The sequence below is a fragment of the Empedobacter sp. GD03861 genome (assembly GCF_029840885.1).
GTDB lineage: Bacteria > Bacteroidota > Bacteroidia > Flavobacteriales > Weeksellaceae > Empedobacter > Empedobacter falsenii_B.
On record NZ_JAOCDJ010000017.1, the window covers coordinates 1 to 47,888 of the forward strand.

Here is a 47,888-nt window from a genome sequence, read left to right on the forward strand (position 1 = left end):
TATTTTTTCGAAATTGTAGAAAGAAAAGTACGCCCATAGCAAGTTGAAGAATAAATAATAAAATAATCCACGTATTCATTTTTGCTGCAAAATCAGATAATTGATTGTACATTCCATCATATTTATCTACCGAAGTTTCAGCTATATTTTTCACAAACTGTATATCGTTCGATTTTTCAATGAGCATAATTTGTTCACCTTTATAACCTTCATTTTTATTCGGAACAACTTCAATTTGATTAGCGCTTACAAAAAACAGAAAAATACTAATGATTGTAGATAAAAATAATAGAAAATAATTGATGTATTTCATGAGTTAGATTATGTTTTGCAAAGATACACTAACTTTTATTAGCTTGTTGTATATGCGCCAAATGATGATTGCAATTCCAAGCATAAATCGCAAGATTTGTTTACTGATGACGAAATTTTTTGTCCCAATCACTTTCAACAAAAGAATTTAACAAAGTAACCCAACGTTGATGCAGCCTTCAGAACGATATTATTGTTCGAATTTAGGTTCTGAAAGAGAGGTGATTTCATTCTGAATTTTTTGTGGAAACTCACGAATTGTTAAAATTCATCATTCAATAGATTCTTTGTTAAATGATGTTGAAATTTCAAATTTTCTAGTGTTTTCATATTGTTCTTAAGTTTAAGAAATTTTTACAACTTTACTGATAAAAATTATTCTATTTTGTTAAAACAAGTCACTAACTTTGCAACTTCAAAAAATAATTGTGCAAACCAAACGCATCATAAAATTTGTCACGATACTGATTATTTTTATAATTCAGTTTCTGTTTTTATTTTCGATAATGAACGAAAGAATAGAACATTATCTTGTTCCTTACATTATTGCTGCAATTTGTTTACTTTTGATTGTGGTTTACCGCAAGTTTCCACTGCATCATCACGAATATTCTTTTGATCGTAAAACTTTGGTTTTATGGATTCCTATTGCAGCAATAATTACATATTTGATCAATAATAAATTAGGTTTAGGCGGTGTTTTTTCTGCAGGAATTATAGGAACTTTAGGTTCTTTTTTAACGAAGTTTAATTCTCGTTCAGAATATCTAAAACAAATTGCAGGACCAATTTATTGTGGTGCTTTCATTGGGATGACTTCGCTTGATTTTCAGTATGTTTATTGGATGATTATTTCGGCTGGAGTTTTTACTGCCTTGTTATTTTTTGCTACAAAATCTTTATTTGTTGGTGTGGGTGGAAAGCTAGGAACATTAGCATTTATAGGCGTTTTGTTGAGTATGTTGTTGTTTAAATTAATTATTGGCTAATGATTATTGAATTTTTAATATTAATGATGTTTTCAATAATTGCTTCATTAACAACATATGAATTAAACATTCGTTTCAAACAAGGTCCAGTTCGTGCCTCTGCAATGATTGCAATGATTGTCGGTGGATTTTTCTATTTTTTTCCAACAATTTTACCAGAGTTTTATACCAAAAATATTCCGTTGTATGTAATTGGCGGAACTTTCATTGGAATGGTATCATCAACCATAAATATCAGTTATTTTTCGTTAGTTTTTTCTCCAATTTTATTTGCAGTTTTATTGCATTATACGAGCAAAATTTTCAATGGTTATGGAGGTTCATTAGGTACAACGGCTTGCATTTCGTTGATGTGCACAATGGCATTTCCTATTATCACAAAAAATAAAAAGGTAACATATGGTTATCGTCTAATTCGAATTATTTTTAAGAAAAGAAAACGTAAGAAAATTATTAAACGAAAAGTTTAATCAAAACAATTGAAAACAATCTCTCCCAGTGTTTTACTTTTCCAATAATTGATCTGTTTAATTTCTGATTCACCTAATAATTCTAAATCAGAAACGTCTACTTTTTTGTTTAATTCTTTTGGATTTAGAAGGATTAAACTGGAGTTTACCTCTGATTTTAATTGTGAAATTAATTCAATAGGAAAGTCAATAAATTTCAAATCGAAGCATCTATTTTTTTCTACACAAGCAAAGATTAAATAAGTAGAATTTACTATCAAATAAAAATCTTGTTTTGTCTTTTGATAATTAATTTTAATTTGATAAAAGTTAGAAGAATCATTCATTTTCAGAACAACTTCTGTCTTGGTAAATGGATATTTAATTCCTTTCAGAATTTTCTCTAAATCTTCTGTTGTATAATTAGGAGTGGTGTCAAAACCTGTAATTCCTTTTTGTAATTTCATAAATTTTGGTTGTGAATATATTTTTAAAAGTAATATTTATTCCTTCAATTTATATGATTCTCAATTTTAGGAAATTGTTAAATTTTCAAATTATATTTTATGAATATGATATAATTTATTGTGTCATGTTTAACAAATTCATTTTCTTTGTTTCTTTACTTTTGAGAATAACAAAACCATAAATTATTATAACATGAAAAAACTTATATTTTCGGTATGTTTTACAACTATTTCGTGTATTATTTCTTTTGCACAAGCCAAAAAGGAGAACATAAAAGTAATCTACAACACAGATTTTATTTTAGATTTCGATAAGATCAAAAGTAGTATCCCTGCTGCGTATCAAGCGAGTTTCAAAAGTGAAATAGATCGCGGAATTTCGGTGAAATTTGTATTGGAGAGTAATGGTAAAATGTCTTCTTTCAAACCTGAAATTAAAATTGATAATAATCAATCCAATGACAATTCTATTGCGCAGATGATTATTGCTGCAGAAGCAAATCCACAATATAAAGATTATGAAAAAAACGAATTTTATAATGTGAAAGATTTTGGAGTGAAAACCTTTTTGATTAAAGATAAAATCTTTGATTATCAATGGAAAATCACAAAAGAAAAAACAGAAATAGCAGGTTATAACGCGACAAAAGCAGTTGGAATAGATGAGGAAGGAAGAGAGGTGATAGCGTGGTATACAACAAGTTTACCTTATAGAGATGGTCCTTATCGTTATGCAAATTTACCAGGATTGATTGTGAAAGCAGAAATGTCAGAAGATGAGTTCAAGGCTATTTTTACAATGAAAGAAATCGAAATTTTAGATAAAGATATTGTGATTACTTTGCCAACAAAGGGAAAAGTTGTGACAGACAAAGAATTTATGGCGGAAATGAAAGCAATGAATGAACGTCATAAGCAAGTAAATCAAGGAGTTGATAAATAACAAAAGAGAGTTGCAGAAATGTGACTCTTTTTTTGAATAAATATTATTGATTTAATCAATCAATTAAACGAATAATCATTTTAATTTTTGATAATTCTAATCTGTTACTTTTGGAAAAATTAGATATATGACAAAGAAAGGAAATCACTACAAATTAACGTTAGAACAGACCGAATTATTAGACAAAGATGCACCATTACAGGCTCCAATCGTTTTAGATTTTATGAATCATGATGAGATTTTTAAGATTATTGAAATGATAAAATCTAAAAATCCGTTCGAAAATGAAAATCAATCAGTAGAATTTGCAATAGGTTTAAAGTTGTTTTTGGAAGTGGTTATGAAGAATAAAAACAATCCAATTTTTGAGGATTTACTTCCTGCGATAAAAGTTTTTATGCCTAAATTGAAAGAAAATTAAAGTAAAAAAAGATGATTTGGCAAAATGAACTAACAGCATTATTTGGCGTAAAATATCCGATTATTCAAGCGCCAATGTTTGGAGTAACGACATCAGAAATGGTTGCTGCAGCAAGTAATTGTAACTGTTTAGGTTCTTTGCCAATTGCTGATTTGGATGCAGAAAATTCATTGAAGCGAATTTATCAAACCAAAAAATTAACGAATAAACCTTTTGCTATCAATATTTTTGCGAACGATATTCCTGAAATCACACCAGAATTAAAGCAAAAGTATAATGCAACAAAAAATAAGTTAATTGAGCTTGCGCGTCTACAAAACTTTGATATCGTTTTTCCTGAGATTGAAGCTGTAAAACCAAATGGTTATAAGGAACAAATAGAAGTAATTTTACAAGAAAAGTGCAAAATCTTGAGTTTCACTTTTGGCAATTTTGACGATAATTCTATTAATCGTCTTAAAGAACATCATGTGACATTAATAGGGACTTGTACAACGCTGGAAGAAGCGATACAATTGGAAAAATCGAATATTGATGTGATTTGTGTACAAGGAATTGAAGCAGGTGGGCATCGTGGAACATTTAATCCAGATATTTTGCCTCAAATTGGTGGCTTTTCATTGTTTTCGCAAGTAAAGGATGTTGTAAAAAAGCCGTTGATTTTTGCTGGTGGAATTTATGATACGAAAACACTTTTGGCTGCTAAACAATTGGGTGCAGATGCTTTTCAGATTGGTAGTTTGTTTTTGTGTTCCAATGAAAGTGCTTTAAAATCCTTCGAAAAAGAACGATTAAAAAATGTAAGGGAAAGTGAAATTATCTTGACGAAAAGTTTTTCTGGAAGATATGCACGAGGAATTGAGAATGAATTTATTCATTTATTTGAAAACTCTGAGTTTGTTTTACCTTATCCTTATCAAAATAAATTAACAAATCCGTTGAGAAATGCTTCTAAATTGAACGAAAATACAGCGTTTACTAATTTATGGTTAGGACAATCTTTTAAAAATTTTGAAGAAGATTCTACATCTAATCTTCTTCAAAAATTAATTGATTCTGTGGAAAATTATCAATAATTATCGCATCGATTTTTCAATTCTTCTATCTGGAATTAGCCATAGTAAAGCAATTAAAGCATAAATGACAATACCAATTTCTGGTTTTACAAATGAAATTCCGATTCCAGCCAAATAACCAATACTCGAAGAAATTTCTTTAAAACTTCTACTCACAGATTTTCCAATAACAGATTCCTTTCCTTCTTGTTTTATAGCAATTTTTTCAATAATCATAAATGCTACACTGCTCATAAATAGGACAAATCCATAAAAAGCAACAGGAAAAGTTGAGTCGTAATTTTCGCCCATCCAACCAGTCGAAACAGGTAGCAAAGACAACCAAAAAAGTAGATGTAAATTACTCCATAAAATTCCGCCGTTTACTTTTTCAATTGCCTGAAAAAGATGATGATGATTGTTCCAATAAATTCCAACATAAATAAAACTGAACAAATAATTCAGAAATTTTGGGATATAAGGTTTCAAACTCATTATATCATCTCCAAGCGGAACTTTCAGATCCAAAACCATAATGGTAATAATAATTGCAAGAACGCCATCGCTAAAAGCTTCTAATCTGTTTGTAGTCATAGGTTTTATTAGTTTTTTTATTATTCAGAATGATGCTAATTTATCAAAATTATCATAACAAATGAGCGATTTGTTTCAAAATTTCTATTATATTTATTTTCATAATTTTAAACCAAGTTTCTCGTAAATAGAGATAGTTTTATGAATACTTTTATTGCAATCCTGAGAGGTATAAATGTAAGTGGTAAAAAAATCATCAAAATGGATGTTTTGACCAAACTTTTGGAGGAACTTAGACTGGAAAATGTGACGACTTACGTACAAAGTGGAAATGCTGTTTTTTCGACAAATTTGACTGATATTAAAGAAATTGGTGATTTAATTCACGATAAAATTGTAGAAAGTCTATCTTTTGAAGTTCCAGTTTTGATTCTTACCATCGAAAAGTTAAAAAACATTATTGAAAATAATCCTTTCTTAAAAGATTTGAGCATTGATAAAGAGTTTTTGCATTATACGTTTTTGGCAAATAAACCAGAGGAAATAAATACTGAAAAAGTTGAAAGTTCAAAAACTGAAGATGAACAATATTTTGTTGCTGATGATGTTGTTTATTTATATTGTCCTTCTGGTTATGGAAAAACAAAATTGACCAATAATTTTTTCGAAAAATTACTAAATGTAAGTGCTACAACCCGTAATCAAAATACAACAACTGCTTTATTGCAATTAGCGTTGATGAGAGAAAATTAAAAAGAGAGTTAACTTACAGATATAAAAAAAACCGTTATTAATCAATTAATAACGGCTTTTTTATGTTTTTGAATAAAATTATTCAGCGATTAATTTATCTAATAAATCATTAATTTCTTTATCGTTCCAATCTCTCGTTTTTGTTTCTTTCAACACAACTTCACCTTTTTTATTTAAGATATAAGTTGTTGGAAAAACCTTTGGTAACATATTATTCGAAATTGGACTATTTGGCACATAAACTGGCATTGTATAATTATTTTTTTGCAAAAAAGGATTAAAAACTGTCGGTTTATCCTGAATAGCAATCAATACAAATTTTACTTTTTGTCCTTTTGCTTCATACAATTTCTGAATTGTTGGCATTTCTGCAACACAAGGAGGACACCAGCTTCCCCAAAAATTTAGGAAAACAACTTCACCACTTTTCTTGAAATCAATCAAGTTTGTATTCGCAGCGCCGTTATGACCAATTAAATCAATATCATAATCACTTTCTGTTAATTCTATATCAGAACCAGCAACGTGGCTATTATCTTCCATTTTACTTTTAAAAAATGTACCAATTGGCGTAAACATAATAGCGACTAAAGCGACAACTACAACGATGGCAAAAATAATTTGCTTATTTCCTTTCATTTTTCTTTTTCAATAAAATCTTACACAAAGATGCGAACAAATATCAAGTTGAACAAATAGAAAAAAATGATTAATTACCGATGTTTTCGTCAATCAAATCTAAAATTTCATTTACAATATCTTCACCTTTATTATTGTTGTAATATTTTTGTAAATCTTCGTGAAAATCATCTGCTGAATACGTATCAGGATTACTTTTGAAACGCGCCAACATTTCCATTCCAGCTTGTGGACGAGGACCAAAACGGAAAGCTTCTTCATTTTCATCATTCACTCCAATAATAATCGGAATAGAAGCTGCACCATTTGTTTTGTATTTTTCCATCAACTCCATGTTTTCATCACGTAAAACATAATGCGTCGAAACTTGAAGTGCATTTGCCAATTTCTCCACAACAGGTAAAATTTGAGATGCATCTCCACACCAACCTTCTGTAATTACTAATAATTTTAAATTATTTGTAGTTGATTTAACGCGTATTTCTTGAGCAGGATTTAAACTGAATGTTTTAAAAATTCTGTTCATGCGTTGCAATCCCAAAGCATAATATTGTACATATTCTTTCGGATCATCGTTTTCGATTTCGTTTTCCAAATCATCTTCAACGCGTGTGATATAATCTTCGTATGATAAACCTTTGTTGATGTATTCTGTTAAATTCATTTGATTCTAATTTGTTACAAATATAAAGCAATTCTACGAGCTTATTTTGTAACAATGATGACATTGTTTATCGTTAAAATTTGGTAAATTGCGACTTTCGAAAGTAGAAAAATGTATCAAAATCCATTAAAAAAAACAATAGAATATTTAAAAGGTGCTGGACCTGAGCGTGCTAAAACACTGCAAAGTGAATTCAGAATTTTTAGATACGAAGATTTGATACAGCATTTTCCTTTTCGTTATGTTGATAAATCGAAATTCTATAAAATTTCAGAAATTTCATCAACAGCAGCCGAAATACAATTGAAAGGTAAAATTGTTAGTTTAGAAGAAATTAACCAAGGAAAAGTAAAACGTTTAGTTGGGAAATTTCAAGATGGAACTGGAACTTTAGAATTAGTTTGGTTTAAAGTTTCTTCTTGGCAAAAGGAGAAATTAAGAAATGATCTTTTCAAAGAAGTTGTGATTTACGGAAAACCAAATGTGTTCAATAATAATTTTAGTATTACACATCCTGAAATTGAATTAGTTGAAGACGCTAAAAATATTCCGCTTGGATTATTTCCTGTTTATCCGAGTACTGAAAAGTTGACGAAAAAAGGAATTACGAATCGTGTTCTTCAAAAAATGATGATGAATCTTTTTGCCGAAAACATCGATATTCCTGAGAATTTACCTTTAAATGTTCTCGATCATTATAAGTTAGTTGGAAGAAATGATGCGTTAAAAGCAATTCATTTTCCAAAAGATATAACGGAATTAAATGCAGCAATTCGTCGTCTGAAATTTGAAGAATTTTTCTTTCTAAATCTTGCAAATCTCTCTCAAAAAGCAGTCAATAAACAAAAGAATAGAAGTAATCCTTTCCCAGAAATTGGTCATTATTTCAATACATTTTACAATGAATATTTACCTTTTGAATTGACAAATGCACAGAAAAGAGTGATGAAAGAAATTCGCTTTGATCTTCGTCAACCTGCGCAAATGAATCGTTTGTTGCAAGGTGATGTTGGTTCTGGAAAAACGATGGTTGCATTATTAACGATGTTGATTGCTGTCGACAATGGTTTTCAGGCGGCTTTAATTGCGCCAACCGAAATTCTTGCACAACAACATTACGAAAGCATTACAGAATTGCTGAATGGTTTGGATATTTCGGTTGAATTATTAACGGGTTCAGTGACAAAGAAAAAACGTCAACCTATTTTAGAAAACCTTGAAAATGGAAACCTTAAAATCATTATTGGGACGCATGCATTGTTAGAAGATAATGTGATTTTTCAGAATTTGGCATTAGCTATTATTGATGAACAACATCGTTTTGGAGTTGCTCAACGTGCAAAAATTTGGAGAAAAGCTAAACTTCCACCACATATTTTAGTGATGACAGCCACGCCAATTCCACGTACACTTTCGATGACAATGTATGGCGATTTGGATGTTTCGGTGATCGATGAATTACCAAAAGGACGAAAACCTATTAAAACGCTTCATAAAACTGATGCACATCGTTTGAGTGTTTTCAAATTTATGAAAGATGAAATTGCGAAAGGTCGTCAAATTTATGTGGTTTATCCATTAATTGAAGAATCTGCAAAGTTAGAATTGAAAGATTTGATGGATGGCTACGAAAGTATTTCTCGTGCTTTTCCGTTGCCAGAATATGCGATAAGTATTGTGCATGGTCGTCAAAAACCTGCTGATAAAGAATTTGAAATGAATCGTTTCAAAAATAATGAAACTCAAATTTTGGTAGCGACAACTGTGATAGAAGTAGGTGTTAATGTCCCAAATGCGTCGGTGATGATTATTGAAAATTCTGAACGTTTTGGACTTTCTCAATTACATCAACTTCGTGGCCGTGTAGGTCGTGGAGCGGAACAATCGTATTGTATTTTGATGACGGGAGGGAAATTGAATGAAGTATCGAAACGTAGAATTCAGACAATGTGTGAAACCAATGATGGTTTTCAGGTAGCGGAAGTAGACTTGGAATTGCGTGGTCCTGGTGATATGATGGGAACGCAACAAAGTGGAGTTCTCAATCTTAAAATTGCTGATTTAGCGAAAGATAAAGAGGTTTTGTATGCTGCAAGAAAATGTGTAGAAGCTATTCTTTCACAAGATCCAACACTTTCTTCTTCGATTTATGAGCCAACAAAAAAATATTTTATTGAAAATCATAAAGATAAAGTTGGCTGGAGTCAAATTTCTTAAAATTTAACATGAAGGAAACCATTTGTATATTTTTTGGTATAATTTATGTTTATTAAAAAACAAATACAAAATACTGAATTTTATTAGAAACTTTTAATTTTATCAGTTGTGTTAAATGAAATTAACATTAAAAATTGTTTTTAACACAATATTAGCGTCAACCAAAAAATTATAGATTATGATGTACACAAATTTAGAACTTATCAGAACTCCACAAGGAATAGAGGTTGAAGGAAACTCTTTATGGAAATTTAATCAACACTTGAATTTAATGGTATTAATCGCTAATGAATCGATAAAAATTAAACCTTCTATGTCTTTTCAACGATTTAGAAAAAATTAAATAATATCTCTCAAAACCGCTAAATAAGCGGTTTTTTTTTATTTCTAAAATTCTTCATCATTTTTATTTATTCATTTATTGCGAAATAATATATCACCTTTTTCTTCCTTGTAAAGGATTGGGTTATAATTATTATAAAAATTAATTACATCTAATAGATTTTATAGATTTGATTTATAATTATAACAGATTTAGTTTTGCTCTGTCTTAAAATGATAAATAAAGAATAAAACTATAATTATGATCAAAAGAAGTTTAGTATTAAGTTTAGCATTCCTTTCTACGATTGGATTTGCCCAACAATTAACAACAAACACAGGCGCTCCAGTTGGAGATAATCAAAATTCTAAAACAATCGGAAATAACGGACAAGTTTTGTTGGAGGACATTCATTTAATTGAAAAATTAGCAGCATTTGATCGCGAACGTATTCCAGAACGTGTTGTTCATGCGCGTGGAGCTGGAGCTTTCGGAGAATTTGTAGCTGATAAAGATTTTTCTGATGTGACAATGGCTGATTTCTTGTCAACAGCTGGTAAAAAAACACCATTATTTGTACGTTTTTCAACTGTAACGCATCAACAAGGTTCGCCAGAAACTTATCGTGATCCACGTGGATTTGCTGTTAAATTTTACACAGAACAAGGAAATTACGATTTAGTTGGAAACAATTTACCTGTTTTCTTTATTCGAGATGCAATCAAATTCCCAGATATGGTGCATGCTTTCAGGCCATCTCCTGTAACAAATGGCGCATCTGATCCAAATCGTGTATTTGATTTTTTCTCTAATTTACCAGAGTCTACGCATATGTTAACGTGGTTGTTTTCAGATTATGGAATTCCTGCAAATTTTCGTCAAATGGAAGGAAATAGTGTACATGCTTACAAATGGGTAAATGCAAAAGGTGAAGTAACTTATGTGAAATACAAATGGGTTCCTCAACAAGAAACGAAAAATTTAACACAAGAAGAAGCGAATAAAATTCAATCGACTGAAATAGAACATGCAACATTAGATTTACGTAATGAAATCGACAAAGGAAACTTTCCGAAATGGGATTTATATGTTCAATTATTGAAACGAGAAGATTTTGATAAATTAGATTTCAATCCTGTTGATGTAACGAAAATTTGGCCAGAATCTGTTGTAAAGTTAGTTAAAGTTGGAACAATGACATTGAATGAGAATCCAACGAATTATTTTCAACAAGTTGAGCAAGCAGCATTTGCTCCAGCTACGTTGGTTCCAGGAATTGAAGCTTCTGAAGATAAATTGTTACAAGGTCGTTTGTTTTCCTATTCTGATACACAACGTCATCGTTTAACGGGTAATTTCCAACAAATTCCTGTTAATGCACCAAAAAATAGTGTAAAAACATATAATCAAGACGGTTATATGTCGATCCGTGAGCAAAAAGGTGATGTAAATTATCAACCTTCAACTAATCTTCCTGAGGTTGTAGATAATGCAAAATTCAAGTATTCAAAATCTGTTTTTCCTGCAGGAGCTATAACAACTCAGCATGTCATTGATAAAGAAAATAACTTTGTACAAGCTGGAGATTTGTACAAATCATTCTCTAAAAAAGATCAAGATAATTTAATCAAAAATTTATCTGGAGCTTTAAATTCGGTTAAAAATAAAGTAATTGTTCATAAAATGATTGCACATTTTTACCATGCAAATACAGAATATGGAACACGTTTGATGAAGGCTACAAATACTTCTATGAACGATGTAAAGCAATATTTACCAAAATAATATCTATTGGATTGGAGTCGATTGAGTTTGGCTCCATGACTTTCATAAAATCAATATTATCATGAAAAAGCATATATTTTTAGCCTTATTTCTATTCAGTTTTTCTTCAATTTATGCACAAGATTTGTTTAGTGCGGCGAGAGAAAATAATGTGAAGCAAATAGAAGAACTAATTTCGAATGGAAAACATGTAAATGAAGCAAATCAACGTGGATTTACACCTTTAATTTTAGCGATTTATAATAACAGTTCAGACGCTGCGAAAGTATTATTATCAAAAGAAGCAAATCCTAATGCGCAAGATTTATCTGGAAACAATGCGTTGATGGGAGCCGCCTTTAGAGGATTTCCTGAAATGGTAAATTTACTAATTGCGAATAAGGCTGATGTTAATCAAGTGAATTTTAATGGAGCTTCTGTTTTGATTTTTGCTGTAACATTTGGTCAAAACGAAATTGCCAAAAAACTAATCGAAGCTGGTGCAGATTTAAACATTAAAGATAACAATGGTAAAACTGCTTTAGATCATGCTATTTTACAAGAAAATAAAGAAATGATTGAATTATTATCGATCAAATAATTTTTATATTTTAATCTAATCAAAAAGCCATTCAGAAAAATTCTGAATGGCTTTTTATTATTTTGCAATAAAGACCGGAATATTAACGCGATGCCTTAATTTATTAATCGTTTCTCCAAAAATAAAATCCATAAAACCTCGGTGTCCGTGCGAACCAACAATCAACAAATCTGCTTGATTTCGTTTACAAATTTCAGCAATTGAATTGATTCGATTATTGTAACCTAATTCGATTTTAGTTTCATTAAACAAAGGTCGAATGATCTCTGCATATTGTTCTAAACGTTTCAAATCTGACAGAGATTCTTCATCATTCGTACGCTCTCCCGTGTATTTTGCAGAAGCACTTTCGACAATATGAACCAAAATAATGGTAGATTCTGTAGTAGCTAATTGTGTCGCATAATTAATCACTTTTCTATCCGTTTTCGAAAAATCTAACGCAACAACAATCTTTTTGAAATGTTGATTCGAAATTTCTTCTAACGTAAACTTCTCAAATGGTTCATGAATTTCCTTTTGATGTTCTTCATTTTTCTTCAACATAATTGGAATAAAAAATGTCAGCAATAATAAAACTAAAAGTCCTATTTCTAACGCTATAAGAAAAATATTTAAAGTGTAAGATTCACTATTTGCCATCCATTTATTAACTTCTTCATACACCAATTGCGCATTCAGAAATGAAATAATAAAAGCGATTGTCCATGCAAAAAATTTGGTTGTTGTATTGATTGCAAAATTCCCCATTTTCGCTTTATCACTCACAAAATGAATCAACGGAATTACCGCAAAAGCCAATTGCATACTTAGGATAACTTGACTGAAAATTAGTAAAGAACCGACTTCTTTTTCTCCAAAAATAAGAATGACTACAACTGCTGGAACTACGGCTAATAATCGTGTCAAAATTCTTCTCAAAACAGGATTAATACGTAGATGTAAATATCCTTCCATCACAATTTGTCCAGCTAAAGTTCCTGTAACTGTAGAGCTTTGTCCAGCTAAAATTAAAGCAACTGCGAATAATTTTGGAGCCAAATCTGTTCCTAAAGTTGTCCCCAATAATCTATAAGCATCGCTCAGTTCTGCAACATCGTGATAGCCGTTTTTATGGAATACGGATGAAGCTAAAATTAAGATTGCAGCATTGACAAAGAAGGCTAAATTCAGAGCAATTGCGCTATCCCAAAAGTTATATTTGAGGGCTTTTTTGATTGAAAAATCATCGCGTTTTATTTGCCGCGTTTGGACGAGTGCAGAATGTAAATAAAGATTATGCGGCATTACAGTTGCGCCGATAATCCCAATACTGATGTACAATGCAGCGCTATTTGGAATAGATGGAATAAATCCTTTTGCAACTTCTCCAAAATCTGGTTTTGCTAAAAACATTTCCGTCAAAAAACATAAACCAATCATTGTGATTAAACCAACAATGAAAAGTTCCATTTTTCGCATGCCTAATTTCTGAAGATAAAGTAGAAGAAAAGTGTCTAAGAAACTGATTAAAACACCATAAATTAAATCAATTCCAAAAAGTAAATTTAGACCAATTGCCATACCTAAAATCTCTGCTAAATCACAGGCTGCAATTGCTATTTCGGCTAAAATGTACAAGACGAGATTCATTCCTTTTGGATAAGTTTCTCGGTTGCATTGCGCCAAATCTTTTCGTCGAACAATTCCCAAACGTGTACACAAACTTTGTAATAACAAAGCCATAATGTTACTCATCAACAAAACCCAAATCAAAGTATAACCAAATTGACTACCACCCGCTAAATCGGTTGCCCAGTTTCCCGGATCCATGTAACCAACGCTTATTAAGTAGGCAGGTCCAAAAAAACTTAGGATTTTTCTAAACTTTCCTTTTTTGATTTGAACACTTTCGTGCACATCTTCTAATGATTTGGATTGATTTGGCATTGAATGATATTTCTAATTCAAATTTATGTAAAAATGAATAAAAAAAGCAGTAATAGTAGGAATTACTGCTTTTGAAATAGTGAATGAATAAAATGGATTATATTGACGAAATCGCAAAGGCTAGACCTACGTTTCTTCTTGAAAATTCGTGAATTAATTCATCTAAAACTGTAGCATCATCAATTGTAGATGGAATTGTGAATGGTGTTCCGTCTGCAATTTGAGATAAAGTTTTGCGTAATATTTTTCCGCTTCGTGTTTTTGGTAGTCTGTTAACTATTATAGATGTTTTGAAACAGGCAATTCCGCCAATTTCTTTGCGTAATAAAGCAATCAAATCTTTTTCGATTTCTTCTTCCGATTTTGATGCGTTTTCTTTTGTAACAATCAAACCTATTGGAATTTGACCTTTCAATTCATCTTTAATTCCCACAACCGCACATTCTGTAATATCAGGATGAGAAGAAACCAATTCTTCCATTGTTGCAGTACTTAACCTATGACCAGCGACATTAATAATATCATCAGTTCGACCTGTAATAAATACAAAACCATTTTCATCTCTAAAACCTCCGTCACCAGTTAAATAATGATTCGGAAATTGTTGAAAATAACCTTTTATAAATCGGTGTTCATTTCGCCATAAACTTGTCATACAACCAGGAGGAAGTGGAAGCTGAATCACGATAGAACCTTCCTCTCGTATATCATTTTCTTGTCCTTCTTCATTTACAATTTTTATATTATACCCAAAAACAGGTAATCCAGCTGCGCCAGGTTCAGGCATTATATTTTCGATTCCAACACAAATTCCTAACATTGGCCAGCCGCTTTCTGTCTGCCACCAATGATCAATAACGGGTAATTTTGAAATTTCTTTTAACCAATAATAAGTAGATGTATCACAACGTTCTCCTGCTAAGAATAAACGTTTCAGACTTGACGTATCGTATTTTTGGAATAATTTTCCTTCTGGATCTTCTTTTCGAATTGCTCGAATTGCTGTTGGAGCTGTGAAAACATTTTTGATTTTATGTTCTTCAACCATTCTCCAAAAAGCTCCAGCGTCAGGAGTTTTGATTGGTTTTCCTTCATAAATAACCGTTGTAACACCATAAATTAACGGCGCATAAACGATATAGGAATGTCCAACAACCCAACCAATATCACTTGCAGTAAGAATTGTATCACCTGGTTCTAAATCATAAAAATAGTTCATTGTCGAATTTAGTGCAGTTGCATAACCTCCTGTATCGCGTACGACACCTTTTGGCGTAGAAGTTGTTCCAGAAGTATACAAAATATATAATGGATGTGTACTTGGAACTTCGATAGGTTCTATAGGTTGATGTTGATACATTTCATCATAGGTATGAACGTTTTCTGCTGATAAATCATCGGTGTGATTTGGACGTTCAAAAATGACAATGTTTTTTGGTTTGTAAAGTGTTAATTCAATTGCTTCATCAATCAATGGTTTATAGTTGATTTGACGATTAATTTCTACTCCATAAGACGCAGAAATAATAACATCAGGTTGAGCATCATCAATACGAATAGCTAATTCTGGCGCTGCAAAACCTCCAAAAACAACAGAATGTATTACACCAATTCTCGCACAAGCAAGCATCGCAACAATTGCTTCTGGAATCATAGGCATATAAATAATTGCTGTATCACCTTTTGATAATCCTAAGGATGTAAGACCTCCTGCAAAACGACTTACTTTTTCTAAAAGCTGATTGTACGTAATTTTTTGAACAACTTCTGTAACAGGAGAATCGTAAATTAAAGCAAATTGTTCTCCGCGTCCAGCTTTTATATTTTCCTCCAAAGCCAAACGGCTCATATTTATTTTTCCGTCAACAAACCACGAATAATATCCGTTTTCATTTTGTTTTAAGATTTGTTCAGGGTAAGTTGACCATGCTAATTTCTGCGCTTCTTCTTTCCAAAAAAGTTCAGGTTCTTCAATACTTTTTGAGTATAAAGTTTTGTAATCCATTTATGTGTGTGCTGTGTTTTATTTGTATTGTTAAGTTAGAAAAATGTTTAGAATTAATAATAAAGTTTAAAATGTTTGTTTTAGGACAGTTAATTATTTATCAACTATACAATAAAAAGTAGTATATAATTGTAAATTGATAAAATCAGATTATATTAATCAACTTTTATTATTAAATTAATAGTGTAAAAAGTACGTTATAAATTAGATTGATTAAAAATAAAGACTTAAAAAACGTGATAAAATCAGTTGAATATTATAGTCAATAAAAAATAAAATATTGTATATTTAATCCTTCGAAGAAAGCAGATAAATAAAGGGAATTAAAGCTTTTTTCTAAATCAACAAAAACATAAGAAAGATGGATACGCCTCATGTTATTACAGACGAACAATTAGAGAGAGAGAACATTGAGATAACGAGACGTTATAAAGAGATGCTTCAAAATACATATGTCACTTTATCAGATGAAGATAAAAAGCTGATTCGTAAAGCTTTTGATTTGGCTGTTGATGCGCACAAAGATCAGCGCAGAAAAACAGGCGAACCATATATTTATCATCCGATTGCTGTTGCCAAAATTGTTGCTGACGAAATTGGGCTTGGCGCTACATCAATTTCTGCGGCTTTAATGCATGATGTAGTAGAAGATACAGAATATACGTTAGAAGACATTGAGAAACTTTTTGGAAAAAAGATTGCAAAAATTATAGACGGATTAACAAAAATTGCGGTCTTAAACAAGCAAGATGTTTCGATACAATCAGAAAATTATAAAAAATTATTACTGACTTTATCTGAAGATGTGCGTGTGATTTTGATCAAAATTGCCGATCGTTTACACAATATGCGTACGTTAGAAAGTATGCGAGAGGATAAACAGTTAAAAATAGCATCCGAAACTATTTTTATATATGCGCCTTTGGCTCACAGAATGGGATTGTATAACATCAAATCTGAACTAGAAGATTTGAGTTTGAAATACACTAAACCAGATGCATATTTTAATATTGAACATAAATTAACAGAAACTGAAGCCGAAAGAAAAAAATACATTGATGATTTCTGTAAGACTATTTCAGAAAAACTTGAAGCCGAAGGTTTAGAATTTGAGATAAAAGGTCGTTCAAAATCAATCAATTCAATTTATCGAAAAACGATTAATCAAGGAATTCCTTTCGAGGAAGTTTTTGATTTGTTTGCGATTCGTGTAATTTATCGTTCGGATAAAAAGAATGAAAAATTCTTAGCTTGGAAAATTTATTCGTTGGTAACGGATTTATTTATTCCAAATCCAAAACGTATGCGCGACTGGATTTCTCAACCCAAAACAACGGGTTATGAATCGCTTCACGCAACGGTTATGGGACCACAAGCACGTTGGGTAGAAGTACAAATTCGTTCCGAAAGAATGGACGAAGTTGCCGAAATGGGTATTGCAGCACACTATAAATACAAAGAAAATGTATCGGACGACGAAACGAAAGTTGATGAGTGGATTCATCAAGTTCGTGAAATGTTAGAGCAAGAAGATACAAAGGATGCGATTGAATTTATGGATAATTTCAAATTCAATTTGTACTCCAAAGAGATTTATGTTTTTACACCAAAAGGAGATTTACATTCGTTACCAAAAGGAGCGAGTTCGTTGGATTTTGCTTACTCTATTCACACCAATGTTGGTGACCATTGTTTGGGTGCAAAAGTGAACGGTAAATTGTATCCCTTGTCGCATCAATTGCAAAGTGGAGATCAAGTAGAAATTATTACTTCAACGCAACAAAAACCAAAATTAGAGTGGTTAGAATATGTTGTAACGAGTAAAGCTAGAAGTAAAATTAAAGCTTCTTTAAACTCGGATAAACGTAAAGTTGCAGAAGATGGAAAAGAAATTATTCAACGAAAATTAAGACACTTAAAGGTTGATTTTAATGATAATACAACTAATCAGTTACAGCAATACTTTAAGTTAAGTTCGAGTCAAGATGTATTCTATAATGTTGCAATGGGAATTATTGACAACAACGATTTACGCAAATTTGCAGAACGAAATACTGGCTTCACAGGGTTGATTAACCGTTTCAGAAAATCAACATTCAATACAACTAAAAAAGATGATATTCCTGTCGACAAAACGAAATTAGATAGTCTTGTATTTGGGAATGATGAAGAGCGTTTAGATTACGAATTAGCGAGTTGTTGTAATCCAATTCCAGGTGACAAAGTATATGGTTTTATCACAGTTTCAAAAGGAATAAAAGTACATAAGGTAGATTGTCCAAACTCAGTTTCGTTACAAGCAAATTACGCCTACAGAATTATAAAAGCGAAATGGATTGATTCTTCTCAACAAGAGTTCAAAGCGTTGATTGAGCTACAAGGATTGGATCGAGCTGGAATGGTGAGTGATATTACGTTAGTTATTTCAAAAAATAACTCGTTGAACATGCATAGTATTAATTTATCTGAGGATGCAGGTATTTTTGATGGAAAGATTACAGTTTCTGTTAAAAATAAAGCCGAATTAGAAAAAATTATGATGGAATTAAAGAATATTGAAGGAATACAATCTGTAAAACGAACATATAAAAATTAGTTTTTATAAAATATTTAATTAACTTTATGTAAATTAACAATTTATGAAAAAATTACTATTAGCTTTTGCATTTCTTCCAATGATGAGTTTTGCTCAAGATGTAAATGAATCTCCACGTAAAGGAATTTTTGATAGTTCGGTTATTAAAGAATCAAATGATCCAGCAGTTTTTGTGGATGGAGAAAGAGTAGATAAAAGTGTTTTCACTAAAATGAATCCAGATGATATAAAATATATTACTGTAAATAAAACAGATAAAAAACAATATCCTAATGGCAAGATTGAAATTATTCTGAAAAAACAAAAAGAATCATAAATAGAAAAAGTCCAACATTTAGTTGGACTTTATTATTCGCTGATGTTACTAACAAAGGCACAAAGTTACACAAATCTTTTTGATAATATCGCTTCATTTCTCTTGAATAATCTTATTAATTTTACATCCCGAAAACAAACAAACTCACGATGAACAAACAAAACTATAATCCAATTGAAGAAGTACTTGAAAAAATCAACGAAAAAGGAGGTTGGGTTAATACGCATTCACACTTAGACAGAGCTTATTCATTGACTTCGGACACTTTCGCATTATCTAATTCTTACCTAAAAGAAAAATGGCATTTAGTTGATGATATGAAACGCAATTCATCTGTTGATGATATTTATTTCCGAATGGAAAAAGCAATTAATTTCATGTTAGAGCAAGGTTGTCAAGCAATTGGTTCGTTTATTGATGCAGATGAAGTAATTGAAGATCGTAGTATACAAGCAGCTCAACGCTTAAAAGATAATTACGGAAAAGACATCGAAATGCGTTTTGCAAACCAAGTGTTGAAAGGGGTTATTGATCCTAAAGCGCGCGAATGGTTTGATATGTCTTCTGATTTTGTGGATATTATCGGAGGTTTACCTGCAAAAGATTTCGGTCGAGAAGATGAGCATTTAGATATTTTATTATCAACTGCAAAAGCAAAAAATAAATTGGTTCACGTTCATGTTGATCAATTTAACACAGACGAAGAAAAAGAAACGGAACAATTAGCTTTGAAAACGATTGAACACGGAATGCAAGGAAAAGTTTCTGCGGTTCACTCAATTTCTGTAGCGGCTCATCCAAGAAAATATCGTTACGAATTATATGATTTAATTAAAAAAGCAGATATGCACATTGTTTCTTGTCCAACTGCTTGGATAGATCACAATCGTACAGAGCGTTTGGCGCCTTCGCACAACTCGGTAACGCCAGTTGATGAAATGATTCCAAGAGGAATTAACGTTGCCTTCGGAACAGATAATATTAATGATATTTATAAACCTTTTTCTGATGGTCATTTACTTACAGAATTGAGAGTAATGCTAGAGTCTTGTCACTTTTATGATGTGGAACAACTTTCAAATATTGCAACAGTAAATGGTTTGAAAGCTTTAGGAATTCAAAAATAAAATGTATATTTATACAAAATTAAATCTCGCTATTGCGGGATTTTTTTTGGAACATAAAATTAAAAACTACAATAAATTATGCGATTAAATGTACAGAATGAAACGGCTCAACTGCAAACTGTAGTCTTGGGTCGAGCAGAATCTAACGGAGCTAATCCAACACTTGATCAGACGTTCGATGCCAAATCTTATGAAACCGTAAAGAATAACGATTATCCAAAAGAAGAAGATTTGATTGCGGAAATGTCAGAATTTGAACAAGTTTTGAAGAAGTATAATGTTGAAGTTTTACGTCCAACATTGATCGAAGATTGCAACCAAGTTTTTTCTCGAGATGTCGGTTTTGTAATTGATGATGAATTCTTTATCGCGAATATTATTCCAGATCGTTTAGAAGAATTGCAAGCGTATCGCGAAATAAAACGTCAATTTAAAGGAAATAAAATCAATGCATTACCAGAAGAAGTTTATGTAGAAGGTGGCGATGTGATTTTGTATAACGATTTTATTTTTGTTGGAACGTACAAACAAGCAGATTTCAAAAATTATAAAACAGGACGTACAAATGTTGAGTTTGTAGAGTATATCAAAGCTAAATTTCCGAATAAAAAAGTCTTGGATTTTGAATTGAAAAAGAATGATGAAAATCCATATGAAGGAATTTTACATTTAGATTGCACATTCAATCCTGTTGGGAAAGACAAAGCAATTATTTACAAAGATGGCTTTTTATTTGAGAATGAATATCAGCAAATTGTCGATATTTTTGGAAAAGAAAATTTATTCGAAGTAACAAAAGAAGAAATGTATTGGATGAATCCAAATGTGTTTTCAATTTCTCCTGAAGTTGTTGTTTCTGAGAAAAATTTTATACGTTTAAATGATCATTTAGAAAATGTATGGAACATAAAAGTGGAACGAATTAATTACCGCGAAGTTTCTAAAATGGGAGGTTTACTAAGATGTTCTACAATGGCATTAATTAGAAAATAACATGAAACAAAAACAATATACGTCAACTATTTTGATGGTTGAGCCAACAGCTTTTTATTACAATCCTGAAACCGCTGTTAACAATTATTTCCAAACAGAAACGACAGATTCTCAAGAAGATATTCAGAAACAAGCATTAGAAGAATTTCAAGGAATGGTTTCTGCTTTGCGTTCGAAAGGTGTAAATGTTATCACAATCAAAGATACTGCTTCGCCACATACACCAGATTCAATTTTCCCAAACAACTGGATTTCATTTCACGATAACGGAAATGTAGTATTGTATCCGATGTTTGCAAAAAATAGGAGACAAGAGCGTCGTGAAGAAGATGTATTGAGTTTGTTGGAAGAAAAAGGTTTTCATATTGATGATGTGATTGATTTTACATCGGCAGAAGAAGACGAAATTTTCTTAGAAGGAACAGGAAGTATTATTCTTGATCGCGAACATGAATTGGCTTATGCATGTATTTCTCAACGAACTGATGAAGATTTATTGATTGAATTTTGTGAGGAATTAGAATATACGCCAGTTATTTTTCATGCGAATCAAACTGTAAATGGAGAACGCAAACCAATTTATCATACAAATGTAATGATGTGTATTGCAGATAAGTATGCGATTATTTGTTTGGATTCTATCGATGATAAAAAAGAAAAGAAAACAGTTTGTGAGTATTTATTAGAAGCTGGAAAAGAGATTATTGCAATCACAGAAGCGCAAATGCATCAATTTGCAGGAAATATGTTGCAAGTTGGCGGTTTAGGACAATCATATTTAGTGATGTCACAAATAGCTTATAATTCTCTTGATCAAGAACAAATTTCTAAAATTGAGGCTTATAATCCAATATTACCTGTTAAGATAAATTTGATTGAAAAATTAGGAGGAGGAAGCGCTCGCTGTATGATGGCGGAAGTTTTCTTACCAAAAAAATAAAAACATTTAGCTTAAAATTTACAAATCCGAGTAAAAAACTCGGATTTGTAAATCATGCAAAATAGTTTTAAACTATCTTTCAATCGGTAAATTTTCGTCAGCGCCCCATTCAGACCAAGACCCATCATAAACTTTTACCTTATCAAAACCTGCAATTGTCGAAGCTAAGGCTAGGATGGAAGCTGTAACTCCAGAACCACACGAAAAAATATTTTCTTTGGATGAATCTGTCAATTTTTCGAAAATTGCTTTCAGTTCTTCTTTTGATTTATATGTTGTATCAGCCAAAACATTTTCAAAAAATAAATTCTTAGAAGTTGGAATATGTCCGCTTCGTAAACCTTGTCTTGGCTCAGAAGAAGTACCCTTGAAACGCCCTTCTGATCGTGCATCTATAATTATTTTCGAATCATCATTTATTGCATTTAATATAACTTGTGTATAGGCAAACCAATTTAATTGAAAATCAGCAATAAAGTTACCTTTTACAGTAGATTGAAAATAAATAGAAGTTGTGACAAAATTATTATCCATCCAAACAGGTAATCCGCCATCTAAAACATATACTTCATTGTGTCCCATTGCTTTGAACATCCACCAAACTCTCGGACTCGAATAAACTCCCCAACGATCATAACAAACGATGATAGAATTTTGATTAATGCCCAAATTTTGAGCTTCTTTTGTAAAAGTTTTTTCATCAACAAGTGTATGAGGAAATTGCGAAGAATGATCAGAAAATTTTCCTTCCAAATCAAAGAAAATAGAATTCGGAATTAATTTTAATTCTTGATCTTTTATTGATTGTCCAACTTTATCAATCGTACAATCTAAAATAATTAAATTTTTAAGATCTAGATTATCATGTAATTCTTGTGTTGATATGATTGGTGAATTGAAAGTCATTTCTAATTTATTTTTTATAAAAGTAAAAAAACGCAACCATATTTGGTTACGTTTTCTTATCTATCTTATTTATTTTTTCTTTAACTGATAATTTTGTGCTAAAGCTCCAGTAATTTCATTTCCTTCTAAATCTAATTGGAATAAAATATTCTCTCCAACCTTATAACGTTTATATTCATCGTCTTTTGTTTTTAATGAAATTGAATTACCATATGTATTATCTTGATTTAAGGTTAATTCTGTTTTAATTCCTTCACAATCAGCACAAGGAATCACGCCCTCATAAGTTCCGTCCCAATCTAAAGCAGATTGAGAAGTAGAATCATCGATTTTTTGTGATGACTTATTTTCAGTGGTAGGAGTACTTTCAGTCTTTTTTTCGCAAGCTGTGAATAATATGCTTGTAAAAGCACATAATACAAATAATTTTTTCATAATATATTTATTTTAAGGTTATTATTTTAAGTTAAAGCCAACTTTTATCATTGGTCCAAACATATCCATATCATAAACAAAGTTGGAATTGTTACTTCCTTTCTCGTAGTCCATACTTATGATTTGATAGCCCGCCATTGCGTAAAATAAATCAGAAAATTGATAACCAGCCAATCCTTCTAATTGCCATGCTAATTTTGATCCGATTCCAAATCCTCCAATTTCTCCAGAAACATTATACAAAAACTTTTTGTTTGGTAAACTTCTTGTTCTTGCAACTAACATTGGATCTACCCAAGTTTTAGAAATACTACGATCTAAATGCATTGGTTTTAAAGAAACTGGATTGATTAGATTTACATCAAATCCAGATTTAATATTTACAAGGTTCATACTAATACCAGCTTCTAGCCAAGGTGTAATTTTTCTCAATAAACCTGCTTCAAAAGAGAATTGTTTTGCTGTTAATTTACCATCCAAAACTAAAGGGTCTTTTTTAACATTTGCAGCTAAAGAAGCATAAATAATATCAGATGTAATCACCCAATCTTTATTTTCGGCTTCAAAAGTTAACATTCCAGCAAATTTCAAATGCTCAAAAAAGTCTGAAGGGGATTGACTTACATGTACATTCGGAAGTCGAGAAACACTCGCTTTTCCTTTCATATGAGGCAACATCATATTTGGCTCTACTTTGAAATGCCAAGAATCATCTGGCTGAATTGAGTCTTGAGCAAATGTTTGCGTACTTGATGCTAATAGAATTAAAAATGTGCTTTTTTGAAAAAAGTTAAACATAATTTTTTAAAGTTTCGTTTTATTAATTATTTCAAATAATAGAGAGAAAAGTTAAGTTAGTTATGGTTTTATTATAGGTTAAGTTTCTTATTAAATTGTCTAGATAAATCTAGTTTCATTCCCAATGTAAAAACACTTTGTTCTTTTTTACCAACATAATTTTTACCAAAAGAGATACGCTGTTCTGTATATAATTGTACATATTTCATCGGATAATATTCTAATCCTGTAATGAAATCACTTCGTCTGAAATTTTTATCAATGATTATATTTTCTACAGATTTCTTTGTTTCAGGAACATATAAATTATAACCTCCTAAAATTGAAAATTTATTTAGTTTATATTTCAACGCTGTCTCAAAACCTTTTGCATCAAAAACATATGAAGGATTAATTGTATTTTCAGATTGATATGAAATAGGTATAAAATCACCATTTTGCTGTAAAATTCCAAGTAGACTAACATCAAATTGTTTACTCGTATATTTTAAACCAATTGAATAAAAAGTTGGATGTCCTGATAAACCTAAGATATGATTATCATCAATTAAGTTTTGAGCTATAAAAGCACGGTTAAATGCAGCTCCAATACTAATATTTTGATTTAATTCTAATTGAGCTGAAAAACCAAAACCATCAATAATCTTATCATCATTTCCACCTTTTGTTTGGATTTGAGCACCAAATTGAAAAGCTTTAATTTTATTTCTATAAATTATTGATTGATCTGCTCGTCCTGTTCCTAGCAAACCACCATCTGTTCCACCTGTAAAAGTTGCAGAAGCGCGTCCTCCAAATACATTAAAACGATCTGTATAAGCTGTAACATCACGGTAAACACTCCATTGTTTACCAAATGTTATTTTACCATATTTAGACAAATCAATACCTAAGTAACCCAAGCGATTACCAAAAACTTGTTGTTTTTGTTCTGAAACAATTGTCAAAAGATCACTATCTAAATTTCCATCAACATTAAACGACGAGTTACCTTTGAACATATTTATTTGGAGTTCAATACCAGCTACAAATGCAATATTTCCTTTTTTTAGATTAATTTCAATTCCAGCACGAGAGGCATTTTCTTGTAGCTCCATTACTTTATCATGCACAGCAAGATGACCTCTCAAACTAGTGTAAGGTCTTATCGAAATATCAATTGTATCATTTGATTTTTGAGCATAAACAATAGATCCTAATAATAAAAAGGCAGATATAAAATGTTTGTTATTGGCAATCATATTGAATGTTGATTTAGAACTATTTGCAAGAAAAATATTGATTAATTTTTCGATCTAAATTCCAACAAATGTAAATGGTTTTGTATCACTAAAAAGTTGTGAAGTTTCGCCAGCATACGTTTCATTTTTACTTACGCTTAATCGTTTTGTTTTTGCATTTTTACCAAAATCAATTTTCTTTAAATCAACCCAAAATGTATTTGGAGTTTTTGTAGTTTCAAAGTAATAAACAAGATTTTTATGATCAGAAACTGATCTCCATCTTGTAGACGATATGTTAGGTTCTGCTTCTGAAGAAATTCCTAACGGAACCGATACATTTCTGATAACACTAAAAACACTTGCAATAGAAGTGCGAGTATCAGCGGTTTGCGGAATTGCATTAATGTAATATGATGCTCTTACATAACGATCAGCAGCTCTGTTAGTTCCTGGTAACATAATTGTTCCTGGAATCCCTTTCCAATATTGATTAATTGCTAATTGCTCATCAAAAACTGGAGAATTTGTCATTACTGTATAAGAAGGATCATGGTGTATTTTTAATTTCCCGTTTACATATTCGAAAATTGCATTGTCTCCATTTGCATCAGAAATTGAAAGATGTAAAGTTGTAAATTTTTGAGTACCTGGAATGTAGTCAGAAACAATTACAAATTTTTCTTTTCTCAAATCATCTACAGCTTCTTTTACTGTAGCATAATTATCTAAAACATATTGTGCCCAAGCTGCAATTGTAACACCTGGCTTTGTTCCTTTTGGATTAAATTGAGGATACTGGCTTTCTACTAACCACAAAACATTCGCAACAAGTCCTTTTTCGTTCATGCCATCTGTTGTCGCAATGTCCCAAGCACTTGCAATTACACTTCCGTATTTTGAAGTCCATTTTTCCGAAGCATTTCCAACGTTGCCAGATCGATCTATACCTCTAGGAAAAACTAATATGAGCTTATTATTTATCAAAATAATGTTATAGATGTTAATCGTTAATTTCTTTAATTATAAAATTTAAACAATTGAAATAGAGTAAATAATAATTATAGAAACAAAAAAAAACGCAACTAATTAAGTTGCGTTTTTAGAATTATCTTTTATAAGATTATTTTGGATTTGTTACTTCAGAAACTGGTTCGCCAATATTTCCGTTTGGCTCTTCTATATGTAGCAAAGCGGCAACTGTAGGTGCGATATCTGTCATATAAACACGGTTATTATTTTTACCATGTTTTATACCCCAACCCATCAAAACAAATGGAATGTGAGCATCGTAAGCCCCCCAAGTTCCGTGTGTTGTTCCTCCAGCATTTTGTTTTCCGCCGTACCATTGTGGTTCTAAAATATAAGTAATAGCACCGCTACGTTTACGATTGTAACCGTTAACCATTCGTTCTTTGATAATCGCAGGAATAGAAGCTTCTCCAATTTTATCCATATCAGCTACGAAAGAAACACCATCAACTTTTTGCATAAACTTTACGATTTCTTCTTTGATATCTTCTTCGTCTAATTTATTTTGTTCGATCGTTTGATAATTCAAATGAACCTGATAATTTGTTAATGAGCGTACAATATCAGTAGATTTGAATTTCTCTTGTAATTTAGCGTTTAATCCTTTTTTTACTTCTCCAGTTGGAAAGTATCCTGCATTACCTTTTTTATCTTGGAAATATTTAGGATTATGAGCTCCACCATGATCTGCAGTCAAGAAAACTAAATATTGTCCTTTTCCAACTTTTTGGTCTAAGTGATTAAATAATTGTTCCAAATCTTTATCTAAACGCAAATAAGTATCCTCAGCTTCGATTGTATTTGGCGTAAATTGATGTCCAACATAATCGGTAGAAGAAAAACTAACCGCTAAGAAATCTGTAATTCCTTTCTCGTTTTGACCTAATTTTTCGTTATCAATAATTTCGATTGCGATATCTTTTGTCAACGAATTTCCGAAAGGAGTAGAGCGAATCAAACCTAAACCATTGTCTTTTTTCAATGCTTTCAAATCATAAGGAAATTGCATTTTATCCAATCCTTTATAATTTTCGCGGTATGGATTTCCATCTTTTTCACTTTGTACATACGTATCAATCGGGTAAAGTGTGTTCCATTTGTCTAAATATTTTTCAGCAACTTTTTTATCATTGAATTTTTGCAACCATTTTGGCAACTCATTCATATAAAATGTACTCGAAACCCAATTTCCTGATTCCCCTTCAAACCAAAAAGCAGCATCAGCAAAATGACCTGCAGGTAATATTCCTCCACGATCTTTTAACGAAACTCCATATACTTTTGAACGAAAATTTGTTGCTAATTTTAATTGATCAGTAACTGTAGATGTCAACAAGTTTTTTGGAGACATTTTTCCAGCTTTTGAAGAAGTACCAACCCCATTTACAGCGTCATCTTGTGTACAATACATTTCTTGTCCTGTTGCTTGAATGATAAAATCGTTCCCAGCAATTCCGTGAATAGCAGGTACAGAACCCGTATAAATAGTACTATGACCAATAGCTGTATAAGTAGGTATATAAGGAATATAGGTGTTTTCGTTGCTAAAACCTTCGTTTAACATACGATTGAAACCTCCTGTAGAATATCTATCTTGGTAACGATATAAATAATCCCATCGCATTTGATCGACAACGATACCAACTACTAGTTTTGGACGGCTAACCTCTTGTTGCGCATATAGCGAAAGACCAGCAAATAGTCCTAAAACACTTAAAAAAGTTTTATTAAATTTCATTTTAAAAATTTTACACATAGCAAATGTAACAATTAAATTTTGGGCTAAATTTAAATAATAATTAAAAAATTAGTAAATTAAACAAAATCATAAAAAAATAGAATATGAGTGCAAAGCCTGTAGAAATAGTAGAAATTTTTGATGTTTCAATTGATAAAGTGTGGAATGCCTTAACGACAAAATCTGCTTTTGATAAATGGTATTTTGATATTAAGAAGTTTGTTCCAGAAGTTGGATTCGAATTTGAGTTTTATGGCGGATCGTATTTACATCACTGTAAAATAGTAGAAGTAGAGCCGACTAAATTGTTAGCTTATACATGGAAATATCCTGTCTACGAAGGAAATTCTGTTGTTACATTTATTTTGGATGAATTAACAGATGAAATTGTTCCGCAAACAAAATTAACGCTAATTCATGAAGGAATTGAAACTTTTCCGCCTGATGATAAAAATTTCTCGCGCGAAAGTTTTGAAGCTGGTTGGACAGAAATTATCCGAATTAGTTTGAAAAATTATTTGGAAGGAAATTATGAAGAAGATTCGAAAGTCGAATAAATAAAAAAAGGAACTTCGTCAAGTTCCTTTTAATTTTTTTTTACAGCTTATTATTTTTTGAATAATACTGTGATTCCTTCTTGATTTGGTAAAATCGGACGAGGATCTTCTGCTGTTACTATTCCAGCTTTTTCTTTTCTTAAATTCGCAACCCAAAATGGAATCCAAGAAATAGCCATCGTTGCAAAAAAGATGATACCCCAGAATCCGCATAAAGCGATTGTTAAGAATAATAAGAAACCTAAAAATTGAATCATGATTTTATTTTTATGTGATACAAACTTAGTAAATAAAATTTATAGAAATACTAACATTAATCACTTTTCTTTCATCAAACGATTTCTTAAATTTGTGAGATAAGTAAACAATATATAAATAATAAAAAATACCAAAATGGAATACAGAATTGAGAAAGACACCATGGGGGAAGTAAAAGTTCCTGCAGATAAATACTGGGGTGCTCAAACAGAACGTTCTCGTAACAACTTTAAAATTGGTCCTGCGGCTTCTATGCCTCACGAAATTGTAGAAGGTTTCGCATACTTAAAGAAAGCTGCTGCTTATGCAAATGCTGAATTAGGTGTTTTACCAGTTGAAAAACGTGATGCTATTGCTGCTGTATGTGACGAAATTTTAGCAGGAAAATTAGATGATCAATTTCCTTTAGTAATTTGGCAAACAGGTTCAGGAACTCAATCTAATATGAATGTGAATGAAGTTGTTGCTAATCGTGCGCAAGTTTTAGCTGGATTCAAAATTGGAGAAGGTGAACCAGTTCTTAAAGCGAATGACGACGTTAACAAATCTCAATCTTCTAATGATACTTTCCCAACAGGTATGCACATTGCTGCTTACAAAGCAGTTGTTGAAGTAACAATTCCAGGTGTTGAGCAATTACGTGATACATTAGCTAAGAAAGCTGAAGAATTTAAATCTGTTGTAAAAATTGGTCGTACACACTTAATGGATGCAACGCCATTAACATTAGGTCAAGAGATTTCTGGATATGTAGCGCAATTAAATCACGGTTTAAAAGCTTTAAGAAATACACTAGAGCATTTATCTGAAGTTGCTTTAGGTGGAACTGCTGTAGGTACAGGTCTTAACACGCCAGAAGGATACGATGTTTTAGTTGCTAAATACATTGCTGAATTTACAGGTCATCCATTTGTAACAGCAGAAAATAAGTTCGAAGCATTAGCTGCTCACGATGCAATCGTAGAAACTCACGGAGCTTTGAAACAATTAGCTGTTTCATTAAACAAAATTGCAAATGACGTTCGTATGTTAGCTTCTGGACCTCGTTCAGGTATTGGAGAAATTATCATTCCAGAAAACGAACCAGGATCTTCTATCATGCCAGGTAAAGTAAATCCAACTCAATGTGAGGCATTAACAATGGTTGCAGCTCAAGTTATGGGTAACGATGTTGCGATTACAATTGGTGGAACTCAAGGTCATTACGAATTGAATGTTTTCAAACCAGTTATGGCTGCAAACTTCTTGCAATCTGCACGTTTATTAGGAGATGCTTGTGTGTCTTTTGATGAGCATTGTGCGCAAGGTATTGAGCCAAATTATGCTCGTATCAAAGAATTAGTTGATAATTCATTAATGTTGGTTACAGCACTTAATACAAAAATTGGTTACTACAAAGCTGCTGAAATTGCTCAAACAGCTCACAAAAATAACTCAACGTTAAAAGAAACTGCAATCGCATTAGGGTATGTAACTGCTGAAGAATTTGACGAATGGGTAAAACCAGAAGATATGGTTGGTTCTTTGAAATAAGAAATTTTAAATCATTATATAAGAAGAGGTTGCCTAAGCAGCCTCTTTTTTTGTTAAATTTATTTAAATTTGAGAAAAAGTTCCTTTATTAAGTGGAAAAATTGTAACTTTAGTAAAAGTTTAGAATTATGGCAACTGTTAAACTAAAAAAATACGAACAAATCATAAATGAAATCCCTGAAGTAAGAGATTTTACGAGTGTTTATTTTTACGTAAATCGTTATAATATTGATCAAAAATACATTCAATATCTTGATGAATTATCAACGCTAAAAGACGAAATAATCTCAAGTTGGTTAAATATCACAACGCGTACCTACAGAAATTACAAAACAAAAGATGTATCTCTTAAAGACAATACAAAAGAGCATATTGTTTTATTGATTTCTTTATACAAGCACGGTTTGGAGGTTTTCAATACAAAAGATGATTTTGAGAAATGGTTAACAACGCCTAATGTTTTGTTAGATAAAAAATCGCCAGCAGATTTTCTTGATACAGTTTCAGGTCTCAAATTTATCGATAATCGTTTGACTGCGATAGAATACGGAGAAAACGTCTAACAATGTTAGTTTACAATATTCGTAAAGCGAAATATTCAAAATCATTACAAGCTTCTGGAGTTGCCAACAGATGGAATAAAAATGATGAATTTGTTATTTATGCAGGAAGTTCTCGCGCGCTTTCAACCTTAGAATTGGTGGTGCATAGAAGTTCTATTAGCATTGATAACTCGTACAAATTATTAGTGATAGAAATTGATTGCGAAGAAGATGAAATTTATGAAATTAAGAAGCCTAAATTACCTAGGAATTGGCAATCTGTAGAGGCTTATCCCGAGTTACAAGAGATTGGTTCTGCTTGGTATCAGGATTTTAAATATTTGGTTATCAAAGTTCCATCGTCAATCATTCCAAAAGAATATAATTATTTAATCAATACAAAACATCCTGATTTTTCTTCAAAGGTTAAAATCAAAGAATTAGAAGATTATAATTGGGATGATCGTTTGTTATAAAACACAAAAAAATCGACTAAATATTTAGCCGATTTTTTTATGAATATTTTAAAGTTTTTTAAATCTTTTTATACTTTAACAATAAACTATTTGTTACAACACTTACACTACTCAAAGCCATTGCAGCACCAGCAATCATAGGATCTAACAAAAATCCATTAATTGGATAAAGTACTCCAGCAGCGATTGGAATTCCGATTACATTGTAAATAAATGCCCAGAATAAATTTTGATGAATTGTTTTGACTGTTTGTGTTGAAAGATTAATCGCATGATCGATTTTTGTCAAATCTCCTCCAATCAATGTAACTTCTGCCACATCAATCGCTATATCAGAACCATTTCCCATCGCAATCGAAACATCTGCTTGAGCCAACGCTGCACTATCATTAATTCCATCACCAACCATTGCGACAACTTTTCCTTTTTGTTGCAAATCTTTGATAATATTCATTTTATCATTTGGTAAAGCATTTGCGACAACTTGATCAATTCCGACTTGTTTTGCAATTGCATTTGCCGAAAATTCATTGTCACCAGTTACCATCCAAACTTCAATTCCTTTTTCGTGAAAAGCATTAATAGCTTCAACAGAAGTAGCTTTTATTTCATCAGAAATTCCAATTAATCCCAAAACTTTTTCATCATTTCCAAAGAAAGAAGTGGTATAATTTTTAGTCGAAAAATCTTGAATAGCTTGTTCAACCTTTTCATCAATCTGAATATTTAATTCAGTAATCCAACTTGTTTTTCCAACATAATAAACGTTATCTAAAACATTTGCTTTCAATCCTTTTCCAGATATATCTTCAATTTTTAGTTCAGGTAAAATATCTTGCTTACCAATATGTTCTATAATCGCTTTTGCTAAAGGATGTTGCGAATTATTTTCGATTGTATAAAGTACATTTTTAGCAGAATCATCAAACCAAATCAATTCTTGTACTTTCGGTTTTCCTTCGGTAATTGTTCCTGTTTTATCTAAAATAATTGTATCAATTTTCTTCGCTAATTCTAAACTTTCGGCATTTTTGATCAAAATTCCTTGCTCAGCACCTTTTCCCATTCCAACCATAATCGCGGTAGGCGTTGCCAATCCAAGTGCACAAGGACAAGCAATAACAAGCACAGTAATCATCGATAAAAGTGCCATTGTAAAAGCATTTTCTTGACCTAAAATTAACCAAGTAATAAACGTTAAAATTGCAATAATAATCACAATCGGAACAAAAACACCTGCAATTTTGTCTACCAATTGTTGAACTGGCGCTTTACTTCCTTGTGCATTTTTTACTGATTGAATAATTTGAGACAAAAGTGTATCATTCCCTACTTTCAAGGCTTTATATTGAATAGGAGAGTTTTGATTTAAAGTTCCTGAAAAAACATTCGCATCAATTCCTTTTTCTACCGGAATTGGCTCTCCTGTCAATGAACTTTCATCGATAAAAGATTCTCCCGAAACAATAATTCCATCAACCGCAATTTTATCTCCAGGTTTTGCAACAATCAAATCGCCAATTTGTACATCTTCAATCTTCACTTCAACCTGATTTCCATCTTTCACAACCAACACAGTATTAGGTTGTAAACCGATTAATTTCTTGATCGCTTCGGAAGTATTTCCTTTCGCACGTTCTTCCATCAATTTACCAATCAAGATAAAAACGATGATTAAACCAGCAGCCTCGAAATAAGGATGCGCGTGTAAACCTTTGCTGTGCCAATATTCTGGAAATAATGTATTGAAAACGCTAAAAAGATAGGCTACACTAGTACTCAAAGCAACCAAAGTATCCATATTAGCCGATTTATTTTTCAATTGTTTCCAAGCCCCGACGAAAAATTGTTGTCCAAAAATGAAAAGAATTGGCGTAGAAAGTGCCCACATAATGTAATTTCCGTAAGGCATATCCATAAAAAACATTCCGATAATAAATAAAGGAACTCCAAATATTAGCGCCCAAATCACTTTATTTTTCAGCGTTTTATACTTTTCTTCGTGAAGTTGTTCTATTTCTTCATCTTGATTTTTAGACTCATCAATCACCAAATCATAGCCAACTTCTACTAAAGCATTTTTCAAATTTTCTGGAGAAACAAGAGTAGGAATGTACTCGATTTTTCCCATTCCATTTCCGTAATTCACCTCCGCATTTACAACGCCCAACTGACGATTAAGATTTGCTTGAGAACTGCTTGCGCATGAAGCACACGTCATATTGAGAACGGGATACGATTTTTCGACAGAATCTATTTTGAAGTTATTTTGCTTTAAAATTTCATAGATTTTAGGTGAGACTTTCCATAATTTTTTTGCCGAAACATTAATCGTTTTAGCATCTAAATTCACAGTATATTCATCAAGATTTTCTATTTCAGAAAGTAATTTATTGATGAGTTCAACATCTTTTTCTGAATTCAAATTGGTAATCGGTATAGTAAGTGTTTGTGCATTCATAAGAGTAATTTTATAGGACAAATTTCCAAAGATTTTGGCAAGAAAATATTATATAATTAGAGGTTAAAGTTACACTTTTTACCAATTACTTTAAAATGATATTAAAACGTTTTACGCCATCATTTTGTTGATAATACAAATAACCATAATCTTAGGAGGTTCGAGTTTTTATTTGATGAATCGAACTTTAACTGTAAGTGCAAATGAATTGATGATAAAAGACGTTTCTGAAGATTATTTGGATTATTTAATTTTGGATAATTAGAACATATGGATATTCCGATAGGATATCTAAATTCTATAAAAATATCTAAATAGGAGATTGTTTAAATCCTTACTTAACATAATAAAGATTATTAACATTAATATTTCATAGAAATAATAATGTTATAATATATATTATGTTAAATTGAATAAACTTATACCACTAACTTATATTTAATGTTGCGTTTAAATATTTTTCATTAAATTTATAATTAACAAATTGAACCAATCCTATGTTGATGGTTCAAATGGTTCAAACTTAACGTTTACGAAGCAAAAATAAAATCTATAAAAAAACCTCCAATAATTTGGAGGTTTTTAGTTATATATATAATTGATATTACATTTTTGGCATTCCTGGGAATCCACCTGCAGGCATATTTTTAGACATTGTTTCCATCATCTTTTTACCATTTGCAGAATTCATAAATTTCATCATTTTACCCATTTCAGAGAATTGTTTCAATAATTGATTCACTTCTTGTAAAGATGTTCCAGAACCAGCTGCAATTCTTTTCTTACGAGAATTATCGATAATATTTGGATTTTGACGCTCTTTTTTCGTCATTGAGTGAATAATCGCTTCAACACCTTTAAAAGCATTGTCGTCAATATCTACATCTTTCAACGCTTTTCCAGCACCAGGAATCATTCCAACCAAATCTTTCATATTACCCATACGTTTGATTTGCTGAATTTGTTTTAAGAAATCATCAAAATCGAAGCTATTTTTTGCAATTTTCTTTTGTAAACGTTTTGCTTCTTCTTCGTCAAATTGCTCTTGAGCACGCTCTACTAACGAAACAACGTCACCCATTCCCAAAATACGATCAGCCATACGTTCTGGATAGAAAACATCTAAAGCTTCCATTTTCTCACCAGTAGAAATAAATTTGATTGGCTTGTCAACAACCGTTCTAATCGTTAATGCAGCTCCACCACGTGTATCACCATCTAATTTTGTTAAAACAACTCCATTATAATTCAATACTTCATTGAAAGCTTTTGCAGTATTCACCGCATCTTGACCTGTCATAGAGTCTACAACAAATAAAGTTTCGGTAGGATTAACTGTTTGGTGAACGCGACGAATTTCATCCATCATTTGCTCATCAATCGCCAAACGACCAGCTGTATCAACGATAATTACATTATTTCCGTTTTGTTTTGCTTGTGCAATCGCTGATTGAGCAATTTCTACAGGATTTTTGTTTTCTAAATCAGCATAAACATCCACACCAATTTGCTCTCCTAAAACTTGTAACTGATTGATGGCAGCTGGACGATAAACGTCACCAGCAACTAATAATACTTTTTTGTTTTTCTTAGTTTTTAGGAAATTAGCTAATTTACCAGAAAAAGTTGTTTTACCAGAACCTTGTAAACCAGCTATCAAAATAATTGTAGGATTATCGTCTACTTTCAGTTCAGTAACCTCACCTCCCATTAATTTTGCTAATTCATCATGAACAATTTTTACCATTAATTGTCCAGGATTAAGCGACGTAATTACGTTTTCACCTAAAGCCTTTTCTTTTACAGTATTTGTAAAATCTTTTGCAACTTTATAACTAACATCGGCATCAACAAGGGCTCTACGCACCTCTTTTACGGTTTCAGCAACGTTAATTTCTGTAATTTGTCCTTTTCCTTTTAAGGTATGTAATGCTTTATCTAATTTATCCTGAAGATTTTGAAACATTTTGAGTCAATTTTAGGACACAAATATAAAAAAATTATACCGAATAATATAAAATCACACAACAAGGGTTTTAATTAAGTTATAATGATTAACTTGCGTGCTCAAATTTTGGTTGAATGAAAAAAGGTTTAGTACTATTTTTATTCTTTGTTACTGGGGTGGTTTTCAGTCAAACAAAGAATAACCAAACTTATTATTTTTTTTCCATCGCTTATGGACAAGATAATGAAGTTTATGTGACAGATGTTTATGAAGCAAACATCGATAACAAGGATATCTACGGCAAATTAGCAGATAGATATACAAAGTTTCAGAATTATTTATTGAAAAATGGAACGATTAATTCTTTAAAAGAAATTCAAACGGGTTACGAAAAGAATTATCAGAAAAAAGAACAAGCTGAAGCTGAACAAAAATATTTTCTATCTACATTAGAAAAACAACAATTTACAGCGAAAATGATTAATTATTCGCTTTAAAACACAAAAAAACCACTTCAAATGAAGTGGTTTTTTATTTCTATTTTGAACTAATTTATTGATCATTCAATAATCTTGCAGCTTCTTTTGCAAAATAAGTTGAAATTAGGTCTGCTCCTGCTCTTTTAAAACATGTTAAAGACTCTAAAATAACTTTATCATTATCTAACCAACCTTTTTCTACAGCAGCTTTTATCATTGCATATTCTCCAGAAACTTGATAAACTGAAACTGGAACTTGTAAATTATCTTTCACTAATTTCACGATATCCAAATAAGCCATACCTGGTTTTACCATCAAAATATCTGCACCTTCTTCCACATCCGCAATCGCTTCGCGCAAGGCTTCTTGTGAATTATGGTAATCCATTTGATAGGTTTTTTTGTCTTTCGGAATTTCTTGAGAATCAACTGGCGCAGAATCTAAAGCTGTACGGAAAGGTCCATAAAAAGATGATGCATATTTCGCAGCATACGTCATGATTCCTACATTATGAAAACCGTTTTCCTCCAACGCAGCACGCATCGCTCCTATTCGACCATCCATCATATCAGAAGGCGCAACAAAATCTGCACCAGCTTCTGCATGAGATAATGTCATTTTTACCAAAGCATCAACTGTTTCATCATTAATAACTTCTCCATTTTTGATGATTCCATCGTGACCATAAATTGAATATGGATCTAAGGCAACATCAGGCATTACAATCATTTCTGGAACAGCATCTTTAATTGCTTTGATAGTATTTTGCATCAATCCGTTTGGATTCCAAGCCTCTTTACCTGTGTTATCTTTTAAGTTATCACTAACTTTACAATATATGTTAACTGATTTTATACCTAAATCCCAAATTTCTTTTACTTCTTTTACAGTATTGTCAAGAGATTGGCGGTAAATACCTGGCATTGCTGCAATTTCTTCCTTCACACCTTCTCCTTCAGCCATAAAAATTGGTAAAATAAAATCGTTTGGTGACAAATGATTTTCGCGAATCATACTACGAATTGATTCATTTTTGCGTAGTCGTCTATGTCTGTTATATAAAAACATTTGATTAAAATTTTAGACAAATTTACTCGATTTCATTTGAATAAGGCTAATGAATAATATCAATTATATTTATTAATTTTAAAAGAAAATCAATCATTTGAATAATCTGTTAAAATATTTGTTATTCATCATATTATTTGGATTAATTTCTTGTAATAAAAGCAATTATAAAACGATTCAATTTAGAAGTTTTTCTATGGAAATTCCGAAAGATTGGAAAAAAGTGAAATTAGGCGGAATTGATTCTGAAGTTGGAGGTATTATTACTCCAAATAATGATACATTAATTTATAATTATGGTTTACTTGCAAGTAGTGATTATAATTTTAGCAGTGAAATAACTGATACTATTTTTACGACTATCTTAAAAAAGAATCCTGATTTAGAATTGGAGAAAATCTCTGAGTTATATATCAATAAACTTCATAAAACAAATATTGATTCTATTGTACAATCAAAATATCAGATTTCTTATATTGTTATTGATCAACAAAAAGCAAAACTTATACAATCAAATCCTCATAAATTAATCGCAGTTTATATGGATACTATTAAAAACTCAACTTCAAAATTTAATTTTATTGGTTACAATTTAGATGAAAAATCACAAGAAGAATTTATAAATTCTGTTAAAACAATCAAATTCAAAAAATAGATTTAAACTTGCGCAAACGTAGCTAAACAAATATCTTTGCAGCATGCGAATAGATATTATCACTGTTTTACCCGAATTATTAGTTAGTCCATTTTCTGCCTCGATTATGAAACGTGCGCAAGACAAAGGTTTAGCTGAAATTCATGTTCACGATTTGAGAGATTTTGGAAAAGGACGTTATCGTCATGTAGATGATTATCCGTACGGAGGAACTTCTGGAATGGTGATTATGTGCGAGCCTTTGGACAAAATGATTTCGAAATTGAAAGATGAACGAACTTATGATGAAATTATTTATTTGACGCCAGATGGTGAAACGTTGAATCAAACAATTGCGAATGATTTGTCGTTGAAAGGAAATCTTATGATGATTTGTGGACATTACAAGGGAATCGATCAACGTATTCGAGATATGTATGTGACGAGAGAAATTTCGATTGGCGATTATGTACTTTCGGGTGGAGAATTTGGCGCAATTATTTTGGCTGATTCTATTATTCGATTGTTACCAGGCGTAATTGGAGATGAGACTTCTGCCCTTTCAGACTCGTTTCAAGATGATTTGTTGGCGCCACCAATTTATACGCGTCCGGCCGAATATAAAGGTCTTAAAGTTCCTGATGTTTTACTTTCGGGTAACTTTCCTAAAATAGAGGAATGGCTGCATGAACAAGCAATTGAACGTACAAAAGAGCGTCGCCCAGATTTGTTAGAAAAAAGATTAAAATAAACTAAAAAAAGCTTCCTAATTGGAAGCTTTTTTTCATAAATAAATTATTGTATCTTAATTCAATATATTATTTATGAAATACATCTATTTTTTTATACTTATATTATCTTTTAATTCTTGTAAAAATAATTCCGAAGCTGACAATAAATTATTAGAACAAATACAAGGGTACTGGTCAACTAAAATGGCAGTTTTAGATCCAGTTATTTATAAATTCGATCAGGATTCAATATATAATAATAAAGGATATTATGATGGTATCTATGAAACTTATGGAATTCGAGAGCATAAAAAATTTATACCTACTAAATTTTTAGGTAATTCAATCAAATTCAATGTAAAAGATTCAACAGTTCATTATTTTGATTCTATCAGTAAACCAAAACCATTTTTTAAAATTTTATCAATAAATAAAGAAGAAATGGTTATCAAATATAATAATGATTCGAGTCTTGATACACTTGGAAGAAGAGATAATAATACCAAAAATCCATTAGATTATGATCAAATTATCTATACGACAAGTGGTTGTTATGGAAGTTGTAGTATAATAAATATCGCTATTCAAAAAAATGGAACTATTATTAGCGCTAATGAAGCTTTTAATGGAAAAAAGGGCGTTTTTGAAGGTAAATTAGATAAAAAATTTCATCAATTTTTAGAGCAGAAAATTAATGACGCAGAATTACTTTCATTAAAAGATAATTATGAAGAACAAATTACAGATCAATCAGAAGATTTGTTACTTGTCATAAAGAAGGATAAAATTATAAAATCGATACGTGTTTATGCTTATCCAATGAATCCTTCTTATTCGAGTTTAGAATTAGCTCTTACTTATTCAGGTTCTTTAATGAATAATAAAAAGAAATACCATGAATCTGAATACTTCCCACTACTCAGTTTAATCAATATTAATGGAAAACAATTAAGCAAAGCACAAACTTTCTTATTTTCGACAGAATTAATGAAGCATCCTTCAAATAAAATATCAATAAAAAATCAACAAACCTATAAAACACAATTTTATTACTATTATTTTGGTGGAGAATTAGGAGAAATTAATCCTTGTAAATTACTTAGTATAAAAGGAAATGGTCAACAATTTGAATTAACTTTTGAAAATAATCAAAAACATTATTACGATTTAGGATATAATTTTATACAACGATATATAGACTAAAAAAAGCTCCCTAATTAGAAGCTTTTTTTAGTTTATTTTATTTAATTCGATGAATATATTCAATTACTTTATCGTTAAAAATTTGTGGTTGATCGACATTCACGACATGTCCACAATCTTCGATAACAATCAATTCTGAATGTTTGGTATGTGCTTTTATTAATTCCTGAATCGAAGGCAAAAACATATGATCTTCTGCTCCCATCACATATAAAGTCGGAATATTCAATTCAACTTTTCGAAACCATTTTAGCAACGGATTGACATCCGCAGTAAGTTTGAACCATTTCAAAAATTCTTTTTGATACAATTTTTTCGCTTCATTGATAAATAATAACCTTGATTCTTTGTGCGTATTTTTTGGCATGATAGCGAAAGCAAAAATTCGATACAAGATCAAATAAGGCAATATATGTTTGAACGTATTTCCAACATTAATCAAAAATTGACATTGGAAATTAATTTTCATAATAGCGCCTCCCATCACCATTGATTTGAATCGCTCCGAATAATCTTCTGCCAATTGTCGAATTACAATCGTTCCCAAAGACATCCCAACAAAATGTGTTTTATCAATATTTAAATGATCTAAAACATCAATGACGTCTTTTGAAACCGATTTGAACGTATAACGTTTTTCGAAAAGTGATTTCAAGTTTTTCTTAGAACGTCCGTGTCCTCTCAAATCCATTAACAAAACATTAAAATGTTTGCGAAATTCACGCAATTGTTTGAACCAAATCGTAGAACTTCCTCCTGCTCCATGAACAAAAGTCACCCATTCTGTACTCGTTGGATGATTATATGTAGTGTATGCTAACAATTTTCTAAATAAGTTTTTGCAAAATTAAACTAAAAACTATGCCAAGCATAATAATTTCTACGTTTTAAGAAATTTTTAATCTTCATCATCGTCGTCATCTATAAAAGAACCTGCCTTTTTCAAGTAAAAAACATCGTTCATTACTTCAGCTTTCACATAATTTAGCTTTTCTTGCTCTTTCATTCGATCCGTAAATAAAGTTCCTGTTAAATGATCGTATTCGTGCTGAAAAATAACCGCTGTAAAACCTTCTACCGTTTCATCATGAAAATTTCCATCCAAATCATAATACTCCAATCGAAGAACCAAGCTTCTATACACTTTTCCGAAAATATCAGGAATAGATAAACAACCTTCACGACCGTGACGAACAATGTCCGAATACCAAGTAATTTTTGGATTGATAATAAACTCAAAAGGTTCGCCTTCTTTATCAAAACGTTGCACCCAAACCGCGTTGCGATTAATCCCAATTTGCGGAGCAGCAATTCCAACACCTTTACTCGCCTCATCTTGTACAGTCGCATACATACGATCGGCCAATAATTTGATTAACGGATCTTTTGGATCAATATCAATAGAAATTGATTTTAAGATTTTTGTATCTGCATTCGAAGTCGTTAATAAAACACGAAAAGGATCATAGGATTTCTTTTCTTTTATTAATGTCGTTTCTGCCTTTGTTAATGGCGTATAAACAATGTTTTTCATATTTTTTGATTGAGCAAATAATGCAGAAGTACAAATTAATAAGCTATAGGTTAATGTTTTTATCATTTTTTAAGAATCAATTTGTCTAAAGAATATTTTCCTGCGCCTGATAAAAATATAACTAAATAATTGATTAAGTAGAATAATCCCAATTCTTTTTTACCAAAATCATGATCTGCATGCACGATAAATACAGCAACTAACATTGTAATGATTAGTGGAATTACCGCCAAACGAGTAAATAATCCGACCAAAACTAAAAAAGCACAAAGTATTTCCGCAAAAACAGTTAAACCTAAAGAAATTTCTGGTCCAAGTCCAATTGGATCTCCAAATTCGAAATTTCCATTGATTAATTTTTGCAATTTTCCGAATCCGTGTGTAAACATAAATCCACCAGCAGCTAAACGTACTAATAACAATGATAAATCGATAAATGCTGGTTGATTTCCTAAAAGTTTAAATTTTGTGCTCATTTTTTTATTTTTTTTTCAAATATAAGTTCTAGTTTTTACGTTCACCTTTAAATAGATCAAGAAATCTACATTTTTGGATTAATTTTGGTTAATCTTTCTATTCAAGAATAAAAAAATACAACATATGTTAAAAAACATTGCTTTAATTACGATATTATTTTCAGGATTTGCATTTGCTCAAAAATCTGAATTACAGCAAAATGATGTTTTAGGAAATCCAACTTTTATTGAAGAATCGATGCAAAAAGCACGTATTCGCATGAAGTTTATCGAAGGTTACGAAACCGAATATTACACAAAATCAACGTATAATAAAGATGGAAATCCAACAAAATGTGATTATTTTGATGAAGCTGGAAATAAAACTTTTGCTGAAACATTTAATTATAATGAATCGAATAAATTGATTTCGAGAGAAATGAAAAACAATGACGAAAGTTTAGTTTTCAATTTTGATTACGAATATACAACAGATGGTTATATCGTGACGAAAAGCGAAAATGATGTTAATGTTTCTAAAACGGAATATAAATTAGATCAAAATCAGAATGTAACTTACGAAAGAGAAACTAATTTATTGGAAGATTCGGATGTTTTTATCGAGAAAACGTTTCAATATCAAAATGGATTTTTAGTCAAAACATTGGTGAAATATAATCAAGGAACTTATACGTTGAATTATAAAAATGACGCAAAAGGCAATCCAATAGAGGAAACTTATGTAGACAAAGACAATAAACAAGTCAATAAATATGTGCGAAAATTTGATGAAAACAATAATATTATCGAAGAAACGGTGCTTGATGAAGCAGGAAAAGTAAAAAATATATCAACGATTAAATATCAATACGATAATCACAAAAATTGGACAAAACGCACACAATACTCCAAAGATATCGATCAACCAATTTCAAATACAACAAGAACAATACGTTACTAAAAATATAAGAGCCAAAACTAATTTGGCTCTTTTTTATTTGATTATTTAACTAAATGTCATTAAATTTATTCAAATCAATCATTTAACTTCATATATTATGATCAATAATGTGCAAGAATTTAATCGACTTTTTCAGTTATACCAAAAAGATAATCGTTTCAATTTGTACATAAATGATTATCCTAAAAATGAATTTTTGTATCAATTCTATTCAGATGAAATTGAAGATTTGAATATAGAATATGTTGATTCTACTTCAAATTCTATCAAGAAAATCCATAATTATCGCGCAAAATTAAGTGATTTTTTTCAGCCCGAAGAGCTTCCAACATTAGAGATTAAATCAATTTCTGGTTATTTTAGTCATTTTGATTTCTATTTTATGACCAATGAAAAAACCTTTTTATTTAACTATATTCACCGCGATTTTTTGTCTCAATTAATTGATATTCTTCTTGCTGAATTAGATTGTAATTTTATCAGCCGATTAAAGACTGAACTTTTAATCAATTTAGAGTACGATTAAATTTTTTGTTAAACTTTTTTCAGCGATATTTATTCGTTTTGAGAAGATTATTAAGATTTATTTTTTGCGAAGACTGATCCAAAATATAATGTTTTATGGGAGTCTTATTTTAATTGGACAACAATTGAAACAAGGAAAAATTCGATGTTACAAAGCCCAAACGCTTTTGGAAACACTTGACAGAGTATAAAATATCAATATTCAGAAAAATATACCTATCAATATAATTATGGGTAAAACTTATTTATCTCCATTTATCCATCTCGAAACGAACAGAAAAAATGTTAGAATATAATCCCAAACCGCTGTCTCCAAAGTTTGTCAAAGCATAATCAATCGAGATTCCTTTGTATTTGAAACCTACCCCAACATTTGGCTGAATTTGAGTTTTATCTTTTCCATCAAATTGCGAAATTTTCTGTAAATTATTCAATCCTCCACGTACAAAAACCATGTCATCATAACCTAATTCAAGACCAACTTGTGGCGAAATCGAAAATCCTTTTCCAGAAATTGCAGCATTAGTTTGTTGAAATTCGATATTCATATCAATCTCTCCCAACAGCGAAACTCGTTCATTAAAATCGAAACGTTTTCCAACTCCAAATTGCAATTTAGGCATTGTTAATTCGATATTTTCTCCTGGCAAATCATTCAAAATTGTTGGCTCACCTTCATTACTTGGCTCATCAACTGTAATTTCTTTTACCTTTTCTTTGTTGATACTCCATGCATTGAAAGTTGTCGTAATATCACGTGCCATCAAACCAAAATACATTTTATTATCAGTACGATATTGCAAACCAAGATCAATTCCGAAACCAAATCCTTGCGCAAATTTCCCAATATGACGATAAACAATTTTAGCATTTGCACCAAACTGAATATCTTTATTGTTGAACACATTTCCTGCATAAGACATCGTCAAAGCATAATCTGCTGTAGAAAATTTAGAGATTTTATCGTAATTAATATTTCCTTGATTATCAATTAATTCTGTCGTATTCAGAATATCATCAACACCAAAACGCGTAAGCGAAAATGCAATCGTAGAATTACTTTCTCTCAACGGAATTGCAACCGCTGCATAATCAAATTTCGCAATCGACTGAAAATATTCAGCATGCATTGCTGCAGCTTCCCAATCATAGGTAATTTCCGTTAATCCAGCAGGATTCCAATAAGCCGCATTAGCATTTCCAATATTCGCCACAACCGCATTACCCATTGCAAACGAGCGCGCATCTGCACCAATATTCAAAAACTCGTTCGAATATTTGCGTGTGGTTTGAGAAAAAGCAAATTGACTTGCTAGAACAGATAATATAAGGAATGTCTTTTTCAAAATTGATGAATTACGAATATAAAAACTCAAAAATAGTGGTTTTATTGTGTTTAAAAAGGATTCAGATTAATTTTTGTTTGTACTTTTGTGATGAAAAATTCATTTATGAAATTATTTACAATTCCAAATTTTCTAACACTACTTAATCTTTCATGTGGTGTATTATCAGCCATTTTCATGATTTCGAGCAATGCTCAAATCACAACTACCACAGTTACAATTGTGATGGTTTTGATGTTGATTTCATTAGTTGCTGATTTTTTGGACGGAATGGTTGCACGACTAATGAATATTGGTAGCCCGATTGGAAAAGAATTGGATTCTTTGGCAGATTGTATTTCGTTTGGTGTTGTACCAGGATTGATGTTATTTTCGATGTTTAATCATTTTTCAACTGATTTTATTTATGAAAATGAGAATTTAAAAATTGCTGCAATTTCATTATTAGCTTTTTTAGTTCCTGCTTTTTCGGCGTTACGATTAGCAAAATTTAATTTAGATGAAGATCAAGCAACGTATTTCAAAGGTTTGGCAACACCATCAAATACCTTATTTATTTTCTCATTATTTTCTATCTATTACAATAATGGACAAATTATAAATCCATCTGTTGATCCGTATTTATTAATTGCCGTTTCTATTGTATTTAGTGTTTTATTAATTGTCGATTTACCATTATTTGCCTTAAAATTTAAAGGATTGAGTTGGGCAGAAAATTATTATAAATATATTTTCTTAATCATTACATTAGGTTTAGTGGCTTGGTTGCAAGTTGCTGCAATTCCGCTAATCATCTTATTGTACATCCTTATCTCAATCATTTTTAGAAAAGAAATTACAAAATGAAATTAACTAAAAATATCTGTTTCTTTGATTTAGAAACAACAGGAACTAATGTTTCAAAAGACCGTATTGTCGAAATCTCTATCGTAAAAGCTTTGACAGATGGATCGAAAGAAGTAAAAACTTGGAAAGTTAATCCTGGAATTCCAATTCCACCAGAAACAACTTTAATTCACGGAATTTCTGACGAAGATGTTGCCGATGCGCCTTCTTTCAAAGAGCTTGCTCCTGCGATTATGGAAATGATTAAAGATTCTGATTTGGCTGGATACAATTCAAATCGCTTTGATATTCCGCTTTTGGCAGAAGAATTATTGCGTAACGGGTTTGATTTTGATTTATCAAAACATCGTCCAATTGATGTGCAAGTGATTTATCATAAAATGGAACCTCGTAATTTGAGCGCTGCTTATAAGTATTATTGTGATAAAGATTTGATTGATGCACATTCTGCGGAAGCTGACACAATTGCGACTTACGAAGTTTTGATGGCGCAAATCGAGAAATATGACGAACTTGAAAATGACAATAAATTTTTGAGCGAATTTTCATCTCAACGTAAAACGGCTGATTTAGCTGGATTTATTCAGTACAATGATAAAGACCAAGAAATTATTTCGTTTGGTAAATATAAAGGACAAGTTGTGACGGATATTTTTGCGAAAGATCCAGGTTATTATTCGTGGATTCAGAATGCTGATTTTCCTTTATATACAAAGAAAGTTTTTACACGAATCAAATTACAAAACGGTTTTTAAGCGATGAAAATTATTTGTGTCGGACGAAATTACGTCGAACATGCAAAAGAATTAAATAATCCAATTCCAGAATCTCCAATGTTTTTCATGAAACCAGATTCTGCAATTTTGAGAAAAGGTTTTCCTTTTGTGATTCCAAGTTTTACGAAAGAAGTTCATTTCGAAACGGAAATTGTGATTAAAATTGATCGAGTTGGAAAAATGATTCAGCCTCAATTTGCAGATCGTTATTTCTCAGAAATCGGTTTAGGTATTGATTTTACAGCGCGCGATGTACAACAAGAATTAAAAGAAAAACGTTTTCCTTGGGAAATTGCAAAAGCTTTTGATGGTTCTGCATTTGCTTCGGATTTCTATCCAAAAGAAAATTTTGATTTAGAGAATTTAGCGTTCAAATTAGATCGAAATGGAGAAAACGTGCAAACAGGAAATTCAAAAGATATGATTTTTCATATCAATACGTTGATTGCAGAATGTTCTAAATATTTTACCTTGAAAAAAGGCGATTTAATTTTTACAGGAACGCCAGCTGGAGTTTCTAAAATCAATTCAAAAGATACCTTAGAAGGTTATTTGAATGATGAAAAAGTATTCGAAATAAAAGTGTTGTAATCATTAAAAATGAAAAACATATTTTCATTTATTATTATATTTTTATTGTTTTCTTGTAAAAAAGAAAACAATATTGTTACACCTATAATTCACGAGAATGTAACAACAATGAATTCAATTTCTGATAATTACGATTCGATTACTACAAAAGTGAAGAAACTTGGTGATGAAGAAGCTTATTCAGAATTATTTTATCATTTAAAAGATTCAAATTTTGAAGGTAGAACAGATTCTTTAATGGTTTATTCAAAAATAATGGCAGAAAAATATCACTTTGAAAAAGCTTATATAGATTATTTGGATGCTATAACTGAGAAATATGGAATAGAAAATGATATTGGAAATTATTCAACAATTAATCTTTCACAATTAAAATCTAAAGAAAAGCAGGAAATTATTGATTGGCTTTCTAAAATGGTTGAAAAAGGAATAATTACAGAAAAACAATTTCAAGAAGTTAAAAAATAATAAAAGAGCGAAATTTCGCTCTTTTATTGTTTATACCACTACCTTTAATCAGAAATAAAATTAAAAATGGAAGACTATATAAAAATTGAAGAAAAACTACAAAATGATTTTGATTTATTGAAATCGAAAAAGAATAGAATTAGCAATATCAGGCTTATTGCATTTATTATTTCAGTTGTATTTTTCTTGCTTTATGTTACGTCGAGCAACAATTTATATTTGATTATTTCTTCTATTTTATTTATTGTTTTTATCATTTTAGTAGTTAAAACTTCTAAAATTTCTTCGCAACTTAATTATTCCATCCAAGCATTAGAAATTATTAATCAA

General features: G+C 30.9%; 51 protein-coding genes. 30 read left to right on the top strand and 21 right to left on the bottom strand.

Annotated features, from left to right (window positions below; genetic code table 11):
• Positions 1-313 (bottom strand): hypothetical protein (locus tag N5D03_RS09320; RefSeq protein ID WP_280051462.1); only part of this gene is annotated, 313 nt, incomplete at its 3' end.
• A gap of 505 nt (positions 314-818) precedes the next feature.
• Between N5D03_RS09320 and N5D03_RS09325 the strand changes: the two genes are divergently transcribed.
• Both N5D03_RS09325 and N5D03_RS09330 read left to right on the top strand, forming a co-directional pair.
• A complete protein-coding gene (locus N5D03_RS09325) occupies positions 819-1,301 on the top strand; it encodes a hypothetical protein (RefSeq protein ID WP_115000270.1) in 483 nt (160 codons plus the stop codon).
• A gap of 23 nt (positions 1,302-1,324) precedes the next feature.
• A complete protein-coding gene (locus N5D03_RS09330) occupies positions 1,325-1,771 on the top strand; it encodes a hypothetical protein (RefSeq protein ID WP_280051463.1) in 447 nt (148 codons plus the stop codon).
• Here the strand turns inward: N5D03_RS09330 and N5D03_RS09335 are convergent.
• On the bottom strand, positions 1,768-2,217 hold the full coding sequence (locus tag N5D03_RS09335; RefSeq protein WP_219034859.1) for a hypothetical protein: 450 nt from the start codon (positions 2,215-2,217) through the stop codon (positions 1,768-1,770). The two genes, N5D03_RS09330 and N5D03_RS09335, sit on opposite strands and share 4 nt — an antisense overlap.
• 193 nt (positions 2,218-2,410) lie before the next feature.
• On the opposite strand from N5D03_RS09335, the gene N5D03_RS09340 reads away from it, so the two are divergent.
• The 3 genes from N5D03_RS09340 (at position 2,411) to N5D03_RS09350 (ending at position 4,657) form a co-directional block, all read left to right on the top strand.
• Positions 2,411-3,160 (top strand): GLPGLI family protein, encoded by a 750-nt coding sequence (locus tag N5D03_RS09340; protein ID WP_219034860.1) that lies wholly within the window; start codon positions 2,411-2,413, stop codon positions 3,158-3,160.
• 127 nt (positions 3,161-3,287) lie between these two features.
• Positions 3,288-3,581, top strand: a complete 294-nt coding sequence (locus N5D03_RS09345; protein WP_280037999.1) for a DUF3861 domain-containing protein — start codon at positions 3,288-3,290, stop codon at positions 3,579-3,581.
• 11 nt (positions 3,582-3,592) lie between these two features.
• Positions 3,593-4,657 carry a nitronate monooxygenase gene (locus N5D03_RS09350; protein WP_221854445.1) on the top strand — a complete coding sequence of 355 codons (1,065 nt, stop codon included), beginning with the start codon at positions 3,593-3,595 and terminating at the stop codon, positions 4,655-4,657.
• Here the strand turns inward: N5D03_RS09350 and N5D03_RS09355 are convergent, their stop codons facing one another.
• Positions 4,658-5,230, bottom strand: a complete 573-nt coding sequence (locus N5D03_RS09355; protein WP_280051464.1) for a TMEM175 family protein — start codon at positions 5,228-5,230, stop codon at positions 4,658-4,660.
• Positions 5,231-5,371: 141 nt separating this feature from the next.
• Here N5D03_RS09355 and N5D03_RS09360 point away from each other — a divergent pair, with 141 nt between their 5' ends.
• Positions 5,372-5,923: a DUF1697 domain-containing protein gene (locus tag N5D03_RS09360; protein WP_180906760.1), complete on the top strand. Its 552-nt coding sequence runs from the start codon at positions 5,372-5,374 to the stop codon at positions 5,921-5,923.
• A 78-nt stretch (positions 5,924-6,001) separates the two neighbouring features.
• Here N5D03_RS09360 and N5D03_RS09365 read toward each other — a convergent pair whose 3' ends face one another.
• Together N5D03_RS09365 and N5D03_RS09370 are read right to left on the bottom strand one after the other, a co-directional pair.
• Positions 6,002-6,562 carry a TlpA disulfide reductase family protein gene (locus N5D03_RS09365; RefSeq protein ID WP_280051466.1) on the bottom strand — a complete coding sequence of 187 codons (561 nt, stop codon included), beginning with the start codon at positions 6,560-6,562 and terminating at the stop codon, positions 6,002-6,004.
• A 70-nt stretch (positions 6,563-6,632) separates the two neighbouring features.
• The gene (locus tag N5D03_RS09370; protein ID WP_115000253.1) at positions 6,633-7,226 is read right to left on the bottom strand and encodes a thioredoxin family protein; all 594 of its coding nucleotides are present in this window, start codon (positions 7,224-7,226) and stop codon (positions 6,633-6,635) included.
• A 111-nt stretch (positions 7,227-7,337) separates the two neighbouring features.
• Between N5D03_RS09370 and recG the strand changes: the two genes are divergently transcribed.
• From recG to N5D03_RS09390, 4 genes are all read left to right on the top strand, one after another.
• Positions 7,338-9,443: an ATP-dependent DNA helicase RecG gene (gene recG / locus N5D03_RS09375; protein WP_280051468.1), complete on the top strand. Its 2,106-nt coding sequence runs from the start codon at positions 7,338-7,340 to the stop codon at positions 9,441-9,443.
• Between the two features lie 178 nt (positions 9,444-9,621).
• The gene (locus N5D03_RS09380; protein WP_280051470.1) at positions 9,622-9,786 is read left to right on the top strand and encodes a hypothetical protein; all 165 of its coding nucleotides are present in this window, start codon (positions 9,622-9,624) and stop codon (positions 9,784-9,786) included.
• A gap of 240 nt (positions 9,787-10,026) precedes the next feature.
• Positions 10,027-11,550, top strand: a complete 1,524-nt coding sequence (locus N5D03_RS09385) for a catalase (protein ID WP_280051471.1) — start codon at positions 10,027-10,029, stop codon at positions 11,548-11,550.
• Positions 11,551-11,611: 61 nt separating this feature from the next.
• Positions 11,612-12,130 carry an ankyrin repeat domain-containing protein gene (locus tag N5D03_RS09390; protein WP_280051472.1) on the top strand — a complete coding sequence of 173 codons (519 nt, stop codon included), beginning with the start codon at positions 11,612-11,614 and terminating at the stop codon, positions 12,128-12,130.
• A gap of 57 nt (positions 12,131-12,187) precedes the next feature.
• On the opposite strand, the gene N5D03_RS09395 is transcribed toward N5D03_RS09390, so the two are convergent.
• Both N5D03_RS09395 and N5D03_RS09400 read right to left on the bottom strand, forming a co-directional pair.
• Positions 12,188-14,059, bottom strand: a complete 1,872-nt coding sequence (locus tag N5D03_RS09395; RefSeq protein WP_280051474.1) for an Nramp family divalent metal transporter — start codon at positions 14,057-14,059, stop codon at positions 12,188-12,190.
• 97 nt (positions 14,060-14,156) lie between these two features.
• A complete protein-coding gene (locus N5D03_RS09400) occupies positions 14,157-16,064 on the bottom strand; it encodes an AMP-binding protein (protein ID WP_115000246.1) in 1,908 nt (635 codons plus the stop codon).
• A 361-nt stretch (positions 16,065-16,425) separates the two neighbouring features.
• Between N5D03_RS09400 and N5D03_RS09405 the strand changes: the two genes are divergently transcribed.
• The 5 genes from N5D03_RS09405 (at position 16,426) to N5D03_RS09425 (ending at position 22,036) form a co-directional block, all read left to right on the top strand.
• Positions 16,426-18,660: a RelA/SpoT family protein gene (locus N5D03_RS09405; RefSeq protein WP_280051476.1), complete on the top strand. Its 2,235-nt coding sequence runs from the start codon at positions 16,426-16,428 to the stop codon at positions 18,658-18,660.
• A 43-nt stretch (positions 18,661-18,703) separates the two neighbouring features.
• Entirely contained in the window at positions 18,704-18,976 is a 273-nt protein-coding gene (locus N5D03_RS09410) for a hypothetical protein (RefSeq protein ID WP_280051477.1), read from the top strand.
• A 149-nt stretch (positions 18,977-19,125) separates the two neighbouring features.
• On the top strand, positions 19,126-20,103 hold the full coding sequence (locus N5D03_RS09415) for an amidohydrolase family protein (protein WP_125349365.1): 978 nt from the start codon (positions 19,126-19,128) through the stop codon (positions 20,101-20,103).
• Between the two features lie 78 nt (positions 20,104-20,181).
• Entirely contained in the window at positions 20,182-21,096 is a 915-nt protein-coding gene (locus tag N5D03_RS09420; RefSeq protein WP_280051478.1) for an amidinotransferase, read from the top strand.
• Position 21,097: 1 nt separating this feature from the next.
• Positions 21,098-22,036: an arginine deiminase-related protein gene (locus N5D03_RS09425; protein WP_280051479.1), complete on the top strand. Its 939-nt coding sequence runs from the start codon at positions 21,098-21,100 to the stop codon at positions 22,034-22,036.
• A 72-nt stretch (positions 22,037-22,108) separates the two neighbouring features.
• Here N5D03_RS09425 and N5D03_RS09430 read toward each other — a convergent pair whose 3' ends face one another.
• The 6 genes from N5D03_RS09430 to pafA form a co-directional block, all read right to left on the bottom strand.
• Complete coding sequence (locus N5D03_RS09430) at positions 22,109-22,942, bottom strand: sulfurtransferase (RefSeq protein WP_280051480.1); 834 nt, start codon at positions 22,940-22,942, stop codon at positions 22,109-22,111.
• 69 nt (positions 22,943-23,011) lie between these two features.
• Positions 23,012-23,377: a copper resistance protein NlpE gene (locus N5D03_RS09435; RefSeq protein WP_280051482.1), complete on the bottom strand. Its 366-nt coding sequence runs from the start codon at positions 23,375-23,377 to the stop codon at positions 23,012-23,014.
• A 21-nt stretch (positions 23,378-23,398) separates the two neighbouring features.
• Positions 23,399-24,175 carry a hypothetical protein gene (locus tag N5D03_RS09440; RefSeq protein ID WP_115000558.1) on the bottom strand — a complete coding sequence of 259 codons (777 nt, stop codon included), beginning with the start codon at positions 24,173-24,175 and terminating at the stop codon, positions 23,399-23,401.
• 71 nt (positions 24,176-24,246) lie between these two features.
• Entirely contained in the window at positions 24,247-25,416 is a 1,170-nt protein-coding gene (locus N5D03_RS09445; protein WP_257468194.1) for a porin, read from the bottom strand.
• A gap of 54 nt (positions 25,417-25,470) precedes the next feature.
• Positions 25,471-26,382: a linear amide C-N hydrolase gene (locus N5D03_RS09450; protein ID WP_280051483.1), complete on the bottom strand. Its 912-nt coding sequence runs from the start codon at positions 26,380-26,382 to the stop codon at positions 25,471-25,473.
• A gap of 136 nt (positions 26,383-26,518) precedes the next feature.
• The gene (gene pafA, locus N5D03_RS09455; protein ID WP_280051484.1) at positions 26,519-28,165 is read right to left on the bottom strand and encodes an alkaline phosphatase PafA; all 1,647 of its coding nucleotides are present in this window, start codon (positions 28,163-28,165) and stop codon (positions 26,519-26,521) included.
• Between the two features lie 104 nt (positions 28,166-28,269).
• Between pafA and N5D03_RS09460 the strand changes: the two genes are divergently transcribed.
• On the top strand, positions 28,270-28,722 hold the full coding sequence (locus tag N5D03_RS09460; protein ID WP_115000556.1) for an SRPBCC domain-containing protein: 453 nt from the start codon (positions 28,270-28,272) through the stop codon (positions 28,720-28,722).
• A 50-nt stretch (positions 28,723-28,772) separates the two neighbouring features.
• On the opposite strand, the gene N5D03_RS09465 is transcribed toward N5D03_RS09460, so the two are convergent.
• The gene (locus tag N5D03_RS09465; protein ID WP_038334195.1) at positions 28,773-28,979 is read right to left on the bottom strand and encodes a hypothetical protein; all 207 of its coding nucleotides are present in this window, start codon (positions 28,977-28,979) and stop codon (positions 28,773-28,775) included.
• 136 nt (positions 28,980-29,115) lie between these two features.
• On the opposite strand from N5D03_RS09465, the gene fumC reads away from it, so the two are divergent.
• The 3 genes from fumC (at position 29,116) to N5D03_RS09480 (ending at position 31,531) form a co-directional block, all read left to right on the top strand.
• Positions 29,116-30,513, top strand: a complete 1,398-nt coding sequence (gene fumC, locus N5D03_RS09470; protein WP_180904387.1) for a class II fumarate hydratase — start codon at positions 29,116-29,118, stop codon at positions 30,511-30,513.
• A 128-nt stretch (positions 30,514-30,641) separates the two neighbouring features.
• Positions 30,642-31,076 (top strand): MbcA/ParS/Xre antitoxin family protein, encoded by a 435-nt coding sequence (locus tag N5D03_RS09475; protein ID WP_038334185.1) that lies wholly within the window; start codon positions 30,642-30,644, stop codon positions 31,074-31,076.
• Positions 31,077-31,078: 2 nt separating this feature from the next.
• Positions 31,079-31,531, top strand: coding sequence for an RES family NAD+ phosphorylase (locus tag N5D03_RS09480; protein WP_280051486.1), 453 nt, complete (start codon positions 31,079-31,081; stop codon positions 31,529-31,531).
• 58 nt (positions 31,532-31,589) lie between these two features.
• Here N5D03_RS09480 and N5D03_RS09485 read toward each other — a convergent pair whose 3' ends face one another.
• On the bottom strand, positions 31,590-33,992 hold the full coding sequence (locus tag N5D03_RS09485; RefSeq protein WP_280051487.1) for a heavy metal translocating P-type ATPase: 2,403 nt from the start codon (positions 33,990-33,992) through the stop codon (positions 31,590-31,592).
• 604 nt (positions 33,993-34,596) lie between these two features.
• On the bottom strand, positions 34,597-35,958 hold the full coding sequence (ffh, locus tag N5D03_RS09490) for a signal recognition particle protein (RefSeq protein WP_038334138.1): 1,362 nt from the start codon (positions 35,956-35,958) through the stop codon (positions 34,597-34,599).
• A gap of 116 nt (positions 35,959-36,074) precedes the next feature.
• Between ffh and N5D03_RS09495 the strand changes: the two genes are divergently transcribed.
• The gene (locus N5D03_RS09495) at positions 36,075-36,437 is read left to right on the top strand and encodes a hypothetical protein (RefSeq protein WP_038334136.1); all 363 of its coding nucleotides are present in this window, start codon (positions 36,075-36,077) and stop codon (positions 36,435-36,437) included.
• Positions 36,438-36,492: 55 nt separating this feature from the next.
• Here the strand turns inward: N5D03_RS09495 and hemB are convergent, their stop codons facing one another.
• On the bottom strand, positions 36,493-37,488 hold the full coding sequence (gene hemB / locus N5D03_RS09500; RefSeq protein WP_038334133.1) for a porphobilinogen synthase: 996 nt from the start codon (positions 37,486-37,488) through the stop codon (positions 36,493-36,495).
• Between the two features lie 196 nt (positions 37,489-37,684).
• On the opposite strand from hemB, the gene N5D03_RS09505 reads away from it, so the two are divergent.
• The 3 genes from N5D03_RS09505 (at position 37,685) to N5D03_RS09515 (ending at position 40,056) form a co-directional block, all read left to right on the top strand.
• Positions 37,685-38,143 carry a hypothetical protein gene (locus N5D03_RS09505; RefSeq protein WP_280051489.1) on the top strand — a complete coding sequence of 153 codons (459 nt, stop codon included), beginning with the start codon at positions 37,685-37,687 and terminating at the stop codon, positions 38,141-38,143.
• A gap of 43 nt (positions 38,144-38,186) precedes the next feature.
• Positions 38,187-38,873, top strand: coding sequence for a tRNA (guanosine(37)-N1)-methyltransferase TrmD (gene trmD / locus N5D03_RS09510; RefSeq protein WP_280051491.1), 687 nt, complete (start codon positions 38,187-38,189; stop codon positions 38,871-38,873).
• A 184-nt stretch (positions 38,874-39,057) separates the two neighbouring features.
• The gene (locus N5D03_RS09515) at positions 39,058-40,056 is read left to right on the top strand and encodes a DUF6438 domain-containing protein (protein WP_280051493.1); all 999 of its coding nucleotides are present in this window, start codon (positions 39,058-39,060) and stop codon (positions 40,054-40,056) included.
• Positions 40,057-40,093: 37 nt separating this feature from the next.
• Here the strand turns inward: N5D03_RS09515 and N5D03_RS09520 are convergent, their stop codons facing one another.
• The 3 genes from N5D03_RS09520 to N5D03_RS09530 form a co-directional block, all read right to left on the bottom strand.
• Positions 40,094-40,879: an alpha/beta hydrolase gene (locus N5D03_RS09520; RefSeq protein ID WP_280051495.1), complete on the bottom strand. Its 786-nt coding sequence runs from the start codon at positions 40,877-40,879 to the stop codon at positions 40,094-40,096.
• A gap of 75 nt (positions 40,880-40,954) precedes the next feature.
• Positions 40,955-41,656: a peptide deformylase gene (gene def / locus N5D03_RS09525; RefSeq protein ID WP_038335809.1), complete on the bottom strand. Its 702-nt coding sequence runs from the start codon at positions 41,654-41,656 to the stop codon at positions 40,955-40,957.
• Positions 41,653-42,066: a DoxX family protein gene (locus N5D03_RS09530; protein WP_180904370.1), complete on the bottom strand. Its 414-nt coding sequence runs from the start codon at positions 42,064-42,066 to the stop codon at positions 41,653-41,655. Before N5D03_RS09530 ends, def begins: the two co-directional genes overlap by 4 nt.
• Before the next feature lie 124 nt (positions 42,067-42,190).
• Between N5D03_RS09530 and N5D03_RS09535 the strand changes: the two genes are divergently transcribed.
• Together N5D03_RS09535 and N5D03_RS09540 are read left to right on the top strand one after the other, a co-directional pair.
• On the top strand, positions 42,191-43,006 hold the full coding sequence (locus N5D03_RS09535) for a hypothetical protein (RefSeq protein WP_280051497.1): 816 nt from the start codon (positions 42,191-42,193) through the stop codon (positions 43,004-43,006).
• A 97-nt stretch (positions 43,007-43,103) separates the two neighbouring features.
• A complete protein-coding gene (locus N5D03_RS09540; protein ID WP_280051499.1) occupies positions 43,104-43,532 on the top strand; it encodes a hypothetical protein in 429 nt (142 codons plus the stop codon).
• Positions 43,533-43,776: 244 nt separating this feature from the next.
• Here N5D03_RS09540 and N5D03_RS09545 read toward each other — a convergent pair whose 3' ends face one another.
• Positions 43,777-44,877, bottom strand: a complete 1,101-nt coding sequence (locus N5D03_RS09545) for a PorV/PorQ family protein (protein ID WP_280051500.1) — start codon at positions 44,875-44,877, stop codon at positions 43,777-43,779.
• A 105-nt stretch (positions 44,878-44,982) separates the two neighbouring features.
• On the opposite strand from N5D03_RS09545, the gene N5D03_RS09550 reads away from it, so the two are divergent.
• The 5 genes from N5D03_RS09550 to N5D03_RS09570 form a co-directional block, all read left to right on the top strand.
• On the top strand, positions 44,983-45,723 hold the full coding sequence (locus N5D03_RS09550) for a CDP-alcohol phosphatidyltransferase family protein (protein ID WP_280051502.1): 741 nt from the start codon (positions 44,983-44,985) through the stop codon (positions 45,721-45,723).
• Entirely contained in the window at positions 45,720-46,478 is a 759-nt protein-coding gene (locus tag N5D03_RS09555; protein WP_180904396.1) for a 3'-5' exonuclease, read from the top strand. Before N5D03_RS09550 ends, N5D03_RS09555 begins: the two co-directional genes overlap by 4 nt.
• Positions 46,479-46,481: 3 nt before the next feature.
• Complete coding sequence (locus tag N5D03_RS09560; protein WP_038334221.1) at positions 46,482-47,090, top strand: fumarylacetoacetate hydrolase family protein; 609 nt, start codon at positions 46,482-46,484, stop codon at positions 47,088-47,090.
• 9 nt (positions 47,091-47,099) lie between these two features.
• A complete protein-coding gene (locus tag N5D03_RS09565) occupies positions 47,100-47,558 on the top strand; it encodes a hypothetical protein (RefSeq protein WP_152606127.1) in 459 nt (152 codons plus the stop codon).
• Positions 47,559-47,624: 66 nt separating this feature from the next.
• A partial coding sequence (locus tag N5D03_RS09570) for a hypothetical protein (protein ID WP_280051503.1) occupies positions 47,625-47,888 on the top strand: 264 nt, incomplete at its 3' end.

Bases quoted from the DNA above. Each gene is read 5' to 3' on its own strand.
- N5D03_RS09340 (WP_219034860.1), top strand. From the start codon at position 2,411: ATGAAAAAACTTATATTTTCGGTATGTTTTACAACTATTTCGTGTATT.
- N5D03_RS09425 (WP_280051479.1), top strand. From the start codon at position 21,098: ATGAAACAAAAACAATATACGTCAACTATTTTGATGGTTGAGCCAACA.
- ffh (WP_038334138.1), bottom strand. From the start codon at position 35,958: ATGTTTCAAAATCTTCAGGATAAATTAGATAAAGCATTACATACCTTA.
- N5D03_RS09565 (WP_152606127.1), top strand. From the start codon at position 47,100: ATGAAAAACATATTTTCATTTATTATTATATTTTTATTGTTTTCTTGT.
- N5D03_RS09465 (WP_038334195.1), bottom strand. From the start codon at position 28,979: ATGATTCAATTTTTAGGTTTCTTATTATTCTTAACAATCGCTTTATGC.
- N5D03_RS09385 (WP_280051471.1), top strand. From the start codon at position 10,027: ATGATCAAAAGAAGTTTAGTATTAAGTTTAGCATTCCTTTCTACGATT.
- trmD (WP_280051491.1), top strand. From the start codon at position 38,187: ATGCGAATAGATATTATCACTGTTTTACCCGAATTATTAGTTAGTCCA.
- N5D03_RS09415 (WP_125349365.1), top strand. From the start codon at position 19,126: ATGAACAAACAAAACTATAATCCAATTGAAGAAGTACTTGAAAAAATC.
- N5D03_RS09430 (WP_280051480.1), bottom strand. From the start codon at position 22,942: ATGACTTTCAATTCACCAATCATATCAACACAAGAATTACATGATAAT.
- N5D03_RS09460 (WP_115000556.1), top strand. From the start codon at position 28,270: ATGAGTGCAAAGCCTGTAGAAATAGTAGAAATTTTTGATGTTTCAATT.
- N5D03_RS09395 (WP_280051474.1), bottom strand. From the start codon at position 14,059: ATGCCAAATCAATCCAAATCATTAGAAGATGTGCACGAAAGTGTTCAA.
- N5D03_RS09400 (WP_115000246.1), bottom strand. From the start codon at position 16,064: ATGGATTACAAAACTTTATACTCAAAAAGTATTGAAGAACCTGAACTT.
- N5D03_RS09420 (WP_280051478.1), top strand. From the start codon at position 20,182: ATGCGATTAAATGTACAGAATGAAACGGCTCAACTGCAAACTGTAGTC.
- N5D03_RS09335 (WP_219034859.1), bottom strand. From the start codon at position 2,217: ATGAAATTACAAAAAGGAATTACAGGTTTTGACACCACTCCTAATTAT.
- def (WP_038335809.1), bottom strand. From the start codon at position 41,656: ATGATAAAAACATTAACCTATAGCTTATTAATTTGTACTTCTGCATTA.
- N5D03_RS09365 (WP_280051466.1), bottom strand. From the start codon at position 6,562: ATGAAAGGAAATAAGCAAATTATTTTTGCCATCGTTGTAGTTGTCGCT.
- N5D03_RS09445 (WP_257468194.1), bottom strand. From the start codon at position 25,416: ATGATTGCCAATAACAAACATTTTATATCTGCCTTTTTATTATTAGGA.
- N5D03_RS09505 (WP_280051489.1), top strand. From the start codon at position 37,685: ATGGAAATTCCGAAAGATTGGAAAAAAGTGAAATTAGGCGGAATTGAT.
- N5D03_RS09350 (WP_221854445.1), top strand. From the start codon at position 3,593: ATGATTTGGCAAAATGAACTAACAGCATTATTTGGCGTAAAATATCCG.
- N5D03_RS09345 (WP_280037999.1), top strand. From the start codon at position 3,288: ATGACAAAGAAAGGAAATCACTACAAATTAACGTTAGAACAGACCGAA.
- N5D03_RS09435 (WP_280051482.1), bottom strand. From the start codon at position 23,377: ATGAAAAAATTATTTGTATTATGTGCTTTTACAAGCATATTATTCACA.
- N5D03_RS09480 (WP_280051486.1), top strand. From the start codon at position 31,079: ATGTTAGTTTACAATATTCGTAAAGCGAAATATTCAAAATCATTACAA.
- N5D03_RS09360 (WP_180906760.1), top strand. From the start codon at position 5,372: ATGAATACTTTTATTGCAATCCTGAGAGGTATAAATGTAAGTGGTAAA.
- pafA (WP_280051484.1), bottom strand. From the start codon at position 28,165: ATGAAATTTAATAAAACTTTTTTAAGTGTTTTAGGACTATTTGCTGGT.
- N5D03_RS09325 (WP_115000270.1), top strand. From the start codon at position 819: ATGAACGAAAGAATAGAACATTATCTTGTTCCTTACATTATTGCTGCA.
- N5D03_RS09555 (WP_180904396.1), top strand. From the start codon at position 45,720: ATGAAATTAACTAAAAATATCTGTTTCTTTGATTTAGAAACAACAGGA.
- N5D03_RS09355 (WP_280051464.1), bottom strand. From the start codon at position 5,230: ATGACTACAAACAGATTAGAAGCTTTTAGCGATGGCGTTCTTGCAATT.
- N5D03_RS09515 (WP_280051493.1), top strand. From the start codon at position 39,058: ATGGCAGTTTTAGATCCAGTTATTTATAAATTCGATCAGGATTCAATA.
- N5D03_RS09550 (WP_280051502.1), top strand. From the start codon at position 44,983: ATGAAATTATTTACAATTCCAAATTTTCTAACACTACTTAATCTTTCA.
- N5D03_RS09560 (WP_038334221.1), top strand. From the start codon at position 46,482: ATGAAAATTATTTGTGTCGGACGAAATTACGTCGAACATGCAAAAGAA.
- N5D03_RS09540 (WP_280051499.1), top strand. From the start codon at position 43,104: ATGATCAATAATGTGCAAGAATTTAATCGACTTTTTCAGTTATACCAA.
- fumC (WP_180904387.1), top strand. From the start codon at position 29,116: ATGGAATACAGAATTGAGAAAGACACCATGGGGGAAGTAAAAGTTCCT.
- N5D03_RS09530 (WP_180904370.1), bottom strand. From the start codon at position 42,066: ATGAGCACAAAATTTAAACTTTTAGGAAATCAACCAGCATTTATCGAT.
- N5D03_RS09475 (WP_038334185.1), top strand. From the start codon at position 30,642: ATGGCAACTGTTAAACTAAAAAAATACGAACAAATCATAAATGAAATC.
- N5D03_RS09370 (WP_115000253.1), bottom strand. From the start codon at position 7,226: ATGAATTTAACAGAATACATCAACAAAGGTTTATCATACGAAGATTAT.
- N5D03_RS09390 (WP_280051472.1), top strand. From the start codon at position 11,612: ATGAAAAAGCATATATTTTTAGCCTTATTTCTATTCAGTTTTTCTTCA.
- N5D03_RS09330 (WP_280051463.1), top strand. From the start codon at position 1,325: ATGATGTTTTCAATAATTGCTTCATTAACAACATATGAATTAAACATT.
- N5D03_RS09440 (WP_115000558.1), bottom strand. From the start codon at position 24,175: ATGTTTAACTTTTTTCAAAAAAGCACATTTTTAATTCTATTAGCATCA.
- N5D03_RS09380 (WP_280051470.1), top strand. From the start codon at position 9,622: ATGATGTACACAAATTTAGAACTTATCAGAACTCCACAAGGAATAGAG.
- N5D03_RS09405 (WP_280051476.1), top strand. From the start codon at position 16,426: ATGGATACGCCTCATGTTATTACAGACGAACAATTAGAGAGAGAGAAC.
- N5D03_RS09535 (WP_280051497.1), top strand. From the start codon at position 42,191: ATGTTAAAAAACATTGCTTTAATTACGATATTATTTTCAGGATTTGCA.
- N5D03_RS09410 (WP_280051477.1), top strand. From the start codon at position 18,704: ATGAAAAAATTACTATTAGCTTTTGCATTTCTTCCAATGATGAGTTTT.
- N5D03_RS09495 (WP_038334136.1), top strand. From the start codon at position 36,075: ATGAAAAAAGGTTTAGTACTATTTTTATTCTTTGTTACTGGGGTGGTT.
- N5D03_RS09485 (WP_280051487.1), bottom strand. From the start codon at position 33,992: ATGAATGCACAAACACTTACTATACCGATTACCAATTTGAATTCAGAA.
- recG (WP_280051468.1), top strand. From the start codon at position 7,338: ATGTATCAAAATCCATTAAAAAAAACAATAGAATATTTAAAAGGTGCT.
- hemB (WP_038334133.1), bottom strand. From the start codon at position 37,488: ATGTTTTTATATAACAGACATAGACGACTACGCAAAAATGAATCAATT.